This window comes from Streptomyces sp. NPDC048484, assembly GCF_040651415.1.
In the GTDB taxonomy this organism is placed as follows: domain Bacteria; phylum Actinomycetota; class Actinomycetes; order Streptomycetales; family Streptomycetaceae; genus Streptomyces.
Genome location: NZ_JBEZJY010000059.1, coordinates 1 through 47,312 on the forward strand (window position 1 = coordinate 1; position 47,312 = coordinate 47,312).

General features: G+C 70.4%; 40 protein-coding genes and 1 pseudogene. 26 read left to right on the forward strand and 15 right to left on the reverse strand.

The window, feature by feature from the left end:
* Nucleotides 1-214: 214 nt before the first annotated feature.
* The 3 genes from AB0D14_RS38840 to AB0D14_RS38850 all read right to left on the reverse strand — a co-directional run bounded on the left by AB0D14_RS38840 (nucleotide 215) and on the right by AB0D14_RS38850 (nucleotide 2,813).
* Nucleotides 215-970, reverse strand: coding sequence for an SDR family oxidoreductase (locus AB0D14_RS38840; RefSeq protein ID WP_362788301.1), 756 nt, complete (start codon nucleotides 968-970; stop codon nucleotides 215-217).
* 125 nt (nucleotides 971-1,095) lie between these two features.
* On the reverse strand, nucleotides 1,096-1,728 hold the full coding sequence (locus AB0D14_RS38845) for an MBL fold metallo-hydrolase (protein ID WP_362788304.1): 633 nt from the start codon (nucleotides 1,726-1,728) through the stop codon (nucleotides 1,096-1,098).
* Nucleotides 1,725-2,813, reverse strand: a complete 1,089-nt coding sequence (locus AB0D14_RS38850; protein WP_362788307.1) for an S-(hydroxymethyl)mycothiol dehydrogenase — start codon at nucleotides 2,811-2,813, stop codon at nucleotides 1,725-1,727. Before AB0D14_RS38850 ends, AB0D14_RS38845 begins: the two co-directional genes overlap by 4 nt.
* Nucleotides 2,814-3,230: 417 nt before the next feature.
* Between AB0D14_RS38850 and AB0D14_RS38855 the strand changes: the two genes are divergently transcribed.
* Together AB0D14_RS38855 and AB0D14_RS38860 are read left to right on the forward strand one after the other, a co-directional pair.
* A complete protein-coding gene (locus AB0D14_RS38855; RefSeq protein ID WP_362788310.1) occupies nucleotides 3,231-3,401 on the forward strand; it encodes a hypothetical protein in 171 nt (56 codons plus the stop codon).
* Between the two features lie 114 nt (nucleotides 3,402-3,515).
* On the forward strand, nucleotides 3,516-3,998 hold the full coding sequence (locus AB0D14_RS38860; protein WP_362788313.1) for a GNAT family N-acetyltransferase: 483 nt from the start codon (nucleotides 3,516-3,518) through the stop codon (nucleotides 3,996-3,998).
* 127 nt (nucleotides 3,999-4,125) lie between these two features.
* Here the strand turns inward: AB0D14_RS38860 and AB0D14_RS38865 are convergent, their stop codons facing one another.
* Complete coding sequence (locus tag AB0D14_RS38865) at nucleotides 4,126-5,580, reverse strand: amidase family protein (RefSeq protein WP_362788316.1); 1,455 nt, start codon at nucleotides 5,578-5,580, stop codon at nucleotides 4,126-4,128.
* 236 nt (nucleotides 5,581-5,816) lie between these two features.
* On the opposite strand from AB0D14_RS38865, the gene AB0D14_RS38870 reads away from it, so the two are divergent.
* Both AB0D14_RS38870 and AB0D14_RS38875 read left to right on the forward strand, forming a co-directional pair.
* Nucleotides 5,817-7,733, forward strand: coding sequence for a family 20 glycosylhydrolase (locus AB0D14_RS38870; protein WP_362788319.1), 1,917 nt, complete (start codon nucleotides 5,817-5,819; stop codon nucleotides 7,731-7,733).
* 118 nt (nucleotides 7,734-7,851) lie between these two features.
* Entirely contained in the window at nucleotides 7,852-9,417 is a 1,566-nt protein-coding gene (locus tag AB0D14_RS38875; RefSeq protein WP_362788321.1) for an alpha-L-fucosidase, read from the forward strand.
* A gap of 170 nt (nucleotides 9,418-9,587) precedes the next feature.
* Here the strand turns inward: AB0D14_RS38875 and AB0D14_RS38880 are convergent, their stop codons facing one another.
* Entirely contained in the window at nucleotides 9,588-10,631 is a 1,044-nt protein-coding gene (locus tag AB0D14_RS38880; RefSeq protein WP_362788323.1) for a LacI family DNA-binding transcriptional regulator, read from the reverse strand.
* A gap of 245 nt (nucleotides 10,632-10,876) precedes the next feature.
* Here AB0D14_RS38880 and AB0D14_RS38885 point away from each other — a divergent pair, with 245 nt between their 5' ends.
* From AB0D14_RS38885 to AB0D14_RS38910, 6 genes are all read left to right on the forward strand, one after another.
* Complete coding sequence (locus AB0D14_RS38885) at nucleotides 10,877-12,160, forward strand: sugar ABC transporter substrate-binding protein (protein WP_362788401.1); 1,284 nt, start codon at nucleotides 10,877-10,879, stop codon at nucleotides 12,158-12,160.
* A 5-nt stretch (nucleotides 12,161-12,165) separates the two neighbouring features.
* A complete protein-coding gene (locus tag AB0D14_RS38890) occupies nucleotides 12,166-13,092 on the forward strand; it encodes a sugar ABC transporter permease (protein ID WP_362788326.1) in 927 nt (308 codons plus the stop codon).
* Complete coding sequence (locus AB0D14_RS38895) at nucleotides 13,089-14,000, forward strand: carbohydrate ABC transporter permease (protein ID WP_362788329.1); 912 nt, start codon at nucleotides 13,089-13,091, stop codon at nucleotides 13,998-14,000. Before AB0D14_RS38890 ends, AB0D14_RS38895 begins: the two co-directional genes overlap by 4 nt.
* 253 nt (nucleotides 14,001-14,253) lie before the next feature.
* Nucleotides 14,254-15,492 carry a glycosyl hydrolase gene (locus AB0D14_RS38900; RefSeq protein WP_362788332.1) on the forward strand — a complete coding sequence of 413 codons (1,239 nt, stop codon included), beginning with the start codon at nucleotides 14,254-14,256 and terminating at the stop codon, nucleotides 15,490-15,492.
* 52 nt (nucleotides 15,493-15,544) lie between these two features.
* Complete coding sequence (locus AB0D14_RS38905; RefSeq protein WP_362788334.1) at nucleotides 15,545-17,584, forward strand: endo-beta-N-acetylglucosaminidase; 2,040 nt, start codon at nucleotides 15,545-15,547, stop codon at nucleotides 17,582-17,584.
* A gap of 67 nt (nucleotides 17,585-17,651) precedes the next feature.
* Nucleotides 17,652-20,669, forward strand: a complete 3,018-nt coding sequence (locus tag AB0D14_RS38910) for a glycoside hydrolase family 38 C-terminal domain-containing protein (protein ID WP_362788337.1) — start codon at nucleotides 17,652-17,654, stop codon at nucleotides 20,667-20,669.
* A 173-nt stretch (nucleotides 20,670-20,842) separates the two neighbouring features.
* Here the strand turns inward: AB0D14_RS38910 and AB0D14_RS38915 are convergent, their stop codons facing one another.
* On the reverse strand, nucleotides 20,843-21,565 hold the full coding sequence (locus tag AB0D14_RS38915; protein WP_362788340.1) for a FadR/GntR family transcriptional regulator: 723 nt from the start codon (nucleotides 21,563-21,565) through the stop codon (nucleotides 20,843-20,845).
* Between the two features lie 165 nt (nucleotides 21,566-21,730).
* On the opposite strand from AB0D14_RS38915, the gene AB0D14_RS38920 reads away from it, so the two are divergent.
* Genes AB0D14_RS38920 through AB0D14_RS38955 form a run of 8 tightly spaced genes read left to right on the forward strand, consistent with a single transcriptional unit; the run spans nucleotide 21,731 to nucleotide 29,751 of the window.
* Nucleotides 21,731-22,813: a sugar ABC transporter substrate-binding protein gene (locus tag AB0D14_RS38920; RefSeq protein WP_362788342.1), complete on the forward strand. Its 1,083-nt coding sequence runs from the start codon at nucleotides 21,731-21,733 to the stop codon at nucleotides 22,811-22,813.
* The gene (locus AB0D14_RS38925; protein ID WP_362788344.1) at nucleotides 22,810-24,312 is read left to right on the forward strand and encodes a sugar ABC transporter ATP-binding protein; all 1,503 of its coding nucleotides are present in this window, start codon (nucleotides 22,810-22,812) and stop codon (nucleotides 24,310-24,312) included. Before AB0D14_RS38920 ends, AB0D14_RS38925 begins: the two co-directional genes overlap by 4 nt.
* Nucleotides 24,305-25,342 carry an ABC transporter permease gene (locus AB0D14_RS38930; RefSeq protein WP_362788346.1) on the forward strand — a complete coding sequence of 346 codons (1,038 nt, stop codon included), beginning with the start codon at nucleotides 24,305-24,307 and terminating at the stop codon, nucleotides 25,340-25,342. The genes AB0D14_RS38925 and AB0D14_RS38930 overlap by 8 nt, the downstream gene beginning before the upstream one ends.
* 45 nt (nucleotides 25,343-25,387) lie before the next feature.
* Nucleotides 25,388-26,809: an L-fuconate dehydratase gene (locus AB0D14_RS38935; RefSeq protein ID WP_362788349.1), complete on the forward strand. Its 1,422-nt coding sequence runs from the start codon at nucleotides 25,388-25,390 to the stop codon at nucleotides 26,807-26,809.
* The gene (locus tag AB0D14_RS38940; protein WP_362788351.1) at nucleotides 26,806-27,561 is read left to right on the forward strand and encodes an SDR family oxidoreductase; all 756 of its coding nucleotides are present in this window, start codon (nucleotides 26,806-26,808) and stop codon (nucleotides 27,559-27,561) included. Before AB0D14_RS38935 ends, AB0D14_RS38940 begins: the two co-directional genes overlap by 4 nt.
* A gap of 20 nt (nucleotides 27,562-27,581) precedes the next feature.
* Nucleotides 27,582-28,589 (forward strand): aldo/keto reductase, encoded by a 1,008-nt coding sequence (locus AB0D14_RS38945; RefSeq protein ID WP_362788404.1) that lies wholly within the window; start codon nucleotides 27,582-27,584, stop codon nucleotides 28,587-28,589.
* Nucleotides 28,586-28,900, forward strand: a complete 315-nt coding sequence (locus AB0D14_RS38950) for an L-rhamnose mutarotase (protein ID WP_362788354.1) — start codon at nucleotides 28,586-28,588, stop codon at nucleotides 28,898-28,900. Before AB0D14_RS38945 ends, AB0D14_RS38950 begins: the two co-directional genes overlap by 4 nt.
* Nucleotides 28,897-29,751 (forward strand): amidohydrolase family protein, encoded by an 855-nt coding sequence (locus tag AB0D14_RS38955; protein ID WP_362788357.1) that lies wholly within the window; start codon nucleotides 28,897-28,899, stop codon nucleotides 29,749-29,751. The genes AB0D14_RS38950 and AB0D14_RS38955 overlap by 4 nt, the downstream gene beginning before the upstream one ends.
* A 13-nt stretch (nucleotides 29,752-29,764) precedes the next feature.
* Here the strand turns inward: AB0D14_RS38955 and AB0D14_RS38960 are convergent, their stop codons facing one another.
* The gene (locus AB0D14_RS38960; protein ID WP_362788407.1) at nucleotides 29,765-31,171 is read right to left on the reverse strand and encodes a lipase maturation factor family protein; all 1,407 of its coding nucleotides are present in this window, start codon (nucleotides 31,169-31,171) and stop codon (nucleotides 29,765-29,767) included.
* Between the two features lie 110 nt (nucleotides 31,172-31,281).
* Here AB0D14_RS38960 and AB0D14_RS38965 point away from each other — a divergent pair, with 110 nt between their 5' ends.
* Together AB0D14_RS38965 and AB0D14_RS38970 are read left to right on the forward strand one after the other, a co-directional pair.
* The gene (locus tag AB0D14_RS38965; RefSeq protein ID WP_362788359.1) at nucleotides 31,282-33,375 is read left to right on the forward strand and encodes a SpoIIE family protein phosphatase; all 2,094 of its coding nucleotides are present in this window, start codon (nucleotides 31,282-31,284) and stop codon (nucleotides 33,373-33,375) included.
* Between the two features lie 128 nt (nucleotides 33,376-33,503).
* On the forward strand, nucleotides 33,504-34,367 hold the full coding sequence (locus tag AB0D14_RS38970; RefSeq protein WP_362788362.1) for a DNA-formamidopyrimidine glycosylase family protein: 864 nt from the start codon (nucleotides 33,504-33,506) through the stop codon (nucleotides 34,365-34,367).
* Nucleotides 34,368-34,425: 58 nt separating this feature from the next.
* On the opposite strand, the gene AB0D14_RS38975 is transcribed toward AB0D14_RS38970, so the two are convergent.
* From AB0D14_RS38975 to AB0D14_RS38990, 4 genes are all read right to left on the reverse strand, one after another.
* On the reverse strand, nucleotides 34,426-35,082 hold the full coding sequence (locus tag AB0D14_RS38975) for a zf-HC2 domain-containing protein (RefSeq protein WP_362788365.1): 657 nt from the start codon (nucleotides 35,080-35,082) through the stop codon (nucleotides 34,426-34,428).
* A gap of 209 nt (nucleotides 35,083-35,291) precedes the next feature.
* A complete protein-coding gene (locus tag AB0D14_RS38980; RefSeq protein WP_362788368.1) occupies nucleotides 35,292-35,807 on the reverse strand; it encodes a hypothetical protein in 516 nt (171 codons plus the stop codon).
* 135 nt (nucleotides 35,808-35,942) lie between these two features.
* Nucleotides 35,943-36,488: a sigma-70 family RNA polymerase sigma factor gene (locus AB0D14_RS38985; RefSeq protein WP_362788370.1), complete on the reverse strand. Its 546-nt coding sequence runs from the start codon at nucleotides 36,486-36,488 to the stop codon at nucleotides 35,943-35,945.
* A gap of 199 nt (nucleotides 36,489-36,687) precedes the next feature.
* On the reverse strand, nucleotides 36,688-37,149 hold the full coding sequence (locus tag AB0D14_RS38990; RefSeq protein ID WP_362788373.1) for a universal stress protein: 462 nt from the start codon (nucleotides 37,147-37,149) through the stop codon (nucleotides 36,688-36,690).
* Between the two features lie 150 nt (nucleotides 37,150-37,299).
* Between AB0D14_RS38990 and AB0D14_RS38995 the strand changes: the two genes are divergently transcribed.
* Nucleotides 37,300-38,157, forward strand: a complete 858-nt coding sequence (locus AB0D14_RS38995) for a polysaccharide deacetylase family protein (RefSeq protein WP_362788376.1) — start codon at nucleotides 37,300-37,302, stop codon at nucleotides 38,155-38,157.
* Nucleotides 38,158-38,262: 105 nt separating this feature from the next.
* On the opposite strand, the gene AB0D14_RS39000 is transcribed toward AB0D14_RS38995, so the two are convergent.
* Entirely contained in the window at nucleotides 38,263-38,925 is a 663-nt protein-coding gene (locus AB0D14_RS39000; RefSeq protein ID WP_362788379.1) for a class F sortase, read from the reverse strand.
* 332 nt (nucleotides 38,926-39,257) lie between these two features.
* Between AB0D14_RS39000 and AB0D14_RS39005 the strand changes: the two genes are divergently transcribed.
* A complete protein-coding gene (locus AB0D14_RS39005; protein WP_362788382.1) occupies nucleotides 39,258-39,746 on the forward strand; it encodes a hypothetical protein in 489 nt (162 codons plus the stop codon).
* Nucleotides 39,747-39,878: 132 nt separating this feature from the next.
* Here the strand turns inward: AB0D14_RS39005 and AB0D14_RS39010 are convergent, their stop codons facing one another.
* From AB0D14_RS39010 to AB0D14_RS39020, 3 genes are all read right to left on the reverse strand, one after another.
* Nucleotides 39,879-40,418, reverse strand: a complete 540-nt coding sequence (locus AB0D14_RS39010) for a hypothetical protein (protein ID WP_362788385.1) — start codon at nucleotides 40,416-40,418, stop codon at nucleotides 39,879-39,881.
* Nucleotides 40,419-40,677: 259 nt separating this feature from the next.
* Nucleotides 40,678-41,442: a hypothetical protein gene (locus AB0D14_RS39015; protein ID WP_362788388.1), complete on the reverse strand. Its 765-nt coding sequence runs from the start codon at nucleotides 41,440-41,442 to the stop codon at nucleotides 40,678-40,680.
* Between the two features lie 15 nt (nucleotides 41,443-41,457).
* Nucleotides 41,458-42,066 (reverse strand): hypothetical protein, encoded by a 609-nt coding sequence (locus AB0D14_RS39020; RefSeq protein ID WP_362788390.1) that lies wholly within the window; start codon nucleotides 42,064-42,066, stop codon nucleotides 41,458-41,460.
* A 305-nt stretch (nucleotides 42,067-42,371) separates the two neighbouring features.
* Between AB0D14_RS39020 and AB0D14_RS39025 the strand changes: the two genes are divergently transcribed.
* From AB0D14_RS39025 to AB0D14_RS39040, 4 genes and pseudogenes are all read left to right on the forward strand, one after another.
* Nucleotides 42,372-43,373, forward strand: coding sequence for an SCO0930 family lipoprotein (locus AB0D14_RS39025; RefSeq protein ID WP_362788393.1), 1,002 nt, complete (start codon nucleotides 42,372-42,374; stop codon nucleotides 43,371-43,373).
* Between the two features lie 364 nt (nucleotides 43,374-43,737).
* A complete protein-coding gene (locus AB0D14_RS39030) occupies nucleotides 43,738-44,550 on the forward strand; it encodes an SAM-dependent methyltransferase (protein WP_362788396.1) in 813 nt (270 codons plus the stop codon).
* Nucleotides 44,547-46,685: an EAL domain-containing protein gene (locus tag AB0D14_RS39035; RefSeq protein ID WP_362788399.1), complete on the forward strand. Its 2,139-nt coding sequence runs from the start codon at nucleotides 44,547-44,549 to the stop codon at nucleotides 46,683-46,685. Before AB0D14_RS39030 ends, AB0D14_RS39035 begins: the two co-directional genes overlap by 4 nt.
* 263 nt (nucleotides 46,686-46,948) lie before the next feature.
* A pseudogene (locus AB0D14_RS39040) lies at nucleotides 46,949-47,233 on the forward strand (transposase); the annotation flags it as partial.
* Between the last annotated feature and the right edge of the window lie 79 nt (nucleotides 47,234-47,312).

Sequence of the window (47,312 nt, forward strand, 5' to 3'; positions counted from 1 at the left end):
AGGGTCAGGCACTCGTAGAACTCGCTGCGGAACCGGGACAACCCGGTCAGGGCCTCGACGCGCGCGGCGTCGTCTTGCAGACTGTCCATCACGGCCTTTGGGTTGATCGACTGTCGACTTCAGCGAGAAGACACGATCACGCAAAGGCCGCCCAGCTGTCAGGCGAACGACGAACCCCACCAAGAAATGATCTTGGTGGGGTTAATAGTCAAGTTTAGGGGGCGTGTGCCGCTCGCACCCTCGTTCCGCCGTCCACCAGCAGGTCCGCTCCCGTCATCCACTTCGCCGCGTCCGAGGCGAGCCACAGCACGGCCTGGGCCACGTCCTCGGGCTCGCCGATGCGGCCCAGGGGCAGACCGGCGGCCACCTCTTCCTCCGCCGGCTCCCAGACGAAGCGTGCCATCTCGGTGCGTACGAGGCCTGGGGAGACGGAGTTGACCCGTACCCCGGGGCCCAGTTCGCCCGCGAGCTGCCGGGTGAGGTGGAGCAAGGCCGCCTTGCTCGTGCCGTACGCGCCGAGGTTCGGGCCGACGTGCGTGGCGCCCTCGGTGCAGATGTTGACGACCGAACCGCCGTGCTCGCGCATCCAGGACCGCCACGCGTGCTGCACCAGCCGCAGCGGCGCCTCGACGTTGACCGCGAACGCCTCGCGCCACATTTCCGGGTCCGCGTCCATGAGCGGGCCGTAGGGCTGGTTGGTCGCCGCGTTGTTCACCACGATGTCGATCCGGCCGTACGCGTCCATCGCCAGCTCGGTCAGCCTCCGCGGATGAGCCGGGTCAGCGACGGTGCCCGCGATCGCCACGGCATCCAGTTCCGCGGCGGCCCGGTCGAGACCGTCGGCGTCCCGCGCCGTGAGACACACCCGCGCGCCCGCGGCAACGAGCGCCTCGGCGACGGCAAGCCCGATGCCACGCGAGGCTCCGGTAATGATGGCGACCCTGCCCTTGAGCCCGTACGGCGACGTCATCCGCGTACCGTCTCATGACGGGCCGTCAGGCGACAGGTTCCGTCGGACAGGGCTGTCGGGCAGGATCATGGCCAGATTTCAACCGGGCCAACGGGAACTGAACTGCGCACCTGCCCGGAACTCTCTCAGTGCCCCCGGTCGATCCACTCCTGGAGGTGCGGGGCCTCGGCGCCGACCGTCGTCGGGTCCCCGTGGCCGGTGCGGACCACCGTCTCGGCGGGCAGGTCGAGCAGCCGGGTCCGGATCGACTCGACGATCGTCGGGAAGTGGGAGAACGACCGGCCCGTCGCGCCGGGACCGCCCTGGAAGAGGGTGTCGCCGGTGAAGACGGTGCCCAGCTCCGGTGCGTACAGGCACACGGCCCCCGGCGCGTGACCGGGCGTGTGCAGGACGGTCAGCTCCACGCCCGCCACGGAGAGCCGGTCGCCGTCGGACAGCTCACCGTCCGGCAGCCGGTCCGGGTGCGTCTGCTTCCAGAGCGGCAGGTCGTCCGGGTGGAGCAGGATCGGTGCACCGGTGCGCGCCGCCAGCGCGGGGGCGGCGTCGATGTGGTCGTTGTGCGCGTGCGTGCAGACGATGGCGCGCAGCGTGCGGTCGCCGAGCGCCTCGGCGATGGCGTCGGCGTCGTGCGCCGCGTCGATGACGAAGGCCTCGGTGTCGTCGCCCACGATCCATACGTTGTTGTCGACGTCCCAGGTCCCGCCGTCCAGGCTGAACGTGCCCGAGGTGACCAGGTGCTCGATCCGCGCGGCGGTCACAGCTCCACCACCGAGCGCAGGACGTCGCCCTCGTGCATGCGGTCGAAGGCCTGCTCGACCTCGTCGAGCGCGATGGTCTCCGTCACGAACGCCTCCAGGTCCAGGCGGCCCTGCTGGTGCAGGTCGATCAGCATGGGGAAGTCCCGGGAGGGCAGGCAGTCGCCGTACCAGGAGGACTTGAGGCTGCCGCCGCGGCCGAAGACGTCCAGCAGCGGCAGTTCGAGCTTCATCTCCGGGGTGGGGACGCCGACCAGGACCACCGTGCCCGCCAGGTCGCGGGAGTAGAAGGCCTGCTTGTACGTCTCCGGGCGGCCGACCGCCTCGATGACGACGTCGGCTCCGAAGCCGCCGGTCAGCTCGCGGATCGCCTCGACGGGGTCCGTCTCCTTGGAGTTGACGGTGTGGGTGGCGCCCATCGTGCGGGCCTTTTCGAGCTTCCGCTCGTCGATGTCGACCGCGATGATCTTCCCGGCGCCCGCGAGGTTCGCCCCGGCGATCGCGGCGTCGCCCACGCCGCCGCAGCCGATGACGGCCACCGAGTCACCGCGGCCCACCCCGCCGGTGTTGATGGCCGCGCCGATACCCGCCATCACGCCGCAGCCGAGCAGACCCGCGACCGCCGGGGACACGGACGGGTCGACCTTGGTGCACTGACCGGCCGCGACCAGGGTCTTCTCCGCGAAGGCGCCGATACCCAGGGCCGGGGAGAGCTCGGTGCCGTCCTCCAGGGTCATCTTCTGCTTCGCGTTGTGCGTGTCGAAGCAGTACCAGGGGCGGCCGCGCAGACAGGCCCGGCACTGGCCGCACACCGCACGCCAGTTGAGGACCACGAAGTCGCCCGGGGCCACGTCGGTGACGCCCTCGCCGACCGACTCGACGACGCCCGCCGCCTCGTGGCCGAGCAGGAACGGGTAGTCGTCGCTGATGCCGCCCTGCTTGTAGTGCAGGTCGGTGTGGCAGACCCCGCAGGCCTGCACCTTCACCACGGCCTCGCCGGGCCCCGGGTCCGGGACGAGGATCGTCCGGATCTGCACCGGCTCGTTCCTGCCTGGGGCGATGACACCGCGTACCTGCTGGGCGGCCATGTCGGACTCCTTCACATGGGCAGTGGGGCGTTGATCATGTTGGCACAGGGCCGGACGGGTGGTCCCTGCCTGTGGACAACCGAGGTGGACAACCGAGGTGGACAACCGAGTGAAACACGCCCGACGGACGGTCGACGGAGGCCGGACGACTTCAGATGGTTACACCTTGTTTTCAGCCCCATCGAGCGGCGGCCCGCTCATTTGGTTAGTCTGTGCGGGACGGACAGCTCTTCTGGGTCCCACCCACACCCACGGTCCGTCCCGGGACAAGCCAGTCACCACGGCCTGCTCTCATGTGAGTTGACCGGCGCCACCGCGTCCGAAGTGCCTTTGCTCAGACCCGAGCGGGCGTCAGACGACCGGTAGCAGAGTGGTCCTGCACGCCCCGAGGGTGACCCGACACAGAAGGAGTGCGCGGTGACACCGGAGAAGACGAATCTCGATCAGGCCCTCAAGGAACGTACGGTCGACGCAGACCGGGCGGAGAAGCTCGGCAGCCTCGACGTGTGGGCCAGGTCCGCACCCATCCGCCTGGCGGGCTACGAGGACGACCTCGCGGAGCCCCACATCCTGCCCAGCGTGGACTGACGGCCGGGGGCCGCCCGGACCGCCCTGGACTGTCCAGGACCACCGAGGGCCGCCCCGGACCGTTGCGGGACCCGCTTGATCGCTGATCGGCATGGCCGTGCCAGACTCGTGTCCATGCCGATCAGAGAAGCCGCGGCTGACGACTGGCCACGGATCTGGCCTTTCTGGCACCGCATCGTGGCCGCCGCCGAGACCTACGCCTGGGACCCGGACACCTCCGAGGAAGACGCCCGCGCGCTGTGGATGGCGCCGGGCAAGCGCGTGTTCGTCGCCGAGGACGCCTCAGGTGCCGTCGTCGGCTCCGCCTACGTCACCCCCAACTACGGCGGTCCCGCGGCAGACGTGGCCAACGCCGGATTCATGGTCGACCCGGACCACACCGGCCGGGGCATCGGCCGGGCCCTGGCCGAGCACGTCCTGCGGACGGCCGAGGACGCCGGCTACCGGGCGATGGTCTTCAACGCCGTCGTCGAGACCAACCCGGCCGTGAAGCTGTGGACGTCACTGGGCTTCACGATCCTGGGCACGATCCCCGACGCGTACGACCACCCGACCCACGGCAGAGTCGGCCTCCACATCATGCACCGAGCACTCTGACCGGACTCCGACCGATCGGCGCCGGGCAGCCTGCGGACGGTGAGAGCCCTCTCCACCAGATGGTGGCTTCCCGGCTTCCCACCTTCGCCATCGGCGAGGCGACCGGTAACGCTGTCGCCTTCGAGGGTTACAACCCGTCCCGGGCAGCCCCAGCCGCAGCCCCAGCCCCCAGCGGAGCTGTCCGCCTCCAGGGCCGCAGTTCCTCCAACTGCCCCGCCAGCTCCAGCAGGACAGTCTCACTCCCAGGCCGCCCCACCAACTGAACGGCACAAGGCACTCCGGAGGCCAACGTTCCGAACGGCACCGTCATCGCAGGCCACCCCGTCAGGTTCCACGGCGGCGTCATCGGCGAGTAGTTGGTGTTGACCAGCACATTTCGCAGCCACCCACGCTTGTGCCACTCCGCGGCGGCGGGCCCCCGCCGGGCCAGCGCGGGAGTGAGCAGCACATCGTGCTCGGCGAAGAAGGGTGTAAGCCGTTCCCGCAGTTGCTGCCGGCGCACGCCGGTCCGTACCGAGTCCACACAACGGCGTCCCACGCTCGCGTGCACCCGCGTGCGGCGCGCGAGCCGCCGCGGATCGAGCCCCTCCGCGTCCACCGCCGTCCCCGCCGTCCAGTGCGCCAGCGAGGTCGTACCCAGCCACACCGGATACGGCGGGTCCGCCCGCCGGACCCGGTGCCCCGCTCCGGCGAGCAGCTGGGCCGCCGCACGGGCCGCGTCCGCGTAGGGCCGGGTGACGGTAACCCCCATCAGCGGGCTGCGCACGGAGACGGCGACCGCGAGGGTGACGGGCTTCTCGGCGCGAACCACATCAGCGCGTACGCCATCGGCGCCTACGACGTCCGCGCCTATGACGTCCGCGCCTGCGGCATCCGCCCGTACGACGTCCCTGGCGGCCAGCACCGAGAACATCAGCCGGGCGTCCTCGACCGTCGTCGCCAGCGGTCCGTTCTCGGACATGCCGAACCAGTCGCCGTGGCCGATGCCCGCAGGAATCGTGCCGTGGCCCGGCTTCAGGCCTATCAGGCCGCAGTTGGCGGCGGGTATCCGCAGCGAGCCCATGCCGTCGTTGCCGAGGGCCAGGGGCACCATGCCGGCGGCCACCGCGGCGGCGCTGCCCCCGGAGGAACCACCCGCCGTGCGCGTGGTGTCCCACGGGTTGCGAGCCGTGCCGTGCACGCCCTCCGTGGTGCCGAAGACGCACAGCTCGGGGACGTTCGTCAGCCCCACCACAACGGCGCCCGCCGCACGCAGCCGGGCCACCGTGACATGGTCCTCGTCCGCCGGGGTGTCCGGGCTCGCCGCGCTGCCGTTGCGGGTGGACTCACCGCGCACGGCCAGATTGTCCTTGACCGCCACCGGTACGCCCGCCAGGGGGAGTTCGGCCAGGTCAGCCCGGGCCGCCACCTCGTCCGCCTCGGCGAGCGCGGCCGCCGCGCGCAGCCGGCGGAAGGCACCCACGCGTGCGTCGAGCAACTCGATCCGTGCGAGGTGCTCGGCGACCACCTCGCGGGGCGTGACGCGCCTCGCGCGTACTGCGGCGGCGATGTCGGCGGCGGTCCGGCCGGCCCAGCTGGTCACGGTGGCTCCTCGGGGGCGTGGTCTCACGGGTGAGTTCGAGGAGCACTGTGCCCCGGTAGGGGCCGTCCAGTCGAGAGCGGTCGAGCTTGGACATTCGCTGCGTTCCTCTTGGACTTTTCCGCCGCGTCCGCCCGGCGGTTCGTACGGAGTGCCAGGTCATCCGACCACTGGCTCATCTCGGCGCTCTCCGCACCCCATTGACATGCCCCGGAGCCGGCTCAATTATCACACCTCCGATGACTGAGAGGGTGCCCGTGCGTACGGACGTCAAGAATGTGTCTCCAAGACGGTCCAGGCTGGTCGGAGTCGTGACGGCGCTCCTGCTGTTCGCGGCGCCGGTCCCGGCTGCGGGAGTGTCAGGGGCAGCCGGAGCGGCCGGGGGAGTCCGGGCGGCCGGATCCGCGACTCCTGTCACCGTTCCCGCGCTGTCCGACTGGACGCCGGAAGCCGGACATTACGCGTATGAGCGGGGCGCGCGCCTCGTCGCGGACGGCAAGGCGGAGCGCCGGGTCGCCGACACCCTCGCCGAGGACCTGCGGGCGGCGGGACACGGCACCGTTCCGGTCGTGAGCGCAGGGGCGCGCACGGGCGACATCGTTGTCGACATCGCGCCCTCCAGGACCGCGCTGGGCAGGGAAGGGTACGAACTCCGGGCGGGCAAGCGCCTGTCGGTGACGGGCGCAACCGAGACGGGCGCCTTCTACGGCACCCGGACCGTCCTCCAGCTCCTCGCCCAGGGCGACCGGCTGCCCGCGGGACGCACCGTCGACGTGCCCCAGTACGAGGAGCGGGGCGTCGGCGTGTGTGCCTGCTACATCCACATCACCCCGGACTGGCTGGAGAACCTCGTACGCGACATGGCGTACAACAAGCTCAACCAGCTGCTGCTCGAACTCAAGGTGAAGAGCGACGCGCACCCCGAGGCCAACACCTGGGGCTACTACACCAAGGACGAGATACGACGCCTCGTCGCGCTCGGCGAGAAGTACCACGTCACGATCATCCCGGAGATCAACTCGCCGGGGCACATGGACCCCTGGATCGAGAACCGGCCGGATCTCCAGCTCACCGACTCCGACGGCAACAAGCAGCCGTCCCGGCTCGACATCACGCGCCCCGAGGCATTCGCCTACTACACGGGTCTGATGGACGAGTACGCGGAGGTGTTCAAGGCCGACTCCTGGCACATGGGCGCCGACGAGTACATGCTCGGCTCCGACTTCGACAAGTACCCGCAGGTCCTGGAGTACGCCAGGGCGAGATACGGCGCGAACGCCACCCCGCAGGACGCCTTCATCGACTTCGTCAACCGTGTCCACTCCTACGCGGCGGGCAAGGGCAGGAAGCTGCGGATCTGGAACGACGGCCTCACCGGCGCCAACACCGTGCCCGTCACGGCCGGCACGACGGTCGAGCACTGGCTGAACGTGGCGACGAAGCCCAGTCAACTCCGCGCCCAGGGCTATCCGTTGATGAACGCGGCCTACGCCCTCTATCTCGTGCGCGGCGGCTTCCACTCGGACACGAAGGGCCTGTACGACCAGAGGTGGGACCCGCGCAGCTTCGAGGGTGAGAAGCTCGCCTCGCGCGAGGGCATCACCGGCGCGAAGATCAGCCTCTGGCCGGACAACGGCCGCGGCGAGACCGAGAACGAGGTCGCGGAAGACACCGACCCGGCACTGCGCCACGTCGCCCAGGCGACCTGGGGCAGCCCTCATCCGGACGCCACGTACGCGCAGTTCACCGCTCGCGCGGCGGCCGTGGGCCACGCGCCCGGTCGGCGGGACCTCACCCGCGTGCCGGTCGCGAACGGCACGTACACCTTCCGTGCGGGGACCAAGGCCGTCACGGCCGAGGTCGAGCGCACCCCGGACGGCTACGTGACCTTGCAGACCGCGAGTGGCTGCCTGGAGGTGCGCGGCGGCAGACTCACGCTCAATGTGCCGCTCCAGCCCGGAGCCGTGGTGTCCGAGCAGGCCTGCGATGCCACGAACACCCTGCAGCGCTGGCAGTTGGCGCCCGCGCGGGGCGGCGGCTACCGACTCGTCAACGCGATCACGCAGATGGCCGTGCACGTGACCGACGACGGACAACTGGCACAGTTTCCGCCGGATCAGCAGGGCCCGGCCGTATGGCGGTTGACCGCCGCATGACCCGCATGACCTGTGGCCTGTAGGCCTACAGGCCCGTCGCCCCCTGCCTCTGACCTCGCCCCGCCCCTGATCTGTCCCTGTCCCTGCCCTTGTCCCTGACCTGAGGAGTCCGACCCGCATGGCAGTCTCCAGGCGCCTCTTCGTCACGGCCGCCGCCGCTCTTGTGGCGTCCAGCGGTACGTCCCTGGCCCTCGCGTCCTCGGCCTCCGCCTCCGCAGCCGCTGCAGCCTCCCCCGGGGAGCCGTGGTACCGGATCCCCGTCAGCCCCGACGACACCCCCGACGAGCTGGTCCGCAAAGCGTCCGCGGTCCGGCCCACGGAACGGCAGATCGCCTGGCAGGCCCTCGAACGTACCGCCTTCCTGCACTTCGGCGTGAACACCTTCACAGGCCTCGAATGGGGTACGGGGGACGAGGATCCCGACGTCTTCCAACCGGTCGGCCTCGATACCGACCAATGGGCCCGCGCTCTGCGTGACGGCGGCTTCAAGCTGGCCATCCTCACCGTCAAGCACCACGACGGGTTCGTGCTCTACAGGTCCCGCTACACCAACCACTCGGTCGCGTCGAGCAGTTGGCGGGACGGACAGGGCGATGTCCTGCGCTCGTTCGCCGACTCGATGCGGCGCCACGGCATCAAGGTCGGCGTCTACATCTCACCGGCCGACGAGAACCAGTACCTGCACGGCGTGTACGCCAACGGCAGTGCCCGCTCCGAGCGCGTCATCCCCACGCCGGTCGCGGGGGACGACCGCCCGGACGGCCCCACGTTCACGCTCCCGGCCACCGACTACGGCGCCCATATGCTCGACCAGCTCTACGAGGTTCTCACCGAGTACGGTCCCGTGGACGAGGTCTGGTTCGACGGTGCCCAGGGGCGTATCCCACCGGACAAGGTCGAGACGTACGACTGGGACAGCTGGTACACACTGGTCCGGACCCTCGCGCCGGACGCCACGGTCGCCGTGTCCGGGCCCGATGTGCGCTGGGTCGGCAACGAGGGCGGGCTGGCCCGCGAGAACGAGTGGAGTGCCGTACCCGTCCAGGAGAAGGCCAACGGGCGGATGGATTTCGCGCTCTCGTACGACGCGCCCGACATGGGAGGCAGGGATGCCCTGGTCGCCGCGCAGCCGCTGGCGGACTACCTCCAGTGGTGGCCGGCCGAGGCCGATGTGTCCATCCGGGACGGCTGGTTCTACCACGCCGACCAACAGCCGAAGTCGGTACAGCAGTTGACGGACATCTACTTCGGCTCGGTGGGCCGCAACGCGGTACTGCTCCTGAACGTGCCGCCGGACGACAACGGCCTCCTCCCGGCCGCCGATGTGACCCGCCTGCGGGAGTTCCGCGAACGGATCGACCGGGAGCTGCCGCAGGACCTGGCGCGCGGGGCGCGGACGACGACCTCGCCGGGCACGATCACCGTGGACCTCGGCCGCCCTCGCGAGGTGGACCGCATCCGCCTGGCGGAGGACATCCGGCACGGCCAGCAGGTGGAGGCCTTCGTGGTCGAGGCCCACACCGGCGGGGCCTGGCAGCGGGTCACCGAGGCAGGCACACTCGGCGCAAGCCGCATCCTGCTGCTACCGACCCCCGTACGGGCAAGCCGCTGGCGCGTACGGGTAACGCGTGCACGCGGACCCGTACACCTGGCGCAGTTCGCCCTGTACCGCTCACGAACCTGAGTCTTCCGGGGGCGCGGGGAACTGCGCGATCAGCCACAACGCACCCGCAGACCGCGATCCCCGCAGACCGCGATTCCCGCATCCCCGCAGGCTCACGCCCAGGTGAAGTGTGCAGTGGGGGCGGCCGTCGCCATGCGACAACCGTCCCCACTCCTCCCCGCTCAAGGCTCTCAAGCGCCGCAGGGTCCGGTACTGTCCCGCTCGATCAACTCCGGCACAGGCACCCCCACCGCCCGCGCCGGCCCGCCGTCCAGCAGGGACGTCAGCTCCTTCGCCGCGGTCCGACCGAACTCCACCGTGTCGCGGGACAGCGCCGACAGCCACGGCTTGACCATGCGGCACAGCGCCGAGTCCTCCCAGGCGACGACCGACACGTCGCCCGGCACGGAGAAGCCCAGCTCCGTCGCGGCGGCGACTCCGGCGACGGCCATCACGTCGTTGTCGTAGACGAGCGCGGTCGGTGGTGAGGCCGCCTCCAGGACACGGCGCGTGACCGCAGCGCCCTGCGCGTCGGAGTAGTCCGTGGTCACCGAGCGCACCTCGGTGAGCCCGCGCCGGTCGGCCTCGGCGCGCAGCGTACGGATCCGCCGCTCGGTGTGCGCGAGGCCGGGCAACCCGGCGATGTGCACGATCCGGCGGTGTCCCAGCTCGTGCAGCCGCCCGACGACGGACGCCATCGCGCCCGCGTCGTCCGCCCAGACCGTGGACAGCCCGGGATGCCGCGCGTCCGGCGCACCGCCGATGACCACCGCGGGCAGCCCCAGTTCGTCGAGCAGGCCGGGGCGCGGGTCGTCCGTGCGGGGGTCGACGGCCATCACTCCGTCCACGCGGTGCTCCGCCCACCAGCGCCGGTACACCGCGCACTCGTCGTCGACGTCCTCGACCACCTGGAAGAGCAGCCCGAGGTGACGCTCCGCCAGGACCTCCTGGATGCCCGAGATGAGCTGCAGGAAGAACGAGTCGACGCCGAGGGTGTCCGCGGGCCTGGCCAGGACGAGGCCGACCGTCGCCGTGCCCTCGCCGGACAGTTGGCGCGCCGCCGTGCTGGGCCGCCAGCCCAGCTGTTCGGCGACCCGGCGCACCCGGTCCCGGGTGACCTCGGAGACCCCGGGCCGGTCGTTGAGCGCGAACGAGACCGCGCTTTCGGAGACCCCGGCGCGCTGCGCGATGTCCTTCATCGTCGGCCGGCGCGCGGGAGACCGCTTGGCTGGCAACCTTGCTCCCCATTTCACTGAAGCCCTGCTCAATGGAGCTTCACACTAAAGCGCTTGAGTCAGGCCACTCTAAAGCGCATTAGTGATCCATCGCAAGGAGTGACATGCAACTCTCTGACCTGGTGCTATGTCCAGCTGATGAATTTAGCGGAACGGAATCCATTGACTTCCCCACCGGGATGGATGCAAGGTCTGCCCGTCACCTCTGACCCACACCGTCGCAAAGGAGCCCGGTCACCGTGCGCATGCCTCGCAGAGCACTCGCCGCCGCTGTCGTCGCCCTGGTCCTGCCGCTCAGTGCCTGCGGCTCCGGGGGTGACGACAGCGGTTCCACGGACGCCTCCGGCAAGGTCGAGGGCGACATCACCTTCCAGACCTGGAACCTGAGGGCCAACTTCAAGCCGTACTTCGAGGGCCTGGTCGCCGACTTCGAGAAGAAGTACCCCGGCACGAACGTGAAGTGGGTCGACCAGCCCGCCGAGGGCTACGCCGACAAGATCAGCGCGGACGCGGCCGGCGGCACGCTGCCCGACGTCGTGAACGTCTCGCCGGACCTCGTCGCCCCGCTCGCCAAGGCGGGCCTCGCGCTCGACGTCGACAAGGCCGCCGCGAAGTACAAGAAGGAGTACCTGCCGGGTGCGTGGGCCGGCCACGAGATACCGGGCATGGAGGGCACGTACGCCTTCCCCTGGTACCTGAACACCGGCCCGCTGTTCTACAACAAGTCGCTCTTCAAGGAGGCGGGCCTGGACGCCTCGAAGCCCCCGACGACGTACGACGAACTCTTCGCCGACGCCCTGGAGCTGGCGGACAAGAGCGACGGCAAGGTGGCGACCCTGGCCAACGTGCCCACCATCGAGGACTTCGGCCGCTACGGCGTCGAGCTGATGAACAAGGAGGGCACGGCCTTCGCCTTCAACGACGCCAAGGGTGTGGAACTCCTCACCAAGTACAAGGAGTTGTACGACGCCAAGGCCCTCGACCCGCAGGCGCTGACCGCGACCCCCGAGTCGTCCGGCAAGAAGTTCCTCACCGGCGCCGTCGCCATGAACCCGGGCAGCGCCCTGGACCTCGGCAAGTTCAAGAAGGATGCGCCGAACCTCTACAAGAACATCGGCATCACCGACCAGATCACCAGCACCGGCAAGGTCAACATGTACGTCATGGGTTTGATGGTGAACGCCCAGAGCAAGAAGAAGCCCGCCGCGGTCGCCTTCGCGCACTTCGTGACCGACGCGCAGAACCAGATGTCGTTCGCCAAGAAGGTCGCGATCTTCCCGAGCACCGCCGGTTCGCTCGACGACCCGTACTTCACCAAGGAGGACGGCACGGACGAGACCCGCGTACGGATCGCCGCCGCGGGCTCCCTGAAGAACGCGGTCAACTACACGCCGGTACTGCTCAGCGAGCAGATGAAGACCGAGCTGCGCAACTCCGTCGCCAAGGCGCTGCAGGGCAAGGTGAGCCCCCAGGAAGCGCTCGACAACGCTGTCAAAGCGTGTGACCGGCTGCTCCAGCAGCAGGGCTGACCGACATGGCGAGTTCTTCCCGTACGGCTTCCTCCGGCGCCGCTGCTTCAGTGACTGCACGGGTGCGGCGCCAACTGCCCACCAGTCCCTGGCTGTTCGCGGCCCCCGGGCTGCTGGTCGTAGGCATCTTCATCCTCTACCCGTTCGTGTCGACGGTGGTCAACGCCTTCACGGACCGCCGGACCCTGATGCCCGGCGAGTTCGTGGGCCTGGCCAACTTCCGGGAGCTGCTGCACGACGAGATGTTCTGGATCGGTCTGCGCAACAGCACCCTGTACGTCGTCGGGGTGGTCCCCGCGCTCGTCCTGCTGCCCCTGATGCTCGCGCTCCTGGTCCAGAAGAACATCCCCGGCATCGCCTTCTTCCGGTCGGCCTTCTACACCCCGGTCGTCGCCTCCATCGTCGTGGTGGGCCTCATCTGGGTGTGGCTGCTCGACGAACGCGGCCTGGTGAACTCGCTCCTCGAGGCGGTCGGGGTCGGCAGGGTCGGCTTCCTGAGCGACCAGTGGCTGCTCCTGCTGAGTGCCATGACCGTCACGGTCTGGAAGGGCCTCGGCTACTACATGATCATTTATCTGGCCGCGCTGGCCAACGTGCCCCGCGAACTGCACGAGGCCGCGGCCGTGGACGGCGCGGGTACGATCCGCCGCTTCCTCACGGTCACCGTGCCCGCCGTCCGCTCCACGATGGTGCTGGTCGGCGCGCTCTCCTCGGTCGCCGCCTTCAAGGTGTTCTCCGAGGTGTACCTGATGGCGGGCCCTGACGGTGGTCCCGCTGGGGAGGACACCACGCTCGTGATGCTCGTCCAGCGCACCGGCACGGGCCTGACCGGCCGGGTCGGCTACGCCTCCGCCATCTCCGTCGTCGTCTTCGTCGTCACCGTCGCGCTGATGCTGCTCGTGCTGCGCGCCGACCGGAAGGAGGACGCGTGAGCGTCGCCGAGAAGGTCCGCGAGGCACCGCCCGCCGCGGATGTGCCCCGCCGCAGGAAGCGCGTCACCGACGAGCACGGCAAGCGCGTCCGGGTGTGGGAACTCGCCCTGCGCTACCTGCTGTTGCTCGCCGTCCTGGCGCTGACCGTCGGGCCGTTCGTGTGGCAGCTCTCCACCTCCCTGAAGGGTCCGACCGAGGACATCTTCAGCTCACCGCCCAGGTTCCTGCCCGGCGAACCGACCCTGCACAACTACGAACGGGTCGCCGCGACCATCCCCGTGTGGGACTACGCCTTCAACTCGCTGAAGGTCGCCACCGCCAACGTCGTGACGAACTGTGTCGGCGCGGCACTCGCGGGCTACGCGCTCGCCCGGCTGCGCTACCGCGGCCGCAAGGTGACCACGCTCGTGTTCATCCTCGCCATGCTGGTGCCCGTGGAGGGCATCATCATCGCCCAGTTCACGACCATGCGTGAGCTGGGACTGAACAACACCCTCATCGGAGTCGTGCTGCCCGGCTGCATCGGCGCGATGAACGTGCTGCTGATGCGCAACGCGTTCCTCAACCTCCCGTACGAGATCGAGGAGGCGGCCTTCGTCGACGGGGCGAACACCTGGCAGCGGTTCCTGCGGATCGCACTGCCCTCGGTGAAGGGCACCCTCGCCGTCGTCGCGATCTTCGCCTTCATGGGCGCCTGGGACGACTTCCTGTGGCCTCTCATCGTGCTCAGCGACCCGGACAAGTTCACCCTGACCATCGGCCTCAACTATCTGCACGGCACCTTCGCCAACGACGAACGGCTGGTCGCCGCGGGCACGATCATCGCGGTGGCACCGCTGATCGCGCTCTTCGCCTGCCTCCAGCGGTACTTCTTCCGCGGTGTCGGCGAGGGCGCGGTGAAGGGTTGAGCCCTGCGGCCACCGGCGGCGAGCCGCGCGAACCACGCGCGGTGACGGCGCCCCTGAGGGGCATCAGCGGATTGTCGGGTGCGGGCCGGCGGGGGCTGGTCGCGCAGTTCCCCGCGCCCCTGAAGAGCGACAGCCGGTCGCGGGGTGGCCGCGTGTCCCGCGAGCCACCCGTAGCCGTGGGCCACCCCTCCCGACGGCGAGCCGCCCGCACACCCCCACGCACGCACCACAGAAACAGGACTAGGACTCCCGGATGCCTTCTGCCGTGCGCTTCGGCGTCAACTACACCCCGAGCGAAGGGTGGTTCCATCACTGGCTCGACTTCGACCTCGACTCCGTGCGCGCCGACCTCGACTCGATCGCCGCACTCGGCCTGGACCACATCAGGGTCTTCCCGATCTGGCCCTACTTCCAGCCGAACCGCTCGCTGATCCGCCCGCGGGCCGTGGAACAGCTCGTCGCCCTCGCGGACGCTGCCGCCGAGCGGGGTATGGACGTCAACGTGGACGGACTGCAGGGCCACCTGTCGAGCTTCGACTTCCTGCCCGCGTGGACGCAGACCTGGCACCGGCGGAACCTTTTCACCGACCCGGAGGTCGTCGAAGGGCAGGCCGAGTACCTGCGCACCCTCGCGGCCGCCCTCGCCGATCGGCCCAACTTCATCGGCATGACCGTGGGCAACGAGGTCAACCAGTTCTCGGCGGGCCCCCACCCCGACCCCGACCGTACGGAGCCCGGCCTGGTCGACGCCTGGCTGGAGCGGATGCTCACGGCGTGCGAGAAGGGCGCTCCCGGCAAGCTGCATCTGCACGCCGAGTACGACGCGGCCTGGTACCAGGACGACATGCCGTTCACCCCGGCTCAGGCCGCGCGGCGCGGCGCCGTCACCGCGGTGCACTCCTGGGTCTTCAACGGCACGGCCCAGCGGCACGGACGTACCGGTGTCGCGACCGAACACCACGCCGCCTATCTGATCGAGCTGAGCAAGGCCTGGGCCGACGACCCGGCCCGCCCGGTGTGGCTCCAGGAGGTCGGCGCCCCGGCGCCGCTGGTCCCCGCCGAGCACGCCGCCGCCTTCACCGAGGCGACCGTCGCGAACGCCCTGGACTGCACGGACCTCTGGGGCATCACCTGGTGGTGCTCCCACGACGTGTCCCGCGGCCTCGCCGACTTCCCCGAACTCGAATACGGGCTCGGGTTGTTGAGCAATGACCGCCGCCCCAAGGACAGCGCGCGGGCGCTGGCCCGCGCCGCCCGCTCGGCCCGCGAGCACCCGGACCCGCCCAAGGTCCGCACCACGGCACTCGTCGTCCCCGACGACCCCGCCGGCCGTTCCGTCTGCGCGCCGGGCGGCCCGGTTTTCGAGGCGTTCTTCCGGCTCACCGCCGACGGCGCCCGACCGACCACCGTCCTCGTCTCCCGCGCGAACGACGTGGAGCACCTCACCGCACGAGGCATCACCGAAGTCGTCACACCCGATCAGGTTCCGTAATCCCGTCAGGTTCCGTACTTCCCCAAGAACTCCCACAAGGAGGCACTTGCTCGTGAACCCCACCAGACGCACCGTCCTGCTCGTCGCCGGCACCGGGGCGGCCGCCGCCCTGCTCCCGGCATCACCCGCCACCGCCGGGGCGACGTCCGCCACCGCCGGGGCCGAGGCCGCCGTGCCGCTCCAGCCGTACGCGTCCTACTGGTATCCGGACTCGCTGCCCTCGGGCTCACCGGGCGCCGGCATCACCTGGCGCGGTCTGAAGGCATGGAGCGCCGCCGCCGACACCGACCTCGCCTTCAACGCGTCGTCCGTGCCGCTCGCCGAGCGGTTCACGCCGACGCCGGTGAACACGACGGCCCGCGCCGGCCAGGCCCGAATCCAGTCGCTGGTCTCCTTCGGCCCCACCGCGAGCAACCCCTCGCAGGGCTCGGCCACCGCCGACTACTACGCGCTCACCCACTGGAGTTACGTCGACGAGCTGGTCTTCTGGGGCGGCTCCTCGGGCGAGGGCCTGATCCTCGCGCCGAACGCGCCGATCGTGGACGCCGCCCACCGGCACGGCGTACCGGTCCTCGGCAATGTGTTCCTGCCGCCCGCCGCGTACGGCGGACAGCTGCAGTGGACGCGTGACCTGGTGCAGAAGGACGCGGCGGGGCACTACCCGCTGGCCGCACAGCTCGTCGCGGTGGCCGAGGCGTACGGCTTCGACGGCTGGTTCGTCAACGCCGAGACCAGCGGCGGGAACGCGGCACTCGCCACCGACATGCTGGGCTTCCTCACCGAGCTGAAGGCGCTCAGCAAGGCGAAGGGGCAGCGGGTCACCTGGTACGACTCCATGACCGTGAGCGGCTCGGTGAGCTGGCAGGGCGCGCTCAACAACCAGAACAAGGTCTTCTTCCAGGCCGCCGACTCGATGTTCGTCGACTTCCGCTGGTCGTCGGGCAGCCTGGCCTCCTCCGGTACGGCCGCCCAGCAACTCGGCCGCAGCCGCTACGAGCTGTGGGCCGGCGTCGATGTGGAGGCCAACGGCTGGAACCGCTCCGTGAACTGGGACGCCATGGTGCCCAGCGGTTCGGCGCACGTCGTCTCGGTCGGCTTCTACCGGCCCGAGTGGACCCGCAACCACCTGCCCGCCGGACGCACGCCCGGCGACTTCCACGCCTCCGACGACCGCTTCTGGAGCGGCCGCTCGCTCGATCCGGCCCGCCCCGACACCGCCGACACCTGGCGCGCGCCCGCCGTCTCCGTCGCCGACCGGTCGACGGTCACCGGACTGCCGTTCGGATCGGCCTTCAACACCGGGCACGGGCTGCGCTGGTACGAGGACGGCGAGGTCACGTCGACGACCCCGTGGAACCACCTCGGTCTCCAGGACCGGCTGCCGTCCCGGCGCTGGGTCACGCGCACGGCGGGGCAACATCCCGCGGTCACCTTCGACTTCGCCGCCGCCTGGCGCGGCGGCAGCAGCGTCCTGGTCGACGGCACCCTGGACGCGCCCACCACCCTGGACGTCTACGCGACCCGCCTGCCGCTCGGCGCCGGCACGGTCGTCGAGCTGACCCACCGGGTCGACTCGGGGAACGTGACCGCCGAGCTGGCCGTCGCCACCGCCGAGCCGTCGGGCCCGGGGCAGCCCTACGCGTACACGTACTTCCCGGTCACCACAGGCAGCGGCTGGGAGACCGCGACCGTACGGTTGACCGGTCTGCCGGCGGGCGGCACGGTGCACGCGCTCGGTGTCCGCCTCACCGGGGCCGGCGGCGCGGTGAAGTGGCGGCTCGGCGGACTCGCCGTACGCGATCAGGCCGCCCAGAGCCCGGGCACGCCCGCCGACGCGCGTATCACCGACGCCTCGGGAGGCGACCTGCGCTTCGCCTGGCGCGCGGCCACCGGCGGCGACGTACGCCACTACACGCTGCACCGGATCCTGCCCGACGGCACCCGGCGATTCCTCGGCGGAACCGCTCAGCAGGCCTTCTTCGTTGGAGGACTGACACCCGAAGGAGGCGAGCAGGCGGCGCGGTTCGAACTGCGGGCCGTGGGGGAGCTTTACACCGCGTCGGTCCCAGCGACCGTCACTCATACCTGGTGACCGCCGACGGCCGGTAACCACCGGTACACAGCAACAACCCGCACAACGGAGTTACGGAGCACCTCACATGCATGACGACCGCAGCCTGGTCGAGGCCCGCCTCAAGCGTGTGCTCGACGAGCGCATCCGACCCGCCGTGTACCCCGAGTCCGTACCGCTGGAAGTGGCGGTGTGGAACGCGCCCGGTGAGCCGGTGCCCGTCGACGAGGGGCTGGCGGCCACGCCGTCTCCGGTGGCGGTCGGCGACAGGTGGGGTGCTCCCTGGGGCACCAGCTGGTTCCGCGTCACGGGGACCGTGCCCGAGGAGTGGTCCGGGAAGACCGTCGAGGCGATCCTCGACCTCGGCTTCGACGAGAACATGCCCGGTTTCCAGTGCGAGGGGCTCGTCTACCGGCCCGACGGGACCCCCGTGAAGGGCCTCAACCCGCGCAACCAGTGGGTGCGGATCGGCGCGCCCGTCGCGGGTGGTGAGGAGGTGCGTCTGCACATCGAGGCCGCCTCCAACCCCGTCGTCCTCGACTACCACCCCTTCCTGCCCACGCAGCTCGGAGACAAGGAGACGGCCGGCAGCGAACCGCAGTACAAGCTGGAGCGGATGGACCTCGCCGTCCTCGACGAGACGGTGTGGCAGCTCGTCATCGACCTGGAGGTGCTCGGGGAGCTGATGGCCGAGCTGCCGGTGGAGTCCGCGCGCCGCTGGGACATCCTGCGCGCGGTGGAGAAGGCCCTGGACGCCGTCGACCTGCAGGACGTGGGCTCCACAGCGGCCGCGGCCCGCACCCACCTGGAAGCGGTGCTGTCGGCTCCCGCCGTCCCCTCCGCCCACCGCATCAGCGCCGTCGGTCACGCGCACATCGACTCGGCGTGGCTGTGGCCGCTGCGCGAGACCGTACGCAAGGTCGCCAGGACCACCTCGAACATGACCGCCCTCCTGGAGGACGAGCCGGACTTCGTCTTCGCCATGTCGCAGGCCCAGCAGTGGGCCTGGGTGAAGGAACACCGGCCCGAGGTGTGGGCCCGGGTGAAGAAGGCCGTCGCCGACGGGCGGTTCGTGCCGGCCGGCGGCATGTGGGTCGAGTCGGACACCAACATGCCCGGCTCGGAGGCGATGGCCCGGCAGTTCGTGCACGGGAAGCGGTTCTTCATCGACGAGTTCGGCGTCGACAACGACGAGGCGTGGCTGCCCGACACCTTCGGCTTCGCCGCCGGACTGCCGCAGATCATCAAGGCGGCGGGCTCCAAGTGGCTGCTCACCCAGAAGATCTCGTGGTCGCAGACCAACAAGTTCCCGCACCACACCTTCCGGTGGGAGGGCATCGACGGCACGCGGATCTTCACGCACTTCCCGCCCGTGGACACGTACAACTGTTCCATGAAGGGCAGCGAGATCGCCCACGCGGCGAACAACTTCAAGGACAAGGGCGTCGCCCGACACTCCCTCGCACCGACCGGCTGGGGCGACGGAGGCGGCGGCACGACCCGGGAGATGGTCGCCAAGGCAGCCCGGCTCCGCGACCTCGAAGGCTCGGCGACCGTGGCCTGGGAAACCCCGGCGCAGTTCTTCGAGAAGGCCGAGGCCGAGTACCCCAACGCCCCGGTGTGGGTCGGTGAGCTGTACCTGGAGCTGCACCGCGCCACGCTCACCAGCCAGGCGAAGACCAAGCAGGGCAACCGCCGCAGCGAGCACCTGCTGCGCGAGGCCGAACTGTGGGCGGCCACCGCCGCGGTCCGGGCCGGGTTCTCCTACCCGCACGAAAAGTTGGACCGGCTCTGGAAAACGGTCCTGCTCCACCAGTTCCACGACATCCTGCCCGGATCGTCCATCGCCTGGGTGCACCGCGAGGCCCGTAAGACCTACGAGACGGTCGCCGAGGAGCTGAACGGCATCATCGGCGCCGCCCAGCGCGCGCTGGCCGGTGAGGGGACGACCGCCCTCGCCTTCAACTCCGCGCCGCACACCCGCGACGGGGTGCCCGCCGGCGGTGCGCGAACCCCGGCGGTCGGTGGCGAGTGCACGCTGGTGCCGCGCACGGACGGCGGCTACGTGCTCGACAACGGACGGCTGCGGATCGAGGTCGACGCGCGCGGACTCGTGGTCTCAGCGTTCGACCTCGCCGCGGACCGCGAGACCCTCGCACCCGGCGAGGCCGCCAACCTGCTGCAGATCCACCCGGACTTCCCGAACATGTGGGACGCCTGGGACGTCGACGAGTTCTACCGGAACACGGTGACCGACCTGGTCGACGCCGACGAGGTCGCCCCCGGTGACGACGGCGTCTCGGTCCGGATCGTACGGAGCTTCGGGGCGTCCAAGGTCACACAGGTGCTGTCGCTCGCGCCGGGGGAGTGGCGGCTCGACATCGACACCGAGGTCGACTGGCACGAGACGGAGAAGTTCCTGAAGATGGCCTTCCCGCTCGACGTGCACGCCGAGCGGTACGCGTCCGAGACGCAGTTCGGGCACTTCTTCCGGCCGACGCACACCAACACGTCCTGGGAGGCCGCCAAGTTCGAGGCCTGCAACCACCGGTTCGTCCACATGGAGGAGCCCGGCTGGGGTGTCGCGGTCGTCAACGACTCGACGTACGGCCACGACGTGACGCGTGCGGTCCGCGCGGACGGTGGTACGACCACCACGGTCCGGGTCTCGCTGCTGCGGGCGCCGCGCTTCCCCGATCCCGAGACCGACCAGGGTGTCCACCGTTTCCGGCACGCGCTGGTGCCCGGTGCCGCGATCGGCGACGCGGTGCGCGAGGGCTGGCGGATCAACCTGCCCGAGCGGAAGGTCGTCGGTGGGGCGTCCGAGGTCGCGCCCCTGGTGACCGTCGCCCAGGACGCGGTCGTGGTCACCGCGGTGAAGCTCGCCGACGACGACAGCGGTGATGTGGTCGTCCGCTTCCACGAGTCGCGGGGCGGCCGCAGCAGGGCCACGATCACGGCCGGCTTCGAGGTCGCGGCCGTCACGGTGACGGACCTGCTGGAACGCCCGCTCGCCGACGCGGTCGCCCCGGAGCAGGACGGCAACCGCCTCACCCTGAAACTCCGCCCGTTCGAGTTGGTGACGCTGCGACTCAAGCGCGCCTGAGGCCGCTCTTTGGGCTGCGGGTGCGCTGTGGTTGCTCGCGCAGTTCCCCGCGCCCCCAAAAGCACGAAAGCCGGGGCGCAGCCCCGTTTTCAGGGGCGCGGGGAACTGCGCGACAAGCCCCCACCGTGCCGCAGACGGACACACCACCCGGCTTCGGCCCCGGCTTCAGCCCTCTAAGGCTGGAGCTGGGTCCGAAGCCACTGCTCGACCTCGCCCACGTGGGCAGCGGCGGCGGCCCGGGCGGCCTCAGGATCATGGGCGACCAGCGCCCGGTGGATCGCGGCGTGCTCCCGCCGCGTCCGCTCGAACGCGCCCTCCTCCTGGTAGCCGCGCCACACCCGGGCGCGGAACGTGCGCGAGGACAGACCGTCCAGGATGGCCGCCATCGTGTCGTTGCCGGCGGCGCCCGCGATGGCCCGGTGGAATGCCAGGTCGTGGGAGAGGATCTCCTCCGGGTCGTCCGTGGCGTTCATGGCGGTCAAGTGCTTCTCCACCTCGGCCAGCTGGTCCGCCGAGATCCGCGCGGCCGCCAGTGCCGTCGCCGTCGACTCCAGGATCCGGCGCACTTCGAGAAGTTCGACCAGCCGCGGACCGCGGGAGAGATCCGCGACCACCCCGAAGGTCTCCAGCAGGTCGCCGGCCTCCAGCTGGGTGACGTAGATCCCGGAACCGTGCCGCGCCTCCAGTACGCCGAGGACCGTGAGCGCCCGGATCGCCTCGCGCATCGAGCTGCGCGAGATGCCCAGCTGTGACGCCAGATCGCGCTCGGTCGGCAGTCGCGCGCCCGGCTCCAGGCGCCCTTCGCCGATCATCGCCTTGATCTGGTCGATGGCGCGCTGCGTCACGGTCCCCTTCTGCGGGGCCGCCGTCGCCGCCTCGGGCCGGCTCTCGTCCACGCCATGTCCTCCTGTCGCCGGGTGCGCCGCAGTCTAACCACTCAGGTGGTCCGACCACTACGGGCAAAATCAGCGAAAAAAGTGGCCTAGGGGTGTTGTCAGAGCGAAGTGGTCTGATAAATATGCGTGGCACCCGCTCGATCACGCTCAATGAGGAGCCGATAGATGGCCGGCAGAACTGTTCGGTACCGGAACGGACGAAGCACCTCGCGGGCGATACGTGTGGCGGCTTCGGCCGCCTGCGCCGCCCTCGCGCTCACGGCATGCGGCAGCACCAAGGACACCGTCGACTCCGGCGGCGACAAAGGCGACGGCAGCGGTAAGGTCGGGGTCATCCTGCCCCTGCTGACCTCGCCGTTCTGGCAGTCGTACAACGACTACGTGCCCAAGATGGCGAAGTCCGAGGACGTCGACGCCCTCAAGACCGTGAACTCCAACAGCGACCCGTCGCAGCAGATCACGGACATCAACAACCAGCTCAACCAGGGCGTGAAGGGCCTCGTCGTGGCGCCCCTGGACAGCGCGGCGATCTCGGCCGGGCTCGACCAGGCCGAACGCAAGGGCGTGCCCGTGGTCGCCGTGGACGTGGCGCCCGAGAAGGGCAAGGTCGCGATGGTCGTGCGCGCCGACAACGTCGCGTACGGGGAGAAGGCCTGCGAGTACCTCGGCAAGCAGATCCCCTCGGGCAAGGTCGTACAGATCATGGGCGACCTCGCCTCGGTCAACGGCCGCGACCGCTCCGAGGCCTTCCGCGCCTGCGTCAAGGAGAAGTACCCGAAGCTGAAGGTCCTGGAGATCCCCGCCAAGTGGGAGTCCGACGCGGCGGCCTCCAAGCTGGACACGCTCCTCAACGCCAACCCGGACCTCAAGGGCATCTACATGCAGGCGGGCGGCGTGTACCTCGCGCCCACGCTGCAGACGCTCAAGGCCAAGGGGCTGCTGAAGAAGGCCGGCGAGAAGGGCCACATCTCGATCGTCTCGAACGACGGCATCCCGCAGGAGTTCGACGCGATCCGCAAGGGCCAGATCGACGCCACCGTCTCGCAGCCGGCCGACCTCTACGCCAAGTACGGCATGTACTACATCAAGGCGGCGATGGAGGGGAAGACGTTCAAGCCGGGTCCGACCGACCACGACTCGGAGATCGTCAAGCTGCCCAGCGGCATCCTTGAGGACCAGCTGCCCGCCCCGCTGGTGACCAAGGACAACGTCGACGACCCCGAGCTGTGGGGCAACACCGTCAAATGAGCACTCCACTCGTTGAGGCACGGGGCATCGCCAAGCGGTACGGCCCCACCGTCGCCCTCGCCGACGGACAACTCACCGTGCACGCGGGCGAGTCCCATGCCCTCGTCGGCCGCAACGGCGCGGGCAAGTCCACCCTCGTCACCGTCCTCACCGGCCTCCAGGCCCCCGACGAGGGCACGGTCCTCTTCGACGGCGGGCCCGCGCCCTCGCTGACCGACCGGGACGCCTGGCGGCGCAAGGTGGCCTGCGTCTACCAGAAGCCCACCGTCGTCCCGGAGCTGACGGTCGCCGAGAACCTGTTCATCAACCGGCAGCCGCAGGGACGCGGCGGCTTCATCAGCTGGCGCCGGCTCAGGAGCGAGGCGGCCGAGGTCCTCGACACCTGGGACGTCCACGTGGACCCGGAGGCGCGGACCGCCGACCTCAAGGTCGAGGACCGTCAAATGGTCGAGATCGCCCGGGCGTTGAGCTTCGGCGCGCGGTTCATCGTCCTCGACGAGCCGACCGCCCAGCTGGACAACCGCGAGATCGAGCGCCTCTTCACACGGATGCGCGCGCTCCAGGAGTCCGGCGTCACCTTCCTGTTCATCTCGCACCACCTCCAGGAGGTGTACGAGGTGTGCCAGACCGTGACGGTTCTGCGGGACGCGCGCTGGATCACCACGGCACCGGTGGCGGAGCTGCCGCGGGCCGCCCTCGTCGAGGCCATGGCGGGAGAGTCCATCGCCGCCGTGGAGGAGAAGGCCGCCCGTGGTGAGGTGGACGCCCAAGCGCCCGTCGTCCTCGAAGCGCACGGGCTGACGTCCGAGTCGTACGAGAGTGTCGACCTGACCGTCCGCGGCGGCGAGGTCGTCGGTCTCGCCGGATCCAGTGGCAGCGGCAAGATCGAGCTGGCCGAGTCCTTCACGGGACTGCACACACCGACCGCGGGGAGCGCTCGGCTGGAGGGCAAGCGGCTGCCGTTCGGCGATGTCACTGCCGCCCTGCGGGCCGGGGTCGGCTGTGTACCGCGCGACCGGCACGGGCAGGGCCTCGTCTTCGGCATGACCGTCGGCGACAACGCGACCATGAGCGTCATGGACCGGCTCGGCCGGTACGGATTCGTCGGCAGCGACCGCAGACGCGGCTTCGCCGGCGAGCTGATCGAGCGCCTCGACATCCACACCGAGGGGCCCGACCAGCCCGTGTCCGACCTCTCCGGCGGCAACGCCCAGAAGGTCGTCATGGCCAGGGCCCTCGCCTCCGACCCCAGACTGCTGGTCCTGATCAACCCCACCGCGGGCGTCGACGTGAAGTCCAAGGAGTCCCTGCTCTCGCGCATGGACTCGGCCCGCGACGACGGCACCGCCGTCCTCGTCGTCTCCGACGAACTCGACGACCTGCGCCGCTGTGACCGCGTCCTCGTCCTCTTCCACGGTCGCGTCGTCGCCGAGCACCCGGCCGGCTGGCGCGACCACGAGCTGATCGCCTCCATCGAAGGAGTGGACCACCATGGCTGACACGAAGGCCCCGTCGGCCTCGGCCCCCACCGCCCTGAAGCCGCTGAGGAGCAAGGCCGACGCCAAGGCCGTACTTCTGCGCCGGGCACGCGAACTCGCCCTCGTACCGGCCCTGTTGCTGCTGCTCGTCCTCGGTGCGTTCGTCAACGACGCCTTCCTCACCGAGCAGAACCTGATCTCCATCCTGGGCGCCTCGGCCGCACTCGCGATGGTGGTCCTCGCCGAGTCGCTCGTGCTCATCACCGGCAAGTTCGACCTGTCCCTGGAGTCGGTCGTCGGCATCGCGCCCGCCGTCGGCGCGCTGTTGCTGCTGCCTGCCGCCCAGTCGGGCTGGGGCATGGAGCTGCCCGCAGGTGTCGCCCTGCTCGCGATCCTCGTGGTGGGCGCGGTCATCGGCGGCTTCAACGGCTTCCTCGTCGTGAAGCTCAAGCTCAACGCGTTCATCGTGACGCTGGCGATGCTGATCATCCTGCGCGGTCTGCTGGTCGGCGCGACCGAGGGCAAGACCCTGTTCGGAATGCCCGACGCCTTCTACGCCCTCGCCACCACCACGTTCCTCACCGTGCCCATCTCGGTGTGGCTGGCGGCGGCTTCGTTCGGCGTGGCCGGCCTCGTCCTCAAGTACCACCGCTTGGGGCGGGCCCTGTACGCGATCGGCGGCAACGCGGACGCGGCCCGCGCGGCCGGCATCCGCGTCGAGCGCGTGATGCTCGGCGTGTTCGTCGTCGCGGGAGCGCTCGCCGCGGTCGGCGGGCTGATGCAGACCGGCTACGTCGGCGCGATCAACGCCAACCAGGGCCAGAACATGATCTTCACGGTGTTCGCGGCCGCGGTCATCGGCGGCATCAGCCTCGACGGCGGCAAAGGCACGATGTTCGGCGCCCTGACGGGCGTCCTCCTTCTTGGTGTCGTCCAGAACCTGCTCACTCTTGCGCAGGTGCCGTCTTTCTGGATCCAGGCCATTTATGGGGGAATTATCCTGTTTGCCCTGATGATTGCCCGCGTGACCACTGGCCGGGCCCAGGACTGAGTCACCCGACACGCGCCCCCGAGTACCGGACCGAAAGGCACTTCTGTGTCCTCATCTGCCGCCCGCATCACCGCGGTTGACACCTACGACATCCGCTTCCCCACCTCGCGTGAGCTCGACGGCTCCGACGCGATGAACCCGGACCCCGACTACTCGGCCGCGTACGTCGTACTGCGCACATCCGGCGACGACACGGCCGGCGCGGACACGGCCGGCGCGGACACGGCCGGCGACGACGCGGGCGGCGGCCCGGAGGGGCACGGCTTCACCTTCACCATCGGGCGGGGCAACGATGTCCAGGTCGCCGCGATCGAGGCGCTGCGCCCGCACATCCTCGGCCGGTCGGTCGACGAGCTGTGCGCGGACCCGGGATCGCTGGCCCGCGACCTGACGGGCGACAGCCAACTGCGCTGGCTCGGGCCCGAGAAGGGCGTGATGCACATGGCGATCGGTGCCGTCGTCAACGCCGTCTGGGACCTTGCCGCCAAACGCGCACGCAAACCGCTGTGGCAGCTGCTCGCCGACGCCACTCCCGAATGGCTCGTGTCCCAGGTGGACTTCCGGTACATCGCGGACGTCCTCACCCCCGAGGACGCGCTCCGGCTGCTGCGGCAGGGCAGAGAGGGCTCGGCGGAACGCGCCGGGCTGCTGCGGGAGAGCGGCTTTCCCGGCTACACCACCTCGCCCGGCTGGCTGGGCTACTCCGACGAGAAGCTCACCCGGCTGGCCCGCCAGGCCGTCGCCGACGGCTTCACCCAGATCAAGCTGAAGGTCGGCGCCGACCTCGCCGACGACGTACGGCGCTGCCGGGTGGCCCGAGCCGTCGTCGGGCCCGGTATCCGTATCGCCGTCGACGCCAACCAGCGGTGGAACGTCGACGAGGCCATCGAGTGGACCAAGGCGCTGGCCGAGTTCGACCCGTACTGGATCGAGGAGCCCACCAGTCCCGACGACGTCCTCGGCCATGCTGCCATCCGTAAGTCCGTCGCGCCGGTCAAGGTCGCCACCGGTGAGCACGTACAGAACCGGATCATCTTCAAGCAGCTGCTCCAGGCGGGCGCGATCGACGTCCTGCAGATCGACGCGGCCCGGGTCGGCGGCGTCAACGAGAACCTCGCGATCCTGCTCCTCGCCGCCAAGTTCGGTGTCCCCGTCTGCCCGCACGCGGGCGGCGTCGGACTGTGCGAACTCGTCCAGCACCTCTCGATGTTCGACTATGTGGCGCTGTCGGGGACGACCGAGAACCGCGTGATCGAGTACGTGGATCATCTGCACGACCACTTCCTCGACCCGGTGGTGATCAGGGACGGTCGCTACATGGCACCCATGTCACCCGGCTTCTCGGCGACCATGCGGCCCCAGTCCATCGCGGAGTTCACGTTTCCCGACGGCACGTTCTGGGCCGCCGACCTCGACCGGCAGCAGAAGCAGCAACAGCAGAAGCAGCAGAAGGAGCAGGCGGCATGAGCGACTTCGAGGGCCTCAAGGCCCTGGTGACGGGCGGCGCCTCCGGCATCGGCCGGGCCACCGCGGAACTCCTCGCCGCCCGCGGCGCCCAGGTCGCCGTGCTCGACCTGGACCCCGCGAGCGTCCAGAAGCCCCTGCTCGGCTACCGGGCGGACGTCACCGACGACGTGTCCGTACGCCGGTCGGTCGCCGCGGCGGTCGCCGACCTCGGCGGTCTCGACGTGCTGGTCAACAACGCGGGCATCGGCGCCCAGGGCACCGTCGAGGACAACGACGACGAGGACTGGCACCGCGTCATGGACGTCAATGTCGTCGGCATGGTCCGCGTGACCCGGGCGGCCCTGCCGCACCTGCGGAAGTCCTCGCACGCGGCCATCGTGAACACCTGCTCCATCGCCGCCACCGCGGGTCTTCCGCAGCGCGCCCTGTACTCCGCGTCCAAGGGCGCCGTCCTGTCGCTGACCTTCGCCATGGCGGCCGACCACGTCCGTGAGGGCGTCCGCGTCAACTGCGTGAACCCCGGCACGGTCGACACTCCGTGGGTCGGCCGACTCCTGGACGCCGCGTCCGACCCGGCCGCCGAGCGGACCGCCCTGGAGGCCCGCCAGCCCACCGGACGCCTCGTCTCGGCGGACGAGGTGGCGGGCGCCATCGCCTACCTGGCGAGCCCGCTGTCCGGCGCCACGACCGGCACCGCGCTGGCCGTGGACGGCGGTATGCAAGGGCTGCGACTTCGTCCGGCGGGCCAGTGAGCGGGCCGGTGAGCGGGCCGGTGAACAGGCTCGGCCGCAGCGGCGTCGAGATCACTACCCTCGCCCTCGGCGCGGCCGGCATCGGCAACCTCTTCACCGAGGTCGGCGACGGGCAGGCGGACGAGACCGTGGGCGCCGCCTGGGACGCGGGCATCCGCTACTTCGACACCGCGCCCCACTACGGCATCGGCCTCTCCGAACGACGCCTGGGCGCGGCCCTGCGGGAGCACCCCCGGTCGGCGTACACCATCTCGACCAAGGTGGGCCGCCGCCTGGAACCCGCCGACGCGGGCGGCGACGACCTGGCCAACGGTTTCGCGGTGCCCGCCACCCACCGCCGCGTATGGGACTTCAGCGCGGACGGCGTACGCCGCACTCTCGACGCCAGTCTGGAGCGGCTCGGCCTCGACCGGGTGGACGTCGTCTACCTCCACGACCCGGACGACCACGCCGAGGAAGCCTTCCGCGAGGCGTACCCCGCCCTGGAGGAATTCCGCTCGCAGGGCGTGGTGGGCGCGATAGGCGCGGGCATGAACCAGACCGAGATGCTCACCCGCTTCGTCCGCGACACCGACGTCGACGTGGTGCTCTGCGCCGGGCGCTACACGCTGCTGGACCAGCGGGCGCTCACAGACCTGCTGCCTGCCGCGCAGGAGCGGGGCACGTCCGTCGTCATCGGCGGCGCCTTCAACTCCGGTCTGCTGGCCGACCCGAAGCCGGGAGCGACGTACAACTACGCCGCCGCGCCGCCCGAGTTGCTGGACCGGGCCCTGGCCCTCAAGGCGGTGGCGGAGCGGCACGGCACCACCCTGCGGGCGGCCGCCCTCGCTTTCTGCGCCGCCCACCCGGCCGTCGCCTCCGTCCTCGTGGGCGCCCGGTCGCCGCACGAACTGCGGGACTGCGCCGAGCAGTTCGCGGCCCCTGTGCCCGTGGGTCTCTGGCAGGACCTGCGGGACGCGGACCTCCTGCCCGCCGAGGCCCCGGTGCCCGGCGAGCACGCGTCGAAGCCGAAGGAGGAGCCATCATGAGAGTGGCCCTGCACACCAAGGTCCGCGCCGACCGCGTCGCCGAGTACGACGCCGCCCACCGCGAGGTCCCCGAGAAACTCACGGACGCCATTCGCGCCGCCGGAGCCTCCTCCTGGACGATCTGGCGCAGCGGCACCGACCTCTTCCACGTCCTGGAGTGCGAGGACTACCAGCGACTCCTCGCCGAACTGGAGAAACTGCCGGTCAACATCGCCTGGCAGGCCCGGATGGCGGAGCTGCTGGACGTGGTGCACGACTACTCGGCCGAGGGCTCGCAGGCCGGGCTGCCGGTCGTCTGGGAGCTGCCGTGACCGTACGCACGGGCGCCGTCGACGCTCACCATCACGTCTGGGACCTCTCCGTACGGGACCAGGACTGGATCACCGGGCCCGAACTGGCGCCCCTCAGAAGGAACTTCACCGTCGAGGGCCTGGAACCTGAGGCGCGTGCCGTCGGAGTCTCCCGAACCGTGCTCGTGCAGACGGTCACGGTGGCGGAGGAGACCCCGGAGTTCCTGGCCCTCGCGGAGGAACACGACCTGATCGGCGGAGTCGTCGGCTGGACCGACCTCACCAGCCCCGATGTCGCGGACGAACTGGCCCGCCTGCGTGAGCTGCCGGGCGGCCGGTACCTGAAGGGCATCCGCCACCAGGTCCAGGGTGAACCCGACCCCGAGTGGCTGTCGCGCCCGGATGTCCGCCGAGGACTCACCGCGGTGGCGGCGGCCGGGCTCGTGTACGACCTGGTGGTACTTCCCCACCAGCTTCCGGCCTGCACCAGGGCGGCCGCCGCCCTGCCCGATCTCACCTTCGTCCTGGACCACTTGGGGAAGCCGCCCATTGCCTCAGGTGAACCGGAGCCATGGGCCTGCGACACCAAGGCACTCGCCGCCCGGCCGAACACCGTCTGCAAGCTGTCCGGGCTGGTCACGGAGGCGGATCCGCGGGGCTGGACGGTGGCGGACCTGGCGCCCTACGGGGACACGGTGCTGGATGCCTTCGGACCCGGTCGCCTGATGTTCGGGTCCGACTGGCCGGTGTGCACGCTCGTCGCCTCGTACGCCGAAGTCATCGACATCGCGGGGCAGTTGACCGAAAAACTCGACGCGGGTGAGCGGCAGGAGGTCTTCGCGGGCACCGCGACCCGCGTCTACGGCCTCTGAGCTCGGAAGCCCTCTAGGAGTTCAGCCGTGTCGGCGGGAAGAACTCCCGCACGTAGGTCCGCTCCCAGCACGCGCCCGTCCTCCGCAGCTCCTGCCAGGTCGTGTACCGGTAGCGGTAGAGGCGGGCCCGGACGTAGCTGGGCGGGGCGCCCGGGGGGAACGGGCTGTGGCGCAGCAGGCGCAGGGTGTCGCGGTCGTTCTCCAGGAGCCGCTCCACGAAACCGCCGAACCAGGGGTCGGCGTAGGAGGGGGAGAGCGCCGCGAACCACATCATCCAGTCGAGCCGCAGATGGTAAGGGGCGAACTGGCGGGGCCAGCGCCGTGGATCGCCCGGCTTGCCCCTGAACTCGTACTCCCGCCATCCCGCGTCCTCCCGGGGTGCCGGATCGGTGGTGCCCTCGACCACCACCTCGTACCGGGTGCGGCTGACGCTGCCGAACGCCCCGTAGGTGTTCACCAGGTGGAGCGGGTCGAAGGAGCGGTTCATGGACTGGTGGCGGGAGATCATGTTGCGGACCGGGCCGTGGCTGAGGAACACGATCAGCGCCGCGGCCGCGAGGACCACGATCTCGTACCAGAGCGGGCTGCCCGGGACGGCCGGGGCCCTGCCGGGAAGCCGCAGGGCCGGCAGGGCCAGCACGATCGTGATCCAGTTCAGCCAGGAGAAGTTCCCGGACAGAACCAGCCACAGCTGGGTGACGATCATCAGGGAAGCGGCGGCCGTGGCGATGGGCTGAGGGGCGAACAGCAGGAAGGGCACGACGAGCTGGGTGACGTGGTTGGCGGCCACCTCGGCCCGGTGGAAAGGTTTCGGGAGGTGGTGGAAGAACCAGCTCAGCGGGCCCGGCATCGGCTGGGTCTCGTGGTGGAAGTCGAGGCAGGTCAGTTCGCGCCAGCAGGCGTCGCCGCGCATCTTGATCAGACCGGCCCCGAACTCCACGCGGAACAGGATCCAGCGCAGCAGGAGGAGCACCACGACGGGCGGGGCGACCTCGTCGTTGCCCAGGAACACCGCGAGGAAGCCGGTCTCCAGGAGCAGGGACTCCCATCCGAAGCCGTACCAGGTCTGGCCGACGTTCACGATCGACAGATACAGCACCCAGGGGACGAGCCAGAGCAGCATGCCGCCCCACAGCGGGAGTCGGTTGTCCAGGCCCGCGACCAGCGCCGCCGACACCGCACAGCCGGTCCAGGCCCAGGCCGCGAAGAAACGGTCGGAGCAGTGGAGGTGGAACACGCTCGGTGCCCGCCGGAACGGCACCCGGGCCACGAACCGGGACACGGGCAGCATGCCGCGCTCGCCGATGAGCGCGCGGAACTGCAGCGCCGCGCCCAGGAACGCGACGAGATAGACCACGGCCAGCGCCCGCTGGAAGACCAGGCGGCTCGTCCAGTACTCGGAAGCGGTGAACCACTCCACGCCGAGCGCTCCCTTCCCTCTCATGGTGACGCTGTGTGACCCTGCTTGCGGAGCGACAAGGCTACGTCCTACAAGTCGAGGATTCGGGTAAACCCTGACAAGGTGGGCTCATGGTTGATCGGGGTGCGAGCGCCCTGTCACTCCCGGACGACTGGCCCGCCCACCCGGATCCGATTCTGGCGCTCAACCGCATGGGCAGTTTCGACTGGGACCTGGACCACGGCGTCATGCGGTTGGACGCACTGGCCCGCGAGATCTTCGACATGCGCCCCGAGGACTACGCCGGCCGCCCGGAGGACCTGGCGGCGCGGCTGCCCCCGGACGAGGCCCACCGCCTGGACGTGCACGTCTCCCAGTCCCTCAAGGACGGCAGCGAGAGCTACGGGGCGTACTTCCGTATCCGCCGCCGGGACGGCACCCTGCGCTGGACCCACACCCAGGGCCACATCCAGCGCGACGAGACCGGTCGGCCCTGCCGCATCATCGGCATCGTCCGCGACGCCACGCAGGAACTGGACGAGGCCCGGGAACGCCACGAGCAGGCCGCCCTGGACGACGAGGCCCGCCGACGGCAGACGGACGTCGTACAGACCACCACGGCGGCGCTCGCGCACGCCCGCACGGTCCAGGACGTCATCGACGTACTGGAGAACAACCAGGGCGTCACCCACCTGGGCGCGACCAGCCTGGTCATGGGCCTGGTCGAGGCCGGCCGCATCCGGCTGGTCGCCGAGGGCCCCGTGGGCAGCTTCGTGCCCGGCACCCTGGTCACCCACATCGACGAGCAGTACCCGATGAGCGAGGTCGTGCGCACCCTCACCCCGCGCTTCATCGAGTCGCCGAAGGAGTTCGCCGAGTCCTATCCGCTGCTGTGGCCGCACATCACCGAACTCGACATCACCTCGGCGGCCTATCTGCCGCTCATCGCGCAGGCCAGGCCCATCGGGGCCATGGGGCTGCTCTACAACGACCGGCGCGGCTTCTCCGCCCAGGACCGCAACGTTCTCGTCGCACTGTGCAGCAGCATCGCGCAGAGCCTCCAGCGCGCCATGCTCTACGAGCAGGAGAAGGACCTCGCCCAGGGCCTCCAGCAGGCCATGCTGCCGCGCTCGATCCCGAGCGTCCCCGGCGCCGACGTCGCCGTGCGCTACCGCTCCGGCTCCCTCGGCCGCGAGATCGGCGGCGACTGGTACGACGTGATCCAGCTTCCCGGGGGCCGGGTCGGCGCCGTCATCGGTGACGTCCAGGGGCACGACACGCATGCGGCCGCCGTCATGGGCCAGCTGCGCATCGTCCTGCGCGCCTACGCGGCCGAGGGCCACACCCCCGCAACCGTCATGGCCCGCGCCTCCGTCTTCCTGCACGAACTCGACACCGAGCGCTTCGCGACCTGTCTGTACGCGGAGGCCGACCTGGCCACCGGAGTGGTCCAGATCGTCCGGGCCGGGCACATCGACCCGCTGGTCCGCGACACGGACGGCAGCTGCCGCCAGCTCCCCGTCGAAGGAGGGCTGCCGCTCGGCCTGTCCGCCGGGTTCGGGCGCCTGGAATACCCGGTCAACACCCTCGAACTCGACCCCGGCCAGACGCTGCTCCTGTGCACCGACGGCCTGGTCGAACAGCCGGGTATCGACCTCGACGACGGCATGCGGACCCTCCGCGCGCTCGTCGCCACGGGACCCGACGACGTCCGCGACCTCGCCGACCGGCTCATCGACGTCGCGGAGGAACGCGGCGGCGAGGACGACGTGGCGCTGCTCCTGCTGCGCCGGCTGAGCGTGGACGCGCGCCGCTCCGAGGGGCGGCTCCAGCAACACGTCGGGCCCGGGGACCCCGAGGCGCTCACCGAGGCCCGGCACATGATCCGCGCCGCCGTACGGGCCTGGGGCGCCCGTGACAGCGCGGACGAGATCGAGCTGGTCGCCGACGAACTGATCACCAACGCCCTCATGCACACGGAAGGCTCCGCCATCGTCACCCTGCGCGCCCTCACCGGTCCGGACCGCAGGCTGCGTGTCGAGGTAGAGGACGCGTCCAGTGCCCTGCCGCGACGTCGGGAGGCGGGGGAGGCAGGAGTCTCCGGGAGGGGCCTCCTGCTGGTGGACCGCCTCGCGGACGTGTGGGGTGTGGAGGCCCGGGGCGGCGGAAAGTGCGTGTGGTGCGAGTTTCTGGTGCCGGACCGGGAGGCGCCGGACCGTGGATGAGCGGCCGTGAGTGAAGGGCCGCGAGCGCGGGGCCGCAGGGCTGCGCGCGGGTGTGACGTGCGGCTTTGTGGCGGCCGGGGGCTCAGTTGCCCGCGCCCTCCGCGGGGCGCCGGTGGCACCCTGGACCTATGCCGGAACTGCCCGAGGTCGAAGCGCTGAAGAACTTCCTGGCCGAACGCCTGGTCGGTCACGAGATCACCCGCGTGCTGCCCGTCGCGATCAGCGTGCTGAAGACGTACGACCCGCCGCTCACCGCTCTGGAGGGGCGCGAGGTCACCGCCGTGCGCCGGCACGGCAAGTTCCTGGACCTGCTGACGGCCGACGGCCCGCACATGGTCACGCATCTGGCACGGGCGGGCTGGCTCCACTGGAAGGACCGGCTGCCCGACGGGCCGCCACGCCCCGGCAAGGGCCCGCTGGCGATGCGCGTGGCCCTGGAGACCGGCGCGGGCTTCGACCTCACCGAGGCCGGCACCCAGAAGCGGCTGGCGGTGTACGTCGTACGGGACCCGGGAGAGGTCCCCGGTGTGGCCCGTCTCGGCCCGGACCCGCTGGCCGACGACTTCGACGAGGCCCGCTTCGCCAGGCTCCTGGACGGCGAGCGCCGACAGCTCAAGGGCGCCCTGCGCGACCAGAGCCTGATCGCGGGAGTGGGGAACGCCTACAGCGACGAGATCCTGCACGCCGCGCGGATGTCGCCCTTCAAGCTCGCCTCCGCGCTGACCCCGCAGGAGACCCGGCGCCTGTACGAGGCGCTGCGTGCCACCCTCACGGCGGCCGTCGAGCGCTCCCGCGCCGTGGCCGCGGGCAGGCTGAAGGCCGAGAAGAAGAGCGGCCTGCGCGTCCACGGACGTACCGGCGAGCCCTGTCCGGTCTGCGGCGACACCGTCCGCGAGGTCTCCTTCAGCGACTCGTCGCTCCAGTACTGCCCCACCTGCCAGACAGGTGGCAAGCCCCTGGCGGACCGCAGGACGTCCAAGTTCCTGAAGTAGCCGGCGCACCGGCTGCACGGCGCGTACCGGGCCAGGGCGTGCACCGGAGACAGGCGGGTCAGGGTGCCTTGAGCGTCACGAGCCGCTTCCCGTCCGTCGTCCGCACCTCGTACCGGACGATGTCGGAGGGATGCATCGCGGCGGCGCCCTTCATCGCGTCGGGAGACGGCGAGGCGTTGCCGGGCACGGTCCAGCTCAGGACGACCTGTTCCGAGCCGTCGCGGTCGATGGCGACGAGTACGCAGGACTGGTGGGCGGACGCGTGCTTGACCTTGGCGTCCACCTCGCTGCCGTAGGCCCGGTCGAGGGTGGTGACCTCGGCCCACACCCCGGTTCCCGAGTCGGTGGCGGCGACCGTCCTGCCGCCCGCGCTCTCGTCCCCGGCGATGACCGCGATCGCGGGCCCGCCGACGGCGAAGACCACGGCGGCGGCGACCGCGAACAGCCAGCGCCTGCGCCCGTTCCTGCGGGTCGAGCCGACGTCGTCCAGGAGCCGGTCCAGCAGGCCCGGTCCCGCTTGGGTCATGGGGTTCACCGAGCGTGGCGTCGCCTCGGCGTACGCCCGCAACGATCGTGTCGTCGCGGACAGTTCATGTATCTGAACCGCACACTGGGGACACTCCATGAGGTGGTCCTCGAAGCGGAATGCATCCGCCTCGTCCAGCACGCCTAGCGCGTATGCGCCGACGTCGCGGTGGCGTTCCAGCGACCTCATACCAAATCCTCATGCCGTGCCGATGGGGGGGTGTGCGGGGGAGTAGCTACTTGCCCACCGGTACGCAGGGGACCGCTGAATCACTCAAGTCTTGCCGGGAAAGCAACCGGGAGATTCGGAGCAGTCGGACCCACGGATTGGTCGAGGTTGAAAAAAACTGGTCAGCGGAGCCGGCTGACGGACACTGTCACAAGATTCGGTTGTAAAGATCAGAAGAGATGGATCGCCAGGTGTCCCAGTGGCAGCCCCAGTTGCCAGGCCGGGGTCCAGACCTTCGGGCCGTCGTCCTCCCCGATGACAGGGCCACCGCCCGGCACCGCGTCCAGGTCGGGCGCGAGCAGCTCGGTCTCCTCCAGCCAGCGCCAGGCCGCCGTCGCCAGGTCCAGATCCGGCGCCGGACCGCCCGATTCGACGGCCTCGGCCTCAAGTCCCTCCATGCGCTCCCGCACCCAGTCCTGCCACGGCTGGTCGTACGCCGTCAGGGAAAGCCACGTCTCCAGCTGTGTCACCACCCGGATGCCGGAGAGCTCGCCACTCGTGTCCGACAGGAAGATGGTGAGCGCCAGGGCATCACGCCCGGCGCGGAACTCGAAGGACGTGGGCGGCATCAGGTCGCCGGTCCGCAGCAGTTCGTCGGCGATGTATTCGGCGTACAGCCAGGCCATGGGGACGGTGAGTTCACCGCCGCCCGTGCCGCCCGTGCTCTCTTGACCTCTGTGCAGCATCCCTTCCTGCCCTCCTCCGGTGCGTGCGCGTCGCCCGAACCCGGGCCCCAACCGGGAACACGGATGAGGACAGCTGATTGCTCAACCATGATCCTCAGCAAGGCGCTTTACGGAGGCTTGACCTAGCCTCCGGTTTCACCGCAGGTCGGCCGCGTATCCCGGAAGAACCCGGCGCAGGGCGCGCAGCGCGTAGTACGCGCGAGACTTCACCGTACCGGGCGGAATCCCCAGGGCCACGGCAGCCTCCGCCACACTCGCCCCGCGGAAATACACCTGCACCAGGACTTCGCGATGCTCGGGAGTGAGTGTCTTCACAGCGTCCCGCACATCGAGGGTCGCCACGGAGCGTTCCGCGTGATCGGCCGCGACCCGCGCGCTCTCCAGCACGGCGTCCCCGACCTCGGCGGGCCGCGCCTGCCGGGCCCGCCGGGCGTCGATGGCGAGGCGCCGCCCCACGGTCAGCAGCCAGGGCCGTACGGAATCGAAGTCGTCGGCGCGCAGGGCCTCGGGATGCTGCCAGGCTCGTACGAATGTCTCCTGCACCAGATCCTCGGCACGCTGCCGGTCTCCGTCGGAGAGCCTCAGCATCAGGGCGAAGAGCGGTGCTCCGTGCTCCCGCTGCAATTCGGCCAGCTCGTGCTCGGCGGTCGTCCTGCTGGTCATGGTGATGGCGGCCGTCATGGCCGTATGCCAGCGCAGGGCGTCCCGCCGGGACAGGGGCAGGACACGGCTCGTCGGCAGACGGTCGAACCCGTCGGCGAACGGTACGACGAACGGTCAACCGGGACGGAAGGCTCCGCCTCCGCCTGCCGCGATGGCCCTGTCCCGATCTCGCCTGTCCTGATTTCGCCAGTCCCGATCCCGGCCTCGACGGTGCGGCTTACGGCACCACCGTGACCGGCCAGCGCCCCGCCTTCACCAACCGGATCGCGACGGAGCCGACGATCCGGTGCCCGGCCTGCTCCGACGCGCCCACCACGACGGCGTCCGCCTTGAGCTGGTCGGCCGCCGTGACGAGGCCGTTGTACGGGTCGCCGCGGAAGGTGTGGAACTCCCAGCGCACATCGAATATGCCCTTGACCTGCTCGGCCGCCGCCTGGATGTCCCGGACCAGCTCCTCGGCGATCTGGTCGGTCGTCTCGGCGACCGGAACCCCCATCGCGGCCCCGGCCGCCATCACCGGCTGCACGTACACCAGGGTCAGCAGCGCCCGCTGCCGCCGGGCCAGGCCCCCGGCATAGGAGGCCGCACGCAACGACGACTCGGAGCCGTCCAGGCCGACCATGATGACCTTGGGTCCGTCGGTGCCACGTTCGAACTGGTGGGAGTGCTGTTCCGTCACGGCCTGAGGCTATCGGACCCGGCGGATCCGGCCGCCGTCCGGGACCCCGCCGCCCGTCCGCGGAACGCCGATGCTCTCAACGGGTGTTTTCATACGACCGCACCGGTGGCGCAGTGCTGTGGTGTGCCACCTCCGGGCGAGTGATTAGTCATGAATAAGGATCAGTCCCTCTCGCGGCGCCGGATGTTGCTCGCCGGAGCCGTCGGCCTCGGAGCGGCGGCTGTGGCCGGCACGGCACAGCTGTTCACCGGCGACATCGGCCCCCCGGTCCGGTCCTCCGCCGCTCCCGCCCCTCCTGCCGCCGGAGCCCAGGCGAACAGGGCGGCCCGGAAGCCCTCCGCCTACCGTCTTCAGCCCATCGCCGGATACGGGCCGGTCCGCGGCACGGCCGCACGTACCCTCGTACGGCACGAGCCGTTCCTGCGTGTGTCAGGGCGCGGCCGCAGCATGGTGCTGACCTTCGACGACGGTCCCGACCCCCGCTACACCCCGGACATCCTGCGGCTCCTCAAGGACCACGACGTGCGCGCCATGTTCTTCGTGTGCGGCGAGATGGCCGCCGACAACAAGGATCTGCTGCGTCGGATGTCGGACGAGGGGCACATCGTCGGCAACCACACCTGGTCCCACCCGCTCCTGACCCGGCTCAGCAGGTCCGCGATCCGCTCCCAGATGGAGCGCACCTGCGACGTCATCCAGGAGGCGTACGGCGAGCGGCCCGGCTGGTTCCGTGCGCCGTACGGGGCCTGGAACCGGGCCGCCTTCCAGATCGGCGCCCAGCTCGGCATGGAGCCGCTCGCCTGGACCGTCGACACCCTCGACTGGACGGAGCCCGGTGCCCGTTCCATCGAGCGCCGGGTCATCAAGGGCGCCGCCCCGGGTGTCGTGGTTCTCGGGCACGACGCGGGCGGCGACCGCTCGCAGAGCGTGAAGGCGCTGCGCGACTATCTTCCGCGGCTGCTGGACTCGGGCTACCGGATCACCGTGCCCCGGCGGCGGCTCACATAGGGCCGTAAACCGCTGGAGCTGCTGGCGCTGCTGGAACTCCTGCAGCTCCAGCAGCTCCTGGCGAACTTCGTGGAGGCCCGTGGAATTCCACGGGCCTCCACGCGCTCAGCGGACCTCGACCATACGGGCGAACGCGACGACGTTCCCGTCGTAGCCGTTCTGCTTGGAGAAACCGCCTCCGCAGGTGATGACACGCAGTTCGGGGTTTCCGCTGTTTCCGTAGACGCGGTCTCCGGGAAAGTCGGTCTTCTCGAACACCTCGACGCCGTAGATCTCGAAAACGGCGATCTTTCCGTCCCGGCGGCGGATCTCCACGCGATTTCCCTTTTTCAGGGCCCCGAGGCCGTAGAAGACGGCCGGCCCCTGCCGGTTGTCGACATGGCCCACGACGACGGCCGTGCCCTTCTCGCCGGGCGAGACCGCGCCCGAGAACCAGCCCGCGAGATTCGGGTTCTCCGGCGACGGTGCGTCCACCCAGCCCTCCATGTCGAGGCCCACCGGCACGGTGGGGGCGTCGACCTGGATCGCCGGGATCCTGATGCGGTCCACCACGGAGAACGGCAGGGGAGCCGCAGCGCTCTGCCGGGGCCGGTCCGCGACGGCGCTGTCCGCGGCGGCGGCCGTCGCGGGCTGCGGGGGCCCCACGTCGAACTCTCCCGAACCATTGCGAATGAGAGCGAGGCCGGTCAGCAGAACAAGTGCTATGACACCCCATGGAGCGCGCTTCTTGGGGCGCTCCTCCTCGTCGACCAGCTCGGACACGGACATTCGCAAACCCCTCTCGACGCGGCCGTCGCCCCGTCCGTCGCGCATACGAGAACGCTAAGCGCGGCAAGCGCGCGGGGCGACGGGAGAGGTGCGAACGGGTGGCGGGGAGGGGCGCGGTGCGCCATCCGAGTCGCCACCGGAAGATATTTTCTGACGGTCCGTGACCTGCGGCAATATCCGATTGTGTTCCTTTTCGTCGGCGTGTCCTCTCACCAGGACGGACCATTCTCGAAATGCGGCCCTGTGCACGACAACTGAGTGTCTGTCTGGGAGGTGTTCTCTCGCCGATCGACCCGGGGACGTTCCCCGGGGCGCCTCCCGCGGAGGATCACATGCTCACCACTCGTGCCCTGGCGGTCTCTGCGACAGCGGTCGCCGCCCTCGGACTCACCGTTCCTCAGGCCGTGGCCTGGGACTCCTCGAGCAATATCGTCGCCATGCCCAGCGCCATCGCCCGGGGCGGACAGCTCACCGTGACCGTCGACGGCTGCCCGAAGGGCGGCAGCATGACGTCCAACGCGTTTCCGCGGACCGTTCTCTCGCCGATCATGACTAACAGCGAGACGTCGAAGGGAACCGCGATCATCAACCACTCGGCCACGCCGGGCTCGTACGACGTCACGGTCCACTGCCACGGCAAGCCCCAGCTCACGAAGTCCGCTGCCTTCACCGTCATCGGCGGTGTCCGCGGCGGCCTCGGCGGCAGCAGTTCCAGGGGCGCCACGCCGACCGACATGACGATCGGCGGCACGCTGGTCGGACTGGCGCTCGTCGGCGGCGGGGTGTTCTGGATGCGCCGCCGTTCCGAGAGCAAGATCTGATCCCGGCCCTCTCGAAGACGGACTGCCCCCTTCGGAGACCGGCTCGCACTGAACGGCCCTTCGCCCCGGACCTTTGAGTGGTTCCGGGGCGAAAGGCCGTCGTGGTTCCGGGGCGAAGGGCCGTCCGGCGCGTCAGCCGCTCTGTTCGCCGGTGCGCCTGCGTGACCAGTAGTACGCCGCGCCGACCGAGCCGGCGACGAGCGCTGCCCCGAGGCCGATCTCGCTCAGGTCGAAGCCGCCGGCGGTGCCGCCGACGCCCGCCTTGACGCCGCGGTGGGCCGGAGGACGCGTCGGATCGTCGGGGCGGCCGGTGGCGATGGTGAGATCCGTATGGCCGGATTCGTGCCCGCAGCGGAACGTCACCTTGTACACCGCGCCGGGTTCGGCATCCCAGTCGACGGTGGCCGAGCCGGTGGACTGTCCCCTGTGGAGCGTCACCGTGTCGAAGACGCCGGAGGTGACCTGGGTCTCCGACTCGCAGTCGTTGACCGAGAGCGTGACGCGGCCGCCCGCGGCGATGGTCGACGGCGAGACGTCGAAGCCGAACGAGGTGATGTTGCGGTCGCTGTCGCCGTCGCCGTCTCCGTGGCCCTCGGCGACGGCGACGGGCGTGGTGAGGGTCAGGGCGGTCATGCCCAGCAGTGCCGCCGAGGCGACGCGTATCGCGCGCATAGGTGAGTCCTCCGGGTCCCCGAGGAGCAGCCCGCGGACCTTTTCCGCTGCGCCGTACGTGCACCTCGACGATCGAAACGCTAGGAAGGTGCGGGCGAAGGCGCGATCGCAGTCGCGCGAATGGGGTAATCGTGTGGGCCGAACAGGTTGTCCCGTACCGGCGTCCGGGGGACGGGCGCGGCGTGGCGCCCGCCCCCCCCCGGGCGGCTCCCGGTGCGGCCCCGTCACCCTCCGGGTACGGGTTCCCCGGGCGGGTCCGTCACTTCGCCGCTTCGGGGAAGTGCGTCAGGAACGGGTCCGCCGTCGCCGTGATCCCGCGGCTGTAGGGAGCGTCGAAGTCCCAGATCAGGAAGAGCAGGAAGGCGATCAGCGCGGCGAACAGGCCCGCCAGGATCACCTCGCGCAGGGTGCGGCGGATCTGCAGGGCGAAGATCAACCCGACGGTCACCACGGCCCCGGTGATCAGACCGAACCACACGACACCCGGCATGGTCGGCGCCGTCGACTCCGCCCGGGCGGTGCGCGCGGTGTCGGCCGCGGTCACCTGGTCGAGGAGCGGCTGGTAGGCCTGCGCCTCGAAGTCCGTCCGCGGCTCGTAGTCGGTGATGTCGTGGCGGACCCGGGCCAGCAGCTTCTCCCCCTGGCCGGTGACGTGACCGTGGTCGGTCATGCTCTTCCACTCGGTGGTCACGACATGGTGGACATAGGCGTCGACATCGTCCCGGATGCGGTCGCGCACATCGGGAGGGTAGACGCGTACGCGCTCGGAGATCTCGTGCAGCGCGGACGCCTCCGCCTGGACGTGGTCCTCGGCGACGCCCCGCGCCTCCCAGACGCCGGCGATGGCCAGGCCGAGCACGATGGCGTAGACCACGCCGATCATCATCGTCATGTACTCGATGACGTCCGGAGTGTCGGACGGATCGTCGGTCTCGGCGACCGTGTGGTGCCGCACGAAGGTGACGATCAGGACGACGACGGCGGCAGCCGCCATCGCGAGGGCGAGAACAAGCCATTCCGACAAGGATTCCTCCAGGGGTCAGCGCGGGCGCAGCGCGGCGGCGGCGAGCACCGCGGGCGCGGTGATGAGCAGGGTGAGCGACACCAGGGACGGGCCGCCGCGGGGCGGGGCCTTGCGCGCTCTGACGCGGTACGGCGGATAGCTCACCGGCGACGGGCCGGGCCGCGCTCTGGGAGCCGGAGCCGGAGCCGGGGGCGGCGCGGGAGGTGCCGGGCGGGGCGCGGCGGACATCGGCCGCGGCGTCACGGGCGTGGGCGGGGCGACGGCCACCGGGGCGGGGGCGGGGGCGGGGGCGGGGGCCGGCTTCGGCGGGGGAGGCGGCGTGGGCGTCGGTGTGGGGGCCGGCTTCGGCGGGGGTTCGGGTGGGGGAGGGGGTTTCTGCGTCGGGCTGGGGGGAGCGGGCGTCGGTGTCGGGGAGGGAGAAGGCGTCGGGCAGTTGCCCGCGACCGCCACCGCTCCGCCGCCACCGGGGCCGGCGGAGGCGTACGCGCACGCGTCGGCGGCCGCGGGGGCCGGTGCGCCGCTCGCGATCCAGGTCAGGGTGAGCAGCGCCAGCAGCCGTATGCCGATGGCGAGTCGGAGCGGCGGCGTGGTGCGTAGTGGTCCAGGTCGTCGTGGTCGAGGCACGATCGCGATCATCGGGCCCTGCGCGATCGCACACACGGGACTGACGGGGTAATTGCCCCGAAGGAGGGACAACCGGGCATCACGCGGTTGCCGAACGCCGCCGAACGGTGCGGGGCGGCGCCGGACGGCGCTCAGGGAAAGGGCTTCGGCCGGCCTCTCGACCCCCATCCTGAGCAGGCATCCCGGGCGTTACCAGAAAGAAATGTGTGCTCTCTTTGAACAATCACCGCACCCCCGCCCGTACCTAGGGCCATACGCGGTGCTGAGCAGTGCCGCAACACCTATGCAAACAGCGGGAGTTACCAATGAAGACCTCCTGGCGGAGCGCCTCACTCGTAGCGTCAGCTGCGGCAGTGCTGGTGCTGACGACGGCGTGCGGTCAGGAAGATGCGGGCACTTCCACCGGAAGCCAGAACGTGGGCGCGGCGCCCGCGGCCAACGGTTACGGTTCGGCGGGGGCGGCGGCGAGCCCGGGGACCGAGACGGGTGCCGCGGCCGCGCCGGGGCAGGGTGCGGCCGCACAGAGTGCCGGTCAGCTTGCCGTGGCGGACACCGACAAGCTCGGTGAAGTGGTCACGGACAGCGCGGGCATGACGCTGTACCGCTTCGACAAGGACACGGCCGAGCCGCCGAAGTCGACCTGTGACGGCGACTGCGCCACGGCCTGGCCCCCGGTCCCGTCCTCGGGTGCCGCGGCCCCGGTGGGCATTGACAAGTCCCTGCTCGGCGAGGTCACCCGTACCGACGGTACGAAGCAGCTGACCATCGACGGTTGGCCGCAGTACCGGTTCGCGAAGGACACCAAGGCCGGTGAGACCAAGGGTCAGGGTGTGGGCGGCACTTGGTACGCCTCGGCACCCACCGGCAAGAAGGCGGCCGCGGCGGCCGGGGGCGGCGAGGCGGCCGGAGGCGGCGAGGCCGCCGCCGACCTGCCCGGTCTGTCGACCCGTAACGACCCGGAGCTCGGCGAGGTCGTCGTCGACAAGAACGGCATGACGGTCTACCGGTTCGAGAAGGACGTCCCGTGGCCGATGAAGTCGAACTGCATCGGCGCGTGCCTGGAGAAGTGGCCGGTCGTCGAGCCGGTGGACGCCGCCGACACCAAGGGCATCGACAACAAGAACGACGGCAAGCGCGGCTACGTCATCAACAACCGTCCGGACGGACTCAAGCAGCAGAGCATCGACTGCTGGCCGCTCTACACCTTCGCGGGTGACAAGAAGGCCGGTGACACCAACGGCCAGGGTGTCGGCGGCACTTGGTACGCGATCTCTCCCGAGGGCAAGCCGCTCGGCAAGCCGAAGTAGCCACCGGCAGCATCGAGCCCTCCGGAACGTCGAGTCTTCCGGAACAACGCGCCCTCCGGAACATCGGAGCAAGTGCGCATCATCACCGCTTCGCCCCCTCCGCACCGCACGGAGGGGGCGAAGCGGGTTTTTCACATCTGAACCGCTCCCGTCGCGACTCTTCGTGACTCCACGCGATTCCCTCAGATCTCTTTCCGCTCTCTTTGGAGTGCTTCGGGGCGATTTCGCAAGGCATTCCGTACCGGCAGGTGCCGGAGGCCGGCGGTCTTGAACGGACGGTCAATTTCCGTTTCCACTCGCCCCATTGGCGGGCGATCAGTAGCCTCTGCTCGAACACTGGATCGTCTACGCCTTGGAGAGACAGATGGAGCGTCCCGCCTGGGCCCCACGCGGCATCGACATCTCGGTGCCCAGTGTGAGCCGCATCTACGACTACTACCTGGGCGGATCGCACAACTTCGAGGTCGACAGGGAAGCGGCGCGCAGGGCCATGGAGTTCATGCCGGGCCTCCCCAAGATCATGCAGACGAACCGGGCGTTCCTGCGCCGCGCCGTGCGGTACGCGGCCGCCGAGGGCATCACCCAGTTCCTGGACATCGGCTCGGGCATACCCACCTTCGGCAACGTCCACGAGGTGGCCCAGAGCGCCTGCTCCGGCGCACGCGTCGTCTACGTCGACCACGACCCGGTGGCCGTCGCCCACAGCGAGTCCGTCCTGGCCGACAACGAGGACGCGGACGCCGTCGCCGGTGACCTCCGCAAGCCCCGGGAGATCCTGGCGAGTCCTCGGCTGCAGCGCCTGATAGACCTGAATCAGCCAGTCGCTCTACTCCTCGTTGCCATACTGCACTTCGTGGAGGACGAGGACGACCCGTACGGGGCTGTGGCAGAGCTGAGGGACGCGCTGGCGCCCGGCAGCCTGTTCGTCGTCACGCACGCCTCGTACGAGGGGATCCCGCTCCCCCCGGCGCGGGCCGGTGGTGCCGTCGACGTCTACAAGGACATCCGAAACCCGCTGATCATGCGCTCGCGCGAGGACATCGCGCGGTTCTTCGAGGGGTACGACATGGTGGAACCCGGACTGGTGCCGATGCCGAACTGGCGGCCCGACCCGGTGCCCGAGGACGAGGATCCTTATTCCTACTCGGGTTTCGCGGGCGTGGGGCGCGCGGCGTGACCGCGGAGCCGGACGGGCCGGAGGACAGACTGCGCAGGTTCGCGACGATCTGGAGCCGGGCTGTCTTCCCGGTGACCGCCACGTCGCTGACCCGGCCGGAGTTCGAGCAGCGCCTCCTGCCGCTCGCACGGCGGCTCAGCGAGGCGCTGCGGGCCAGGATGTTCGAGGCGGCCGAGGGACAGGCCGTCGGAGCCGCGCTCATCGGGGCGCACTGCACCGAGCCCGAGGCCCTCAGCGCCTCACTCGACTGCGTCGACGCCTATCTGGTGCTCTACTGCGGCGGTGACGGGCCCCAGGACGCCCTGCGCGCCCGCTCCGCGCGGCTGCAGCACGCCATGGCCGCCGGATTCGCGCAGGCGCTGCGGGACCGGACACTGGCCGAGCAGGAGGCCATCGCACGGGCCGCCCTGCAGGCCCAGGGCATCGTCGCGGACGCGCTGCACGCTACCGAGGCACGCTTTCGCGCGGTCTTCGAGGGCGCGGCCATCGGCATCGGCGTCGCCGACCTCGACGGCAACATCCTGCAGATGAACAACGCCCTGCTGCGCATGTTCGGCGGCACCGAGCAGCTGATGCGCGGGCGCAACGTCACCGAGTGGACCCACCCCGAGGACGCCCCGCAGGTCTGGCGGCTCTACGAGGAGCTGGTCACCGGCCACCGCGAGCACTACCACGTGGAGAAGGCCTTCTACCGGCCTGACGGAACGGTTCTGTGGACCAACCTCACCGTCTCGCTGCTGCGTGACGCGGACGGGCAGCCGCAGTACCAGCTCGCCCTCATGGAGGACACCACCGAGCGCAGGCTGCTCAACCTCCGGCTCCGCTACGAGGCGACGCACGACGCGCTCACCGGACTGCCCAACCGCACCCTGTTCTTCGAGCGGCTCGACAAGGCCGTCGCCGCGGGCGGCGAAGGCATGCGCTTCGGCCTCTGCTACCTCGACCTCGACGGCTTCAAGACCATCAACGACAGCCTCGGGCACGCGGCGGGAGACCGGCTGCTCGTCGAGGTCGCCGACCGGCTGCAGTCCTGCGCGACCGCGCCCGGCGAGATGGTGGCCCGGCTCGGCGGCGACGAGTTCGTGGCCCTGACCACCGGGCCCGACACCGAGAACGAGGTCGACGCGCTCGCCGACCGCATCATGAACGCCCTGGTCAGTCCGGTGCGCATCGACGGCCGGGAACTGACGGTCCGCGGCAGCATCGGCATCGTCGAGGGCCCGGCGGGCGAGCGCGGCCCCGCGGAGGTGCTGCGCAGCGCCGACATCACGATGTACCGGGCCAAGTCGGCGGGCGGCAACCGTTACGAGCTGGCCGACGCCGAGGCCGACGCCCGCGCCATCACCCGGCACGGGCTCACCACGGCGCTGCCCGCGGCGCTGGACCGGGGCGAGTTCTTCATCGAGTACCAGCCGCTCGTCCATCTCGGGGACGGCAGTGTGCACGGCGCCGAGGCACTCGTCCGCTGGCTGCACCCGCAGCACGGCGTACTCGGCCCCGACCGGTTCATCCCGCTCGCCGAGCACACCGGCCTGATCGTCCCGCTGGGCCGCTGGGTCCTGGAACAGTCGGTCCGCCAGGCCCGCGTGTGGCAGGAACGTCACTCCGGCGCCGGCCCGCTGCGCATCAACGTCAACCTTTCCCCGTGCCAGCTGACCCACCCCGGCCTGGTCTCCGACACGGTCGACATCCTGGAGCGCGTCGGCCTCGAACCGAACGCGCTCTGCCTGGAGGTCACCGAGTCCGCGCTGATCGGCGCCGACGACGACCTCCTCAAGCCGCTGCGCCGACTCGCCGAGATGGGCGTCGACATCGCGCTGGACGACTTCGGAACGGGCTACTCGAACCTCGCCAACCTGCGCCGCCTCCCGGTGAGCATCCTCAAGCTCGACCGGTCCTTCACCCAGGGCATGCAGCAGTTTCCCGCCGATCCCGTCGACCTCAAGATCGTCGAAGGGATCGTCACCCTCGCCCACAGCCTCGACCTCGCGGTCACGGTCGAGGGCGTGGAGACGGGGGCCCAGGCCGAGCAGCTGCGCCTCCTGGGCTGTGACACGGCCCAGGGCTGGTACTACGCCCGCCCGGGTCCTCCGGACCGCCTGCACGACCTGGCACTGGTGGACGCGACCGGCTGAGCGCCGCGCTTGGAGATGGCTCCGCTGCGCCGTCCGAGGGTGCGGGTGCGTCGTGGCTGGGCGCGCAGTTCCCCGCGCCCCTAAACAGCGGGGGGCTGAGCCCCCCGCTGCTGAAAGACAGGGGCACAGCCCCGTCTTTCAGGGGCGCGGGGAACTGCGCGCCCAGCCCCCACCGGGGCCGCGGCACTAGGGCGCGTATCGAGTCGTGATCAATTTGTGGGATCCGCCCTCGCTCCAGTTCCTGGTTCGGTATTTGTTCTTGCATGACGCGCGTACAACTGACCGATGGGGAGTGGGAGTTCATCGAGCCGTACCTGCCGATCGGCGAGTACGGCCCGTATCCCGTGCGGCTGCGCCAGCAGTTCGAGGGCGTGATCTGGCGATTCAAGACCGGCGGGCAGTGGCGGGAGATGCCAGCCGAGTTCGGTGCCTGGTCGACCGTGCACAACCGCTTCCGCCAGTGGCGGGACGCCGGCGTCTTCGAGGCCCTGTTGGAGGGGCAGATCGCGGAGGCGGCGAAACGGGGTGAGGCGGACTTGTCCCTGGTCTTGTGTCCTGAACATGAATAGGAGTTGGTTGTAGGGCAGCTTCTGGAAATGGTGCTGTGGGGGAGATGAAGGTTTTGTG

Bases quoted from the DNA above. Each gene is read 5' to 3' on its own strand.
- AB0D14_RS39005 (WP_362788382.1), top strand. From the start codon at position 39,258: ATGCTCACCACTCGTGCCCTGGCGGTCTCTGCGACAGCGGTCGCCGCC.
- AB0D14_RS38925 (WP_362788344.1), top strand. From the start codon at position 22,810: ATGAGCACTCCACTCGTTGAGGCACGGGGCATCGCCAAGCGGTACGGC.
- AB0D14_RS38875 (WP_362788321.1), top strand. From the start codon at position 7,852: ATGGCAGTCTCCAGGCGCCTCTTCGTCACGGCCGCCGCCGCTCTTGTG.
- AB0D14_RS38930 (WP_362788346.1), top strand. From the start codon at position 24,305: ATGGCTGACACGAAGGCCCCGTCGGCCTCGGCCCCCACCGCCCTGAAG.
- AB0D14_RS38995 (WP_362788376.1), top strand. From the start codon at position 37,300: ATGAATAAGGATCAGTCCCTCTCGCGGCGCCGGATGTTGCTCGCCGGA.
- AB0D14_RS38900 (WP_362788332.1), top strand. From the start codon at position 14,254: ATGCCTTCTGCCGTGCGCTTCGGCGTCAACTACACCCCGAGCGAAGGG.
- AB0D14_RS39010 (WP_362788385.1), bottom strand. From the start codon at position 40,418: ATGCGCGCGATACGCGTCGCCTCGGCGGCACTGCTGGGCATGACCGCC.
- AB0D14_RS38980 (WP_362788368.1), bottom strand. From the start codon at position 35,807: ATGCTGCACAGAGGTCAAGAGAGCACGGGCGGCACGGGCGGCGGTGAA.
- AB0D14_RS38840 (WP_362788301.1), bottom strand. From the start codon at position 970: ATGACGTCGCCGTACGGGCTCAAGGGCAGGGTCGCCATCATTACCGGA.
- AB0D14_RS38870 (WP_362788319.1), top strand. From the start codon at position 5,817: ATGACTGAGAGGGTGCCCGTGCGTACGGACGTCAAGAATGTGTCTCCA.
- AB0D14_RS38850 (WP_362788307.1), bottom strand. From the start codon at position 2,813: ATGGCCGCCCAGCAGGTACGCGGTGTCATCGCCCCAGGCAGGAACGAG.
- AB0D14_RS38950 (WP_362788354.1), top strand. From the start codon at position 28,586: ATGAGAGTGGCCCTGCACACCAAGGTCCGCGCCGACCGCGTCGCCGAG.
- AB0D14_RS38970 (WP_362788362.1), top strand. From the start codon at position 33,504: ATGCCGGAACTGCCCGAGGTCGAAGCGCTGAAGAACTTCCTGGCCGAA.
- AB0D14_RS38860 (WP_362788313.1), top strand. From the start codon at position 3,516: ATGCCGATCAGAGAAGCCGCGGCTGACGACTGGCCACGGATCTGGCCT.
- AB0D14_RS39025 (WP_362788393.1), top strand. From the start codon at position 42,372: ATGAAGACCTCCTGGCGGAGCGCCTCACTCGTAGCGTCAGCTGCGGCA.
- AB0D14_RS39030 (WP_362788396.1), top strand. From the start codon at position 43,738: ATGGAGCGTCCCGCCTGGGCCCCACGCGGCATCGACATCTCGGTGCCC.
- AB0D14_RS38965 (WP_362788359.1), top strand. From the start codon at position 31,282: ATGGTTGATCGGGGTGCGAGCGCCCTGTCACTCCCGGACGACTGGCCC.
- AB0D14_RS38890 (WP_362788326.1), top strand. From the start codon at position 12,166: ATGGCGAGTTCTTCCCGTACGGCTTCCTCCGGCGCCGCTGCTTCAGTG.
- AB0D14_RS38940 (WP_362788351.1), top strand. From the start codon at position 26,806: ATGAGCGACTTCGAGGGCCTCAAGGCCCTGGTGACGGGCGGCGCCTCC.
- AB0D14_RS38975 (WP_362788365.1), bottom strand. From the start codon at position 35,082: ATGAGGTCGCTGGAACGCCACCGCGACGTCGGCGCATACGCGCTAGGC.
- AB0D14_RS38910 (WP_362788337.1), top strand. From the start codon at position 17,652: ATGCATGACGACCGCAGCCTGGTCGAGGCCCGCCTCAAGCGTGTGCTC.
- AB0D14_RS38885 (WP_362788401.1), top strand. From the start codon at position 10,877: ATGCCTCGCAGAGCACTCGCCGCCGCTGTCGTCGCCCTGGTCCTGCCG.
- AB0D14_RS38985 (WP_362788370.1), bottom strand. From the start codon at position 36,488: ATGACGGCCGCCATCACCATGACCAGCAGGACGACCGCCGAGCACGAG.
- AB0D14_RS38920 (WP_362788342.1), top strand. From the start codon at position 21,731: ATGGCCGGCAGAACTGTTCGGTACCGGAACGGACGAAGCACCTCGCGG.
- AB0D14_RS39000 (WP_362788379.1), bottom strand. From the start codon at position 38,925: ATGTCCGTGTCCGAGCTGGTCGACGAGGAGGAGCGCCCCAAGAAGCGC.